The sequence below is a fragment of the Streptomyces sp. NPDC034111 genome (assembly GCF_055575375.1).
Map to the genome: position 1 here is coordinate 57672 of NZ_JBVIST010000020.1, position 57223 is coordinate 114894.

47 protein-coding genes and 8 tRNA genes (1 of these 55 running past the window's edge) are annotated in these 57223 nt (G+C 71.9%); 29 read left to right on the plus strand and 26 right to left on the minus strand.

The window, feature by feature from the left end:
- Positions 1-47 precede the first annotated feature (47 nt).
- Together ACZ55A_RS31230 and ACZ55A_RS31235 are read left to right on the plus strand one after the other, a co-directional pair.
- The gene (locus ACZ55A_RS31230; RefSeq protein WP_468847159.1) at positions 48-1412 is read left to right on the plus strand and encodes a sensor histidine kinase; all 1365 of its coding nucleotides are present in this window, start codon (positions 48-50) and stop codon (positions 1410-1412) included.
- On the plus strand, positions 1409-2065 hold the full coding sequence (locus tag ACZ55A_RS31235; RefSeq protein ID WP_030989251.1) for a response regulator: 657 nt from the start codon (positions 1409-1411) through the stop codon (positions 2063-2065). The genes ACZ55A_RS31230 and ACZ55A_RS31235 overlap by 4 nt, the downstream gene beginning before the upstream one ends.
- Positions 2066-2106: 41 nt before the next feature.
- Here the strand turns inward: ACZ55A_RS31235 and ACZ55A_RS31240 are convergent, their stop codons facing one another.
- The 3 genes from ACZ55A_RS31240 to ACZ55A_RS31250 all read right to left on the minus strand — a co-directional run bounded on the left by ACZ55A_RS31240 (position 2107) and on the right by ACZ55A_RS31250 (position 5520).
- Positions 2107-2571, minus strand: a complete 465-nt coding sequence (locus ACZ55A_RS31240) for a BP74-related protein (protein WP_468847162.1) — start codon at positions 2569-2571, stop codon at positions 2107-2109.
- A gap of 283 nt (positions 2572-2854) precedes the next feature.
- Entirely contained in the window at positions 2855-4495 is a 1641-nt protein-coding gene (locus ACZ55A_RS31245) for an ABC transporter permease (protein ID WP_468847164.1), read from the minus strand.
- Entirely contained in the window at positions 4492-5520 is a 1029-nt protein-coding gene (locus ACZ55A_RS31250; RefSeq protein ID WP_468847166.1) for an ABC transporter ATP-binding protein, read from the minus strand. Before ACZ55A_RS31250 ends, ACZ55A_RS31245 begins: the two co-directional genes overlap by 4 nt.
- A 93-nt stretch (positions 5521-5613) precedes the next feature.
- Between ACZ55A_RS31250 and ACZ55A_RS31255 the strand changes: the two genes are divergently transcribed.
- Complete coding sequence (locus ACZ55A_RS31255) at positions 5614-6129, plus strand: GbsR/MarR family transcriptional regulator (RefSeq protein ID WP_468847169.1); 516 nt, start codon at positions 5614-5616, stop codon at positions 6127-6129.
- 44 nt (positions 6130-6173) lie between these two features.
- Here the strand turns inward: ACZ55A_RS31255 and ACZ55A_RS31260 are convergent, their stop codons facing one another.
- A complete protein-coding gene (locus ACZ55A_RS31260; protein WP_468847172.1) occupies positions 6174-7175 on the minus strand; it encodes a diacylglycerol kinase catalytic domain-containing protein in 1002 nt (333 codons plus the stop codon).
- A gap of 206 nt (positions 7176-7381) precedes the next feature.
- Here ACZ55A_RS31260 and ACZ55A_RS31265 point away from each other — a divergent pair, with 206 nt between their 5' ends.
- The gene (locus tag ACZ55A_RS31265) at positions 7382-8668 is read left to right on the plus strand and encodes an adenylosuccinate synthase (RefSeq protein WP_468847175.1); all 1287 of its coding nucleotides are present in this window, start codon (positions 7382-7384) and stop codon (positions 8666-8668) included.
- Between the two features lie 155 nt (positions 8669-8823).
- Positions 8824-9411: a Uma2 family endonuclease gene (locus ACZ55A_RS31270; RefSeq protein ID WP_468847177.1), complete on the plus strand. Its 588-nt coding sequence runs from the start codon at positions 8824-8826 to the stop codon at positions 9409-9411.
- Here ACZ55A_RS31270 and ACZ55A_RS31275 read toward each other — a convergent pair.
- Both ACZ55A_RS31275 and ACZ55A_RS31280 read right to left on the minus strand, forming a co-directional pair.
- Complete coding sequence (locus tag ACZ55A_RS31275; RefSeq protein WP_468847180.1) at positions 9392-11233, minus strand: serine/threonine-protein kinase; 1842 nt, start codon at positions 11231-11233, stop codon at positions 9392-9394. The two genes, ACZ55A_RS31270 and ACZ55A_RS31275, sit on opposite strands and share 20 nt — an antisense overlap.
- Positions 11234-11370: 137 nt before the next feature.
- A complete protein-coding gene (locus ACZ55A_RS31280; protein WP_468847182.1) occupies positions 11371-13056 on the minus strand; it encodes a serine/threonine-protein kinase in 1686 nt (561 codons plus the stop codon).
- Between the two features lie 332 nt (positions 13057-13388).
- On the opposite strand from ACZ55A_RS31280, the gene ACZ55A_RS31285 reads away from it, so the two are divergent.
- The 4 genes from ACZ55A_RS31285 to ACZ55A_RS31300 all read left to right on the plus strand — a co-directional run bounded on the left by ACZ55A_RS31285 (position 13389) and on the right by ACZ55A_RS31300 (position 17437).
- Positions 13389-14192 (plus strand): VTC domain-containing protein, encoded by an 804-nt coding sequence (locus ACZ55A_RS31285; RefSeq protein WP_468847185.1) that lies wholly within the window; start codon positions 13389-13391, stop codon positions 14190-14192.
- 221 nt (positions 14193-14413) lie between these two features.
- Positions 14414-15787, plus strand: coding sequence for an aminotransferase class III-fold pyridoxal phosphate-dependent enzyme (locus ACZ55A_RS31290; RefSeq protein WP_468847188.1), 1374 nt, complete (start codon positions 14414-14416; stop codon positions 15785-15787).
- A 188-nt stretch (positions 15788-15975) separates the two neighbouring features.
- Positions 15976-16644, plus strand: a complete 669-nt coding sequence (locus tag ACZ55A_RS31295; RefSeq protein ID WP_468847191.1) for a GntR family transcriptional regulator — start codon at positions 15976-15978, stop codon at positions 16642-16644.
- Between the two features lie 142 nt (positions 16645-16786).
- Complete coding sequence (locus ACZ55A_RS31300; protein WP_468847193.1) at positions 16787-17437, plus strand: hypothetical protein; 651 nt, start codon at positions 16787-16789, stop codon at positions 17435-17437.
- A 71-nt stretch (positions 17438-17508) separates the two neighbouring features.
- Here the strand turns inward: ACZ55A_RS31300 and ACZ55A_RS31305 are convergent, their stop codons facing one another.
- Positions 17509-18270 carry an SLATT domain-containing protein gene (locus ACZ55A_RS31305; RefSeq protein ID WP_468847196.1) on the minus strand — a complete coding sequence of 254 codons (762 nt, stop codon included), beginning with the start codon at positions 18268-18270 and terminating at the stop codon, positions 17509-17511.
- Positions 18271-18594: 324 nt separating this feature from the next.
- On the opposite strand from ACZ55A_RS31305, the gene purD reads away from it, so the two are divergent.
- The 3 genes from purD to ACZ55A_RS31320 all read left to right on the plus strand — a co-directional run bounded on the left by purD (position 18595) and on the right by ACZ55A_RS31320 (position 23753).
- The gene (purD, locus tag ACZ55A_RS31310; protein ID WP_468847198.1) at positions 18595-19863 is read left to right on the plus strand and encodes a phosphoribosylamine--glycine ligase; all 1269 of its coding nucleotides are present in this window, start codon (positions 18595-18597) and stop codon (positions 19861-19863) included.
- Between the two features lie 382 nt (positions 19864-20245).
- Complete coding sequence (locus ACZ55A_RS31315; protein ID WP_468847201.1) at positions 20246-22051, plus strand: hypothetical protein; 1806 nt, start codon at positions 20246-20248, stop codon at positions 22049-22051.
- A gap of 223 nt (positions 22052-22274) precedes the next feature.
- Complete coding sequence (locus ACZ55A_RS31320) at positions 22275-23753, plus strand: N,N-dimethylformamidase beta subunit family domain-containing protein (RefSeq protein ID WP_468847204.1); 1479 nt, start codon at positions 22275-22277, stop codon at positions 23751-23753.
- Between the two features lie 79 nt (positions 23754-23832).
- Here the strand turns inward: ACZ55A_RS31320 and ACZ55A_RS31325 are convergent, their stop codons facing one another.
- Positions 23833-24285: a DUF2267 domain-containing protein gene (locus ACZ55A_RS31325; RefSeq protein WP_468847207.1), complete on the minus strand. Its 453-nt coding sequence runs from the start codon at positions 24283-24285 to the stop codon at positions 23833-23835.
- Positions 24286-24568: 283 nt separating this feature from the next.
- Between ACZ55A_RS31325 and ACZ55A_RS31330 the strand changes: the two genes are divergently transcribed.
- Positions 24569-25483 carry a phosphoribosylaminoimidazolesuccinocarboxamide synthase gene (locus ACZ55A_RS31330; RefSeq protein ID WP_468847210.1) on the plus strand — a complete coding sequence of 305 codons (915 nt, stop codon included), beginning with the start codon at positions 24569-24571 and terminating at the stop codon, positions 25481-25483.
- Between the two features lie 123 nt (positions 25484-25606).
- On the opposite strand, the gene ACZ55A_RS31335 is transcribed toward ACZ55A_RS31330, so the two are convergent.
- The 8 genes from ACZ55A_RS31335 to ACZ55A_RS31370 all read right to left on the minus strand — a co-directional run bounded on the left by ACZ55A_RS31335 (position 25607) and on the right by ACZ55A_RS31370 (position 30358).
- Positions 25607-25679, minus strand: a tRNA-Gly gene (locus tag ACZ55A_RS31335).
- 52 nt (positions 25680-25731) lie between these two features.
- Positions 25732-26349: a response regulator gene (locus ACZ55A_RS31340; RefSeq protein ID WP_468847213.1), complete on the minus strand. Its 618-nt coding sequence runs from the start codon at positions 26347-26349 to the stop codon at positions 25732-25734.
- On the minus strand, positions 26346-27557 hold the full coding sequence (locus ACZ55A_RS31345) for a sensor histidine kinase (protein WP_468847216.1): 1212 nt from the start codon (positions 27555-27557) through the stop codon (positions 26346-26348). Before ACZ55A_RS31345 ends, ACZ55A_RS31340 begins: the two co-directional genes overlap by 4 nt.
- Positions 27558-27665: 108 nt before the next feature.
- Positions 27666-28484, minus strand: coding sequence for an ABC transporter permease (locus ACZ55A_RS31350; RefSeq protein ID WP_468847219.1), 819 nt, complete (start codon positions 28482-28484; stop codon positions 27666-27668).
- Positions 28481-29527, minus strand: a complete 1047-nt coding sequence (locus tag ACZ55A_RS31355; protein WP_468847222.1) for an ABC transporter ATP-binding protein — start codon at positions 29525-29527, stop codon at positions 28481-28483. Before ACZ55A_RS31355 ends, ACZ55A_RS31350 begins: the two co-directional genes overlap by 4 nt.
- Positions 29528-29698: 171 nt before the next feature.
- Positions 29699-29771 (minus strand) — tRNA-Gly (locus ACZ55A_RS31360).
- Positions 29772-29846: 75 nt separating this feature from the next.
- Positions 29847-29918 (minus strand) — tRNA-Gly (locus tag ACZ55A_RS31365).
- A gap of 119 nt (positions 29919-30037) precedes the next feature.
- The gene (locus tag ACZ55A_RS31370; RefSeq protein WP_362916404.1) at positions 30038-30358 is read right to left on the minus strand and encodes a histone-like nucleoid-structuring protein Lsr2; all 321 of its coding nucleotides are present in this window, start codon (positions 30356-30358) and stop codon (positions 30038-30040) included.
- Positions 30359-30657: 299 nt separating this feature from the next.
- Between ACZ55A_RS31370 and purS the strand changes: the two genes are divergently transcribed.
- The 8 genes from purS (at position 30658) to purM (ending at position 39162) form a co-directional block, all read left to right on the plus strand.
- The gene (gene purS, locus ACZ55A_RS31375) at positions 30658-30903 is read left to right on the plus strand and encodes a phosphoribosylformylglycinamidine synthase subunit PurS (RefSeq protein ID WP_042151546.1); all 246 of its coding nucleotides are present in this window, start codon (positions 30658-30660) and stop codon (positions 30901-30903) included.
- On the plus strand, positions 30900-31580 hold the full coding sequence (purQ, locus tag ACZ55A_RS31380; RefSeq protein WP_468847227.1) for a phosphoribosylformylglycinamidine synthase subunit PurQ: 681 nt from the start codon (positions 30900-30902) through the stop codon (positions 31578-31580). The genes purS and purQ overlap by 4 nt, the downstream gene beginning before the upstream one ends.
- Positions 31580-33829, plus strand: a complete 2250-nt coding sequence (purL, locus tag ACZ55A_RS31385) for a phosphoribosylformylglycinamidine synthase subunit PurL (protein ID WP_468847229.1) — start codon at positions 31580-31582, stop codon at positions 33827-33829. The genes purQ and purL overlap by 1 nt, the downstream gene beginning before the upstream one ends.
- Before the next feature lie 152 nt (positions 33830-33981).
- Positions 33982-34512, plus strand: a complete 531-nt coding sequence (locus tag ACZ55A_RS31390; RefSeq protein WP_468847231.1) for an ArsR/SmtB family transcription factor — start codon at positions 33982-33984, stop codon at positions 34510-34512.
- Positions 34513-34555: 43 nt separating this feature from the next.
- Entirely contained in the window at positions 34556-35395 is an 840-nt protein-coding gene (locus ACZ55A_RS31395; protein WP_468847326.1) for a M23 family metallopeptidase, read from the plus strand.
- A gap of 41 nt (positions 35396-35436) precedes the next feature.
- A complete protein-coding gene (locus tag ACZ55A_RS31400; protein WP_468847233.1) occupies positions 35437-36234 on the plus strand; it encodes a maleylpyruvate isomerase family mycothiol-dependent enzyme in 798 nt (265 codons plus the stop codon).
- A 266-nt stretch (positions 36235-36500) separates the two neighbouring features.
- On the plus strand, positions 36501-38060 hold the full coding sequence (gene purF / locus ACZ55A_RS31405; RefSeq protein ID WP_468847236.1) for an amidophosphoribosyltransferase: 1560 nt from the start codon (positions 36501-36503) through the stop codon (positions 38058-38060).
- A 34-nt stretch (positions 38061-38094) separates the two neighbouring features.
- Positions 38095-39162, plus strand: coding sequence for a phosphoribosylformylglycinamidine cyclo-ligase (purM, locus tag ACZ55A_RS31410; protein WP_468847239.1), 1068 nt, complete (start codon positions 38095-38097; stop codon positions 39160-39162).
- Positions 39163-39332: 170 nt separating this feature from the next.
- On the opposite strand, the gene ACZ55A_RS31415 is transcribed toward purM, so the two are convergent.
- Positions 39333-39584, minus strand: a complete 252-nt coding sequence (locus ACZ55A_RS31415; protein ID WP_468847241.1) for a DUF3073 domain-containing protein — start codon at positions 39582-39584, stop codon at positions 39333-39335.
- 318 nt (positions 39585-39902) lie between these two features.
- Complete coding sequence (locus ACZ55A_RS31420; protein WP_468847244.1) at positions 39903-41021, minus strand: Leu/Phe/Val dehydrogenase; 1119 nt, start codon at positions 41019-41021, stop codon at positions 39903-39905.
- Between the two features lie 203 nt (positions 41022-41224).
- On the opposite strand from ACZ55A_RS31420, the gene ACZ55A_RS31425 reads away from it, so the two are divergent.
- Together ACZ55A_RS31425 and bldC are read left to right on the plus strand one after the other, a co-directional pair.
- The gene (locus ACZ55A_RS31425; RefSeq protein ID WP_468847247.1) at positions 41225-42061 is read left to right on the plus strand and encodes a DUF8083 family protein; all 837 of its coding nucleotides are present in this window, start codon (positions 41225-41227) and stop codon (positions 42059-42061) included.
- A gap of 511 nt (positions 42062-42572) precedes the next feature.
- The gene (gene bldC / locus ACZ55A_RS31430; RefSeq protein WP_003949541.1) at positions 42573-42779 is read left to right on the plus strand and encodes a developmental transcriptional regulator BldC; all 207 of its coding nucleotides are present in this window, start codon (positions 42573-42575) and stop codon (positions 42777-42779) included.
- A gap of 533 nt (positions 42780-43312) precedes the next feature.
- Here the strand turns inward: bldC and ACZ55A_RS31435 are convergent.
- The 3 genes from ACZ55A_RS31435 to hrpA form a co-directional block, all read right to left on the minus strand.
- Positions 43313-43546: a DUF6274 family protein gene (locus ACZ55A_RS31435; protein ID WP_468847250.1), complete on the minus strand. Its 234-nt coding sequence runs from the start codon at positions 43544-43546 to the stop codon at positions 43313-43315.
- A gap of 408 nt (positions 43547-43954) precedes the next feature.
- A tRNA-Asp gene (locus tag ACZ55A_RS31440) sits at positions 43955-44029 on the minus strand.
- Between the two features lie 89 nt (positions 44030-44118).
- On the minus strand, positions 44119-48213 hold the full coding sequence (hrpA, locus tag ACZ55A_RS31445; protein WP_468847252.1) for an ATP-dependent RNA helicase HrpA: 4095 nt from the start codon (positions 48211-48213) through the stop codon (positions 44119-44121).
- Between the two features lie 204 nt (positions 48214-48417).
- On the opposite strand from hrpA, the gene ACZ55A_RS31450 reads away from it, so the two are divergent.
- Complete coding sequence (locus ACZ55A_RS31450) at positions 48418-48624, plus strand: hypothetical protein (RefSeq protein ID WP_468847255.1); 207 nt, start codon at positions 48418-48420, stop codon at positions 48622-48624.
- A 53-nt stretch (positions 48625-48677) separates the two neighbouring features.
- Here the strand turns inward: ACZ55A_RS31450 and ACZ55A_RS31455 are convergent.
- From ACZ55A_RS31455 to ACZ55A_RS31470, 4 genes are all read right to left on the minus strand, one after another.
- A tRNA-Phe gene (locus ACZ55A_RS31455) sits at positions 48678-48751 on the minus strand.
- A gap of 4 nt (positions 48752-48755) precedes the next feature.
- Positions 48756-48830, minus strand: a tRNA-Asp gene (locus ACZ55A_RS31460).
- Positions 48831-48878: 48 nt separating this feature from the next.
- Positions 48879-48951: transfer RNA gene (locus ACZ55A_RS31465), tRNA-Glu, on the minus strand.
- An 82-nt stretch (positions 48952-49033) separates the two neighbouring features.
- Positions 49034-50719 carry a metallophosphoesterase family protein gene (locus tag ACZ55A_RS31470; protein ID WP_468847258.1) on the minus strand — a complete coding sequence of 562 codons (1686 nt, stop codon included), beginning with the start codon at positions 50717-50719 and terminating at the stop codon, positions 49034-49036.
- Positions 50720-50839: 120 nt separating this feature from the next.
- Between ACZ55A_RS31470 and ACZ55A_RS31475 the strand changes: the two genes are divergently transcribed.
- The 5 genes from ACZ55A_RS31475 to ACZ55A_RS31495 all read left to right on the plus strand — a co-directional run bounded on the left by ACZ55A_RS31475 (position 50840) and on the right by ACZ55A_RS31495 (position 56182).
- Positions 50840-51190 (plus strand): metallopeptidase family protein, encoded by a 351-nt coding sequence (locus ACZ55A_RS31475; protein WP_069566938.1) that lies wholly within the window; start codon positions 50840-50842, stop codon positions 51188-51190.
- A gap of 303 nt (positions 51191-51493) precedes the next feature.
- Positions 51494-52075 carry a hypothetical protein gene (locus ACZ55A_RS31480; protein WP_468847261.1) on the plus strand — a complete coding sequence of 194 codons (582 nt, stop codon included), beginning with the start codon at positions 51494-51496 and terminating at the stop codon, positions 52073-52075.
- A gap of 238 nt (positions 52076-52313) precedes the next feature.
- Positions 52314-54524, plus strand: a complete 2211-nt coding sequence (locus ACZ55A_RS31485; protein WP_468847264.1) for a DEAD/DEAH box helicase — start codon at positions 52314-52316, stop codon at positions 54522-54524.
- Between the two features lie 235 nt (positions 54525-54759).
- Positions 54760-54835: transfer RNA gene (locus tag ACZ55A_RS31490), tRNA-Lys, on the plus strand.
- A gap of 264 nt (positions 54836-55099) precedes the next feature.
- A complete protein-coding gene (locus tag ACZ55A_RS31495; protein ID WP_468847266.1) occupies positions 55100-56182 on the plus strand; it encodes a PP2C family protein-serine/threonine phosphatase in 1083 nt (360 codons plus the stop codon).
- Positions 56183-56312: 130 nt separating this feature from the next.
- Here ACZ55A_RS31495 and ACZ55A_RS31500 read toward each other — a convergent pair whose 3' ends face one another.
- Positions 56313-57223 carry the 3' portion of a DUF2332 family protein gene (locus tag ACZ55A_RS31500; protein ID WP_468847268.1) on the minus strand. 367 nt of this gene lie beyond the right edge of the window, so the window shows 911 of its 1278 coding nt (coding positions 368-1278); its start codon lies off the right edge, out of view — the gene reads right to left on this strand; its stop codon occupies positions 56313-56315.

A 57223-nucleotide genomic window follows, 5' to 3' on the forward strand; every position in this document is an offset into this window, starting at 1 on the left:
CACTGGTGGGGACGCCGGTGGCGCTGCATTTGCTTACCGTTGTCAGCGTGAAACAGACGACCCAGACGCAGAGCACCCTGCGTTCAGAGGCCCGGATAGCCCATGGGGCGCTGCACCGGCTGCGCCAGGACCTGTTCGTCGACGCCTTCGCCTTCCGCCCGATGCCGCCGCTGGAGGACGCCAAGGTGTCCCGCTGGGTGCCCTGGCTGCCGGAGCGGATCCGCCACTGGGCGCGCTGGCTGCCGCACTTCACCGTCGGCTTCTTCTCGGTGTGCGTCTTCCTGGCGTCCCTCACCGTCGGCTACGACCTCGGCCCGGTGCGCAGCGTCCTGACCGCAGGCCTCTGTGTGGTGGTCGCCGTCGCGCCGACGGTGACGCTCTTCCGACCGGTGGGCGCCTACTGGCTGGCGCTGGTCGCCTTCGTGGTGTCGGTCTTCGCCGAGCAGGTCTTCTCTCCGTACGGCAGCGTCTTCGGAGGCCTCGGCTACCCCACTCTGCTGGCCGTGATGGTGCTGGTGGTGCTGCGCACCCGGCCGCGGCTGGCGGTGGAGATGTGGCTGGTCACCATTGCGGTGGGGGCGGCCGTGACGGCGCTCGCCGGGCGCGACACGAGCGACCTGGCGCCGGTGTCGTTCTTCAGCGGGGTGGTGCTGCTCGCCGCCGCCGCCGTCCGCGCCTGGCGCGAGGAGCGCCGGCAGGTCGTCGAGACCCTGACCGCCACCGCCGAGGAGCGCTCCCGGCGCACGCTGCTGGAGGAGCGCGCCACCATCGCCCGTGAGCTGCACGATGTGGTCGCGCACCATATGTCCGTCATCGCCATCCAGGCCGAGGCGGCTCCGTACCGGGTCGAGAACACCCCGCCGGAGCTCGCCACGTCCTTCGCGACGATCCGCGAGAACGCGGTCGCCGCGCTCACCGAACTGCGCCGCATCCTGGGCGTGGTCCGCTCCGAGGACCCGGACGCCTTCGCGGAGCGCGACCCGGAGGCCCCGCAGCCGACGCTGGCCAGCCTCGACTCGCTGCTCAACAGCGTTCGCGGCGCCGGACTGGTCGTCGAAGCGGTGGTCACCGGTGCGCCGCGCCCGCTGCCGCAGGGCGTGGAGCTGTCCGCGTACCGGATCGTCCAGGAGGCGCTGAGCAACGCACTGCGCCACTCGCCGGGCGCCGAGGCCCGGGTGGAGATCTCCTACGTCCTGGGCGGGATCGGCCTGCGGATCGTCAACGGGACCCCGAGCCGGCTGGCCAAGCCGTCGCCGGGCGCGGGCCATGGCGTGCTGGGCATGCGTGAGCGGGTACAGATGCTGGGCGGCGAGATCACCGCCGGCCCGACCGAGGACGGCGGCTTCGAGGTCGCGGCGTTCATCCCGGTGTCGCATGCGGCCGGGGAGACCACCACTGGGGGGACGGCATGATCCGGGTACTGATCGTCGATGACCAGGTGATGGTCCGCGAGGGCTTCTCCGTCCTGCTCAACGCCATGCCGGACATCGAGGTCGTCGGGGAGGCCGTCGACGGCCGTCAGGCGGTGCACAAGGTCGCCGTGCTCAAGCCGGACGTCGTGCTGATGGACATCCGGATGCCGGAGATGAACGGGCTGGAGGCGACCCGGGAGATCGTCGCGGCCGACGCGGACGCCAAGGTCCTGGTGCTGACCACCTTCGACCTCGACGAGTACGTCTACCAGGCGCTGCGCTCCGGGGCCAGCGGCTTCCTCCTCAAGGACGCCTCGGCCGGCCAGCTCGCCGAGGGCGTGCGCATCGTCGCCTCCGGCGAGGCGCTGCTCGCGCCCACCGTCACCAAGCGCCTGATCTCCGAATTCTCCCGTCTGGGTACCCCCAGGGCTCCCGCCCAGGAACGCATCGCCGACCTCACGGAACGCGAGACCGAGGTCCTGGTGCTGGTGGCCCAGGGGCTGTCGAACGGGGAGATCGCCGAACATCTCGTCGTCGCCGAGTCCACCGTGAAGACCCATGTCAGCCGGATCCTGGTGAAGCTGGGGCTGCGCGACCGGACCCAGGCGGCGGTGTTCGCGTACGAGGCGCGGCTGGTGACGCCGGGCGGCTGAGCGCCGCCGCGGAATCGGGCAGCGGCCCCGGCACGCCGGCCTTACGGCTGAGGGATCTCCCGGACCAGGTGCGAGCTCCAGGGGCACCAGATCAGCCCCGGCAGGAAGGGGCCGCCGGCCTCGTCCAGATGCTCTTCGACGTACGGGGTGGTGGCGTCGCAGACCTCGATGGCGAAGTCGAAGAAGTCGATCGTCTCCGGGCGGAGGTGGAAGCTCCAGCGCCAGTTGTACGGCGCGGAGCGCTTCTCGATCCTGCCGATGACATGCGGCTCCGACCTGGTCGTGCCGTTCAGGAGGTCGCGTGCGTGCTGGATCTTGCGGGGGTCGGTGAGCTTGATGACGAATTCCGCGCGGGTGACATCGGTCATCACGAAGTAGGCCGCGGAGCCGGCCGTGGTGCGGTGCGTGGCGTCGCTCGCCGGCTGTCCCTGGGCGGGCCCGGCGCCTGTGACGGCCAGCAGCGCTGCCGCCGCGAGCATGCCGATCTTGGTGGTGATACGTCGCATGGTCCCCTCCGATGCCGCGGGTCGTGATCACGACCGTGCGTACGGAAAGTAACAACGAGATCACGCACTGCTCTATGGTTACTCCTGGTTATCACCCCGTCAGGTGAAATCGCGGGGAGTGACTGGCCTTCGGTCGCCAGGTGTGCTCTGTCCACACCCTGTGGATGCGCCGCCGTGTCCGTCCGTGCCCGTCTGTGCGCACAAGTACGCCGCCGGAGTCCGCTACAGCTCCGGCGGCGTACGTATGGGGGTGCGGCGGTTCACGGGGAACCGCCGCCCGGGATCAGCCGATGTCGCGCCGGCGGAAGCCGGCCAGCCCGACGACGGCGAAGAGCGCGGACAGCGCCAGCAGCCAGACGAACGGGGCCGCGGTGGCCTCGGCGCCCGGGAGCTTGGGGAGGTGGCTGTAGGGGGAGAGGTCCATGGCCCACTGCGGGAGATCGAGCGAGGGGCCGATCCAGCCGAGGGTCAGGCAGCCGCCGACGAGCGCCCACACGGCGGTGGTCGCCTTGGGGAGCAGGCCGAACGCGAGGACCGCCAGGCCGGCGAGCGTCCAGACCGCGGGGGCCTGGGAGAGCGTGGCGGCCAGTACCGGCACCAGCTGCCCGCCGGGGTCGTCGACGGAGAGGCCGTAACTCAGGCCCAGGGCCAGCCCGCCGGCGGCCAGGACGACGACGGTGCCCAGGTACGCGACGACCAGGTGGCCGGCGGCCCAGCGCAGCCGGCCCACCGCGCCGGCCAGTACGGGCTCCGCCCGCTCGCCGGTCTCCTCACCGCGCAGTCTGAGCACCGCGCCGACCGCGTAGAGCGCGGCGACCATGCCGAGCATGCCGGCCATCGTGGCCAGGAAAGCCTCGGTCAACTCCTGCTGTCCGCCCATCCGTTCAAAGATCTCCCGGGTCCGCTGGTTGCCGCCGACCAGGTCCGAGGCGCCCTCGGCTATCCCGCCGAAGACCCCGCCGGCGCACAGGAAGCCGGCCGTCCAGCCCAGCAGGGTGGTGCGCTGGAGCCGCCAGGCCAGGCCGGACGGGCCTGCCAGGGAGCGCGGCGCGGCCGCCGGTCCGGGGCGGGCGGGCAGAAAGCTCATGCCGAGGTCACGGCGGGCGGTCAGGGCGTACGCGACCGAGACGGCCAGGGCCGCCCCCGCGGCGAAGAGCAGCAGCACCCACCAGCGTTCGCCGGCGTACGGGCGGAGGTTCTCCGACCAGCCGATGGGTGAGAGCCAGGTGAGCGGGGAGCGGGCATCGGCGGTGGCGGCGTCGCCCGCGGCGCGCAGCGCGAAGGCGGCGCCCAGGACCGCTCCGGTCAGCCCCTTGGCCATCCGGGCGCTCTCGGTGAGCTGGGCGGCGATGGCGGCCAGACCGCCGAAGAGCATGCCGGTGCCGCCGATGGCCAGGCCGAGGGCGAGCGAACCGGCGGCCGGCTGACCGGAAGCGGTGAGGCCGCCGGCGATCAGCGCGGCGAGCCCGGCGTTGGCGAGCGCCGCCGTCAGCACGGCCGCCGTCAGCGGAGCCCGGCGGCCGACCATCGCGGCGGACAGCAGCTCCTGACGCCCCGTCTCCTCCTCCTCGCGGGTGTGCCGGACGACGATCAGCAGGCTCATCACCGCGGCGAGCACGGCACCGAACCCGGCCATCCGCCAGGCGATCAGCCCGCCGACGGAGTCGCCGAAGACCGGTCCGTACAGCGCGCGCATCGAGGCGTTGGCGTTCATCGAGCCGGCCAGCTCAAGGCGCTCGGCGGCGGTGTCGTACAGCGTCTCGAAGGACGCCCCCATGGAGGCGACGACGAGGCCGAGGGCCAGCACCCAGGCCGGGATCAGCACCCGGTCGCGGCGCAGCGCGAGCCGCAACAGGGCGCCGGTGCCCGCGAGATGGCGGGGTCGGGCGGCGCGGATGGGGAGCGCCGGGGCTGCCGCGGTCATCGCGCGCCCCTCCCTTCGGCGGATACGTCGGATACGTCGACTGCGTCGGATACCTCGCCGTGCGGCTCGTCCTGGTAGTGGCGCAGGAAGAGCTCTTCCAGGGTGGGCGGGGTGCTGGTGAGGCTGCGGACGCCGGAGGTGCTGAGGGCGCGCAGTACGGCGTCGAGCTTGTCGGTGTCGACCTGGAGCCGGACGCGGTGGCCCTGACCGCCCTTGATCGGCTGGCCGGCCAGATCGTGCACACCGGGCAGTGTCGACAACCCGTTGGGCGGGCCGGCGAGTTCGGCCACGACCGAGGTACGGGTCAGATGCCGCAGCTCCCCCAGGGAGCCGGATTCGACGGTCCGCCCCTTGCGGATGATGCTGACGCGGTCGCAGAGCGCCTCGACCTCGGACAGCACATGGCTGGAGAGCAGGACCGTACGGCCGCGGTCGCGCTCCTCGGCGACACAGGTCTGGAAGACCTCCTCCATCAGCGGGTCGAGCCCGGAGGTCGGTTCGTCGAGGATCAGCAGGTCGACGTCGGAGGCGAAGGCGGCGACCAGGGCGACCTTCTGCCGGTTGCCCTTGGAGTAGGTCCGCCCCTTCTTGGTGGGATCGAGTTCGAACCGCTCCAGGAGTTCGGCCCGCCGCGCGGCGTCGAGGCCGGCCCGTCGCCCGCCACCGCCGGAGCGCTTCGCGCCGCTGCCTTGATGCAGCCGCCCGTAGAGGTCGATGACCTCGCCGCCGGAGAGGTTGCGCCACAGGGTCACATCGCCGGGGACGTAGGCGATACGGCGGTGCAGTTCGACGGCGTCGTGCCAGGGGTCCTTGCCCAGCACCTCGGCTGTGCCGCCGTCGGCGCGCAGCAGACCGAGCAGTACGCGGATCGTGGTGGACTTCCCGGCGCCGTTGGGGCCGAGGAAGCCGTGCACCTCACCGGCCTCGACGGTCAGGTCGAGGCCGTCCAGCGCGTGGGTCCGCCCGAAGGACTTGTGGAGACCGTTCACCCGGATCGCGGGAGCGGGAGCGATTGCCTTGGTCATGCTTTGGAAGCTACGCTTGTTTCACAAATTTGTGAAGTTAAGAAACCGTATAAAGTCGGGTGGGTGGCTCTGATCAGGGGAGATGATGCGGATATGAGCGAGCAGCAACAGCAGAGCGGCCCCCCGAGCGCCCAGGAAGCGATCTCACAGTTCGTCGAGCGCTTCGCCTCCCAACTCGTCGACGCGGGGATGGCGCGGATGCCCGCCCGGGTCTTCGCCTGCCTGCTCGCCTCCGACTCCGGCGTGCTGACCTCCGCCGAACTGGGCGAACGCCTCCAGATCAGCCCCGCCGCGGTCTCCGGCGCGGTCCGCTACCTCTCCCAGGTCGACATGATCAGCCGCGAGCGCGAGCCGGGCTCCCGCCGCGACCGCTACCGCGTCCACAGCGACCAGTGGTACGAGGCCCTGGCGCGCCGGGAGAACGTCCTCACCCGCTGGGAGGCCACCCTGCGCGACGGCGTCGAGAGCCTGGGCCAAGCCTCCCCCGCGGGGCGACGGCTCAACGAGACGCTGGCCTTCTTCGAGTTCATGCAGAAGGAGCTCGCCGGGATGCTCCAGCGCTGGCGCGACCACCGCGACCAGCTGCGCAGCGAGTACGAGACCCCCTAGCGGCCACTCTCCGGCCTGCGCGGATCTTCCGGACGGCCCCCCGCTCACCCGCTCCGCGGCAGCTGGAGCCGCCAGGCCCCCGTCTGCACGGTCCACGTACGGGTCCTGACCGGGCCGCCGACCACCGCGTCCGCGCGGTAGTGGAAGTCCGCCCCGGACACCGTCACCGCCCGCGCCCGGGCCCGTACCGGCCGTGCCCCGCCCGGCCAGTGCACCACGACCTCGGCCAGCTCACCGCCGCCGGCCACCGTCCGCGCCCCGGCCGTGCCGTCCGTCCCCGCGTGGGCGCCCGGCACCACCGACACCCCGCGCACCGGCCGGTCCAGATCCGCCAGCACCACCCCGTCGGCCTCGATCCGCAGCCGCTGGGCCGGGACCCGTGCCCGCCGCCCGGCCGTGGGCGCCAGCAGCGCCAGCGCCGTACGGGCGGTCCGCGCGGCCGGCCGCCACCACGGCCGCTGCCCGTCGACAGCGCCGGCCGCACCGCCCCACGCCTCCGGTACGGTCCGCGGTCCCCTCGCACCCAACGGGGCGAGCGGATCGGCCGGGGCGGCCGCCCCCGGCACATACGCCCTGGTCCCCTGTCGGACCGCCTTGCTCCCGTCGCTGCCGCACGGGATCCGCAGCCCGCCCAGCACGATCCCGTCGCTGTCGTCCGTGAGCAGATCCATCGGCCGCTCCCCGCCGTCCAGCACCGCCCGCGCGGCGGCCACGGTGTCCGTGGGCACGCCCAGCGACCGGCTCAGCGCGACGGCCGCCGGCGCCCCGACCGGGACCATCGACAGCGGCACCCCGGCCAGCTCGCGCTCCTTGTGCAGCAGCCCCACGACCCGCAGCAGCGCCCGGTCGTCCCCGATCACCACCGGCCGCCGCTGTCCCCGTCGGGCCAGCATCCGGGCAAATTCCTCCGGCCCCTCCGGCAGGCAGATTTTCGCCCCCGCGCCCGCGCACAGGACATCCTTCGCGATCCGCACGGACTCACCGTCCGTACTGCGGGCGACCGGGTCGATGACCACGAGCAGGGGGTACCCCCGAACGGAGTCCACGGGAGAGTGCCCAGAAGGCTGCGCCGACACCTCGGTCCTTCCTCAGGTAGCATCTCGGTGCAAGAGCCCCTTGCGCTATTGCGCCAGGGGCTTCGTCTATTCCGGGGCACCGGTTCGACGGCTCTAGCGATGACGGACGCGTGAACACGCACGCAGGCGCCATCCACGCACGTTGGACATGCCCCGCCCGGAAGGGGTGTACGCCTGTGCCCGCACTTGTGCTGCTCGGTGCTCAGTGGGGTGATGAAGGCAAGGGAAAGGCCACCGACCTGCTCGGTGGATCCGTTGACTATGTGGTGCGCTACCAGGGCGGCAACAACGCCGGCCACACGGTCGTCGTCGGCGACCAGAAGTACGCACTGCACCTTCTCCCTTCCGGAATCCTCTCGCCGGGGTGCACCCCGGTGATCGGCAACGGCGTCGTTGTCGACCCCGCGGTCCTGCTCTCCGAGCTGAGCGGACTCAACGAGCGTGGCGTCGACACGTCCAAGCTGCTGCTCAGTGGTAACGCGCATCTGATCACGCCGTACAACATCACCGTCGACAAGGTGACGGAACGGTTCCTCGGCAAGCGGAAGATCGGCACCACCGGCCGCGGCATCGGCCCGACCTACGCCGACAAGATCAACCGCGTCGGCATCCGTGTACAGGACCTCTACGACGAGTCGATCCTCACGCAGAAGGTCGAGGCGGCCCTCGACGTCAAGAACCAGCTGCTCACCAAGCTCTACAACCGCCGCGCCATCGAGGCCGGCCAGGTCGTCGAGGAGCTGCTGGGCTACGCCGACCAGATCAAGGGCTACGTCGCCGACACCACCCTGATCCTCAACAAGGCCCTCGACGACGACAAGGTCGTGCTCTTCGAGGGCGGCCAGGGCACGCTGCTCGACATCGACCACGGCACGTACCCCTTCGTCACGTCCTCGAACCCGACCGCGGGCGGTGCCTGCACGGGCGCCGGCGTCGGCCCCACGAAGATCAGCCGCGTCATCGGCATCCTCAAGGCCTATACGACGCGTGTGGGCGCCGGACCGTTCCCGACGGAGCTGTTCGACGAGGACGGCGAGGCGCTGCGCCGCATCGGCGGCGAGCGCGGTGTGACCACCGGCCGTGACCGCCGCTGCGGCTGGTTCGACGCGGTCATCGCCCGCTACGCGACCCGCGTGAACGGTCTGACGGACTTCTTCCTCACCAAGCTCGACGTCCTCACCGGCTGGGAGCAGATCCCGGTCTGCGTGGCGTACGAGATCGACGGCAAGCGCGTCGAGGAGCTGCCCTACAGCCAGACCGACTTCCACCACGCCAAGCCGGTCTACGAAATGCTGCCGGGCTGGTCCGAGGACATCACCAAGGCGAAGTCCTTCTCCGACCTGCCGAAGAACGCCCAGGCGTACGTCAAGGCGCTGGAGGAGATGTCCGGCGCCCCGATCTCGGCCATCGGCGTCGGCCCCGGCCGCGACGAGACGATCGAGATCAACTCGTTCCTGTCGTAGTCCCGTTCGCCCCAGGGGCCCGCGCACCGTCAGCACACGACGGCGCGCGGGCCCTTGTGCGTGCCGCCTGTGCTCGAACGAGTGATCCGATGGGGAATGCCCCCGGCTCTGCCCGCGGCTGACAACACTGGCTTTCGACCTGAAAGGAGTGCAGCATGACGGTTATGGCCGAGCGCACGTCTCACATGCAGGTAGAGGAATTCGAGCAGATCGCCTCCGCCGCGCCCGAGACCGTCACGTTGGAGTTCATCGGCGGACGGATTGAGGAGAAGTGCGTGCCGGACGGGGATCACGGCGAGATCGTCAAGTGGCTTCAGAAGCGCTGTATGCAGCATCGTCCCGATCTCTGGTTGTACGGGGACGATCGCGGTCTGAGGGTAGAGGCGTACCGCATGGGCCGGGCGCGGCCCGACGGAGCGCTGGCCGCGGACGGCTACTTCGCCGGCAAGGGCGAGTGGGCCGACCCCGACGGCGTCCTGATGACCGTGGAGATCACCTCGTACGACGGGGACACCGAACGGCGTGACCGGGTGGAGAAGCCGGCCGCCTACGCGGCCGCGGGCATTCCCGTCTATCTCGTCGTCGACCGCGACTGCTGCGCGGTCGTCGTCCATACCGACCCCGACCCGCAGCAGGGCCGCTACCTCGACATCCACGAGGCCCCCTTCGGCAAGGAGATCACCCTCCCTGATCCGGTCGGCATCACCCTCGACACGGAGATCCTCAAGACCTACGTCCGCTGACGTCCTGCTGCCCCACCCTGGTGTAGCTGCGCGGCTGTTCGTCGTTGCCGAGGAAGGTGCGGCGCAGGGTGCCGTTGTCGGTGAGCCGGAGGACCGAGGTGTTGTTCGGGTCGCAGCCGGGGGTGGGACGGTCGACGACCGAGGGGCCGATGGTCAGGGCGCCGTCCTCGGCCCCGTACAGGTCGGCGTGTGCGGTGCAGCGGCGGCCGCCGGGGCCCACGACGAGGGTGGTGAGCACGGTGCTGCCGGCCGGGGCCCGGCGGAGGGTCAGCCGCTGGGGGCCGTGGCCGTCGGAGGTCGGGTGCTGCCAGGTGCCGAGGAAGCCGGCCGGGACGGCGTCGTCGGCGGGGCGGGAGCGGTGCAGTACCGCGGTGCGGCCGGCCGCCGCCCATCGCAGGGTGCCGGCGCTGCCGGCCTCCAGGGTGTGCTCGCCGAGCGCCGCACAGCGGCCGGCCGGGACGGACCGTACGACCGTGGTGTCCAGCCGCAGCGCTGGGCGCCCGTCGTGTGCGAGGACCGATACCAGCTTGGCGTCGCTGCGGCACTCGTAGTTCGCGCCGAGGCTGGTGCTGTTGGCGACCACCTCGCCGACCTTGCCGTTGCTGATCACGAACCGGCGCTGCTGTCCGGTGGGCGCCCCGTCCCGCAGCACCGGGCCGGACCAGGTGCCGAGGTAGCGGGCGGGGATGTCGGAGGCACGGTCGACGGCGCCGGCGCGGTCGTCCGCGGCACCGAGCAGGGGGACGGCGACGGCGGTCGTGGCGGCCGCGGCGACGGCGGTGGCGAGGAGGGGGAGCCAGCGGCGGCGGCGCCGGGTGGCGGCCGGGGCCGGCCGGGGCGCGGTCGTGGTGACGGTGAGGGTCGGCGGCTCGCGCCCGGGCAGGGTGTCGGTGTCGAGGAGCTGCACGGCGTGCCGGCCCAGGCGCGCGATCAGCTCGGCGGGCAGCCAGGGGGTGGCCGCGGGGCCGGCCGGGGCCGCACCGAGCCGTTCGGTGATCTCCTCCGGCGTGGGCCGGGCGCCGGGGTCCTTGGCCAGGCAGTCCTCGATCAGCGCCCGGATCTCCTCCGGCGTCCCGGCCAGATCCGGCTCGTCCTGCGCGATCTTGAACATCACCGCATGGACGCCCGCTGCGGCGCTGCCGAACGGCTGCCGCCCGGTCGCCGCATACGCCAGCACCGACCCCACGCAGAACACATCGCTGGCCGGCCCGACCCGGTGCCCCTGGACCTGCTCGGGCGACATGAAGCTGGGGGAGCCGACCACCGTGCCGCTGCGGGTCTGGGTCTGGTCGCCGACCGTGTCCAGCGCCCGCGCGATCCCGAAGTCGATGACCCGCGGTCCGTCGATGGTCAGCAGCACGTTGGACGGCTTCAGATCGCGGTGCACCAGCCCGACGCCGTGGATGTCGCGCAGCGCACCGGCCAGCCCGTACGCGAGCCGTTGCAGCGAATGACCGGGCAGCGGCCCGTAACTGCCGCGCGCACCACCGCCGTACGCACTGCCGACGACCTCTTTCAGGGTCGGGCCCGCGATGTACCCCGTGGCGACCCAGGGGACCTCGGCCTCGGTGTCCGCGTCGAGCACCGGGGCGGTCCACTGCCCGCCGACCCGCCGCGCGGCCTCCACCTCCGCCCGGAACCGGTCCCGGAACTCCTCCTCGGCCGCCAGCCCGTCCTTCACCAGTTTCACCGCGACGGTCCGGCCGCCCTCCGAACGCGCGAGGTAGACCCGGCCCATGCCGCCGCTGCCCAGCCGCCCGATCAGCCGGTACGCGCCGATCCACTGCGGATCACCGGCCACCAGCCCGCACAGGCCGTCCATCCGGGCGCCCTCCCCCGTCTCGTCCGGCGCCTGAGGCGCAGTCGGCAGCAGGCGTCCCCCGAGCGTAGGCGGGCACCGATCGCGCAACGGCCGACAGATCGTTACGAGGGGGGAACGATCGGGGAGTGGACGCCCCGTCAGCCCTTTTTGCGGTACGAGACCGCCTGCCCGCTGTCGGAGATGCGGCGAAGTGTGCCGTCCACCAGCTCCAGGGTGCTCGCTTCACCGGGGTGGCAGGCGGCCGGACCGGAGACGACGGTGGACGGACCGAGGCGGACCGGGGGGCCCGGACTGGCCAGGGTGGCCGCGAACTCGCAGCGGTAGGTGTCACCCGTGGCCGTCATCGTCAGAACGGTCTCGCCCTTCTTGCCCTGGGTGACGGTCATCCGCCGGACATTGGTGCGCGAGTCGCCGACCGTTCCCTCCCAGGTGCCCAGGTAGTCCGCGGGGATCCCGCCGTTCGCCGCCGGCTGCGCCGACGTCCCGCCGCTCCCGTCGCCGCCCGCCTTCCGTACGCCGCCCTCGTCCGTCAGCAGCGTGTACGCGGTGACCGCACCGGCTCCGGCGAGTGCGAAGGCGAGGACGGTGAGCACGGCGGTCCCGATACGGCGGCGGCGCGGCGGGGCGGCGGGAGCCACCGTTCCACCGGGCCGCGTGGCGGGGCGGGCGTCGGCTCCGTGCGCGGTGTGCGGCGGGTACGGCACCGGGCTGTCGGGTATCGGGGGAGACGGCGGGGCGCTGCCGGGGGCGGGTGTGACGGTGGTGGGGAGGGGAGGCACACCGGGGTGCCCGGCGGTCTGCGCCGGGGCCGCGGGCCGCGCGCCCTGCTGCCTCTCCTCGCCCTGCGGGTTCTCCGCCTCCAGCAGGTCGACGGCGTGCCGCCCCAGGCGGGCGATCAGCGACCCCGGCAGCCACGGCTCCTCGTCCGCGCCCGGCCCGGCGGCGTCGCCGTCCTCCGCCAGGGTCACCAACTGCGCCGGGGTGGGCCGCCGTTCGGGGTCCTTCGCCAGACAGCCGGCGATCAGCTCCCGTAGCCCCTCCGGGACCGCGGAGAGATCGGGCTCCTCCTGGGCGACGCGGTACATCAGCGCATGCGCCGCGCTCTCCGCCGTCCCGAACGCCAGCCGCCCGGTTGCCGCGTAGGCCAGGACCGAGCCGAGGGAGAAGACGTCACAGGCCGGGGTGAGCGGTTCGCCGCGCACCTGCTCGGGCGCCATGAAGCCGGGCGAGCCGACCGCCGCACCGGTATGCGTCACACCGTGGCCGGCCACCGCCTCCAGCGCCCGGGCGATCCCGAAGTCGATGACCCGCGGCCCGTCGATGGTGACCAGCACATTGGACGGCTTGAGGTCGCGGTGGATGATGCCGGCGGCGTGGATCGCGCCCAGCGCCCGTGCCAGCCCGGCCGCCAGGATCCGCACCGTACGCTCGGGCAGCGGTCCGCTGCCGCCGACCACCCGCTGGAGCGAGGGCCCGGCGATATAGCCCGTGGCGAGCCAGGGGATCTCGGCCTCGGTGTCGGCGTCCAGGACGGGCGCGGTCCACTCCCCGCCGACCTGCTGCGCGGCCCGCACCTCCCGCCGGAAGCGCGCCCGGAACTCCTCCTCGCAGGCCAGCTCCGCGCGCACCAGCTTGACCGCGACCGTCCGGCCGCGGTCGGAACGGGCCAGGAACACCCGCCCCATCCCGCCCTCGCCGAGCCGTCCGATCAGCCGGTACGCGCCGATCCGCCGTGGGTCCTGTGGCCCCAGCGGCGCCGGCCCGCCCGGCCGCTCCCTGCGCTCCGGCCGGCCCTGCTGCCCCGCATGTCCCGGCTGTTCCACGATCGTCGCCCTTTCCCCCGTCTGTGCCCGGCCGGCAGCGAGCCGACGCAGGTGCCGCACACACGGGTGCCCGCGGCCCCTCTCCCGCGCTGAGGATATCCAGCGGCCGCCGCCGGGCGGCAGGCGGCGCGGTGTCCGGCGGACGGTGGGAACGGGCCCGTCAACGGACCGAAACTGTCCGAGAGCTGACGGTGATGGACGTTGGATTCCGGTGGGCGGAACTTTCGGGGCAAGGCGAGCGTCGTACGCGTACCGCCACATCCCCCTCGGCGCAATGCAGTTCCGGTCCCGCCCCGCACGCTCCCGTCCCCGCCCGCCGCCAAGGAGACCGTGTGAATCCCGCCGTACGCGCCCTCGCCCGCGCCGCCATGGCGGCGCGCCCCGTGCCGCTCGCCGCCGTCCAGGCCCGGGCCGGCCTCCACGCCCGCTTCGACCACAGCTATCTCGTCCCGTTCGAGATCTTCGGCGCGCTCGCCGCCGACCTCACCGACCGCCGCCGGCCCGGTGGCCCGTTCGCCGCGCTGTGCATCAACGGGCGCCGCTGGTTCCGCTGTTGCTCCGTCTATTACGACACCCCCGACCTGCGCTCCTTCCACGGTCCTCGGCAGGGCGGCCGGGCGCGGTACCGGATCCGCGAGCGGCTGTACGCGGACAACGGAGCGCGCCAGTTGGAGATCAAACTGACCGGACGGCACGGCGCAACGGCCCTCCACCGGCACCCGCTGCTGCCGGACGACGCGGCCCTCGGCGCCGCCCCGCGCCGCTTCCTCGCCGCCGTACTGGAACGCTCCCACGGCATCGCGGTGCCCGACCCCCTGGGGCGCGCCCTGGAAACCGACCACCTCCGGGCCACCTTCGTCGCGGACGGGCAGCGCCTCACCTGCGACGCGGCCCTGCTGTGCCGGGACCCGGAGACCGGCCGCACGGTACGGGCCGACAGCGGGCTGATCCTCGTAAGCACCAGGGGCACCGGACGGACGGCCGAGGCGGACCGCTTGCTGCACGGCCACGGCTTACGGCCCACGGGATTCAGCACCTACCGCGACGGGCTGTCGGCACTCCGGCCGGAACTGACCGCAGGGCGGCGGGGGCGGGCGGGACGGACGGCATTTCCCATCGCGGCGCGGCCGTCCTGAGTGCGGCCCGACCGGGGGGCTGACCATGGCCCGGCCGCGGCACCGGACCGGGCCCCGCTCCCCGCTGGAGCTTCCTACAGGCCGTAGACACTCTGTCCGCGGGCGTGGTGAGCGCCATACAGACTGTCGGTACCGGCAGGCGGACCGTGATCCCTAGTCTGAGGGCGTTCGCCGCGCCGATCCCACGGCGGACCCGAGCGACCCGATCCGAGGTACTGACCGTGACCACGAAGCACCCCGCCGCCCCCGCCGCCGATCCGGCCGCCGGTGCGGCCGTGAAGGCCGACGACCGCGCCCATGTCTTCCACTCCTGGTCCGCACAGGGCCTGATCGACCCGCTGCCGATCGCGGGCGCCGAGGGCTCGTACTTCTGGGACTACGACGGCAACCGGTACCTCGACTTCTCCTCGCAGCTGGTCAACACCAACATCGGTCACCAGCACCCCAAGGTCGTCGCCGCGATCCAGGAGCAGGCCGCGAAGCTGTGCACCATCGCGCCCGGCTTCGCCGTGGACGTACGGTCCGAGGCCGCCCGGCTGATCGCCGAGCGCACCCCCGGGGACCTCGACAAGATCTTCTTCACCAACGGCGGCGCCGAGGCGGTGGAGAACGCGGTCCGGATGGCCCGGCTGCACACCGGCCGTGCCAAGGTGCTCTCCGCCTACCGCTCGTACCACGGCGCCACCGCCGCCGCGATCAACCTGACCGGTGACCCGCGCCGCTGGCCCTCCGACACCGCCTCCGCGGGTGTCGTCCACTTCTGGGGCCCGTTCCTGTACCGCTCGGCCTTCCACGCCGAGACCGAGGAGCAGGAGTGCGAGCGCGCGCTCGCGCACCTGGATCAGACCATCGCCTTCGAGGGTCCGCAGTCCATCGCGGCGATCATCCTGGAGACCGTCCCGGGCACCGCCGGGATCATGGTGCCGCCGGCCGGCTACCTCGCCGGGGTCCGGGAGATCTGCGACCGCTACGGCATCGTCTTCATCCTCGACGAGGTGATGGCGGGCTTCGGCCGTACCGGCAGGTGGTTCGCCGCCGACCACTTCGGCGTCACCCCCGACCTGCTGACCTTCGCCAAGGGCGTCAACTCCGGCTATGTCCCGCTGGGCGGGGTGGCGATCAGCGCCGAGATCGCCGCCACCTTCGACCAGCGCCCCTACCCGGGCGGTCTGACCTACTCCGGTCACCCGCTGGCGTGCGCCTCCGCGATCGCGACGCTCAACGCGATGGCCGAGGAGCGGATCGTGGAGAACGCCGCGGAGATCGGCGAGAAGGTCATCGGGCCGGGCCTGCGGGAGATCGCCGAGCGGCACCCGTCCGTGGGCGAGGTCCGCGGCCTGGGCGTCTTCTGGGCGCTGGACCTGGTCAGGAACAAGGAGACCCGCGAGCCGCTGGTGCCGTACAACGCGTCCGGCGCCGCCAACGCTCCGATGGCCGAATTCGCCGCGGCCTGCAAGCGCGGCGGGCTCTGGCCGTTCGTCAATATGAACCGTACGCATGCCGTCCCGGCCTGCACCGTCACCGAGGCCGAGGCCAAGGAGGGCCTGGCCGCCCTCGACGAGGCCCTGACGGCGGCGGACGCGCACACGGTCTGAAGCCACTGCCCGCAGGTGTGCGGCGCCGACGGCGCACACCACCGTCCGAGCCACCCGCCCGCACGTCGCGGGCCCGCCGGTAACCCGGTGTGGCCAGACGCACCCGGCGGCCCACCGCGGCCCTCGCCTATCGTGGGCGGGGGCCGCTCCCACCTGCGCGGTCATGGACGTCGAAGGGGACGCACACAATGGCCGCCGGCGGAGACAGCTCAGTCATACGTCGCAGCACCCTGCGCCAGCAGATCGCCGATGCGCTGCGCGACGAGGTGCTGGCCGGCCGGCTGCCGTCCGGCCACCCCTTCACCGTCAAGGAGATCGCCGAGCAGTACGGCGTCTCCGCGACCCCGGTGCGCGAGGCGCTGCTCGACCTGTGTGCTCAGGGCCTGCTCGACGTCGAACAGCACCGCGGCTTCAAGGTGCACGCCTTCACCGCCGAGGACTTCCGCGCCATGGTCGAGGCCCGCACCCTGATCATCGAGGGGATCTTCCGCAGCGGCGCCGACCAGGCGCTGCGCACCACCCCCGCCGAGGTGCTGATCTCCATCCGGCGCCGGGCCGAGGAGGCCGAGCGCGCCGCCCGGGCCGGTGACCTGGACGTTCTCATCGGCTACGACCTGCGGTTCTGGCGCGAGCTGAGCAGCATCGTGAACAACGCCTACATCAGCGACTTCCTCGACCGGATCCGCGTCCAGACCTGGATGTTCGCGGTGCCGCTGCTGCGCCGGGTGCCCGACCTCAAGGGCCACCTGTGGGAGGGGCACGGCGCCCTGGCAGACGCCCTGATCCGCCACGACCTGCCGGCCGCCCAGCAGCTGATCGCCGAGTACAACGAGCACGCCCTGGCACTCGTCGGATAGCGGGCCCTTCCGAGGCCCGGTGGTCACCCTCGTCGGATGGCGCAACGGGCACTACGCTGTCCCGACTCGGCCGTAACGGGCCGTACCCGTAGCGGTACGTGCGCCGGTGTCCCCGTCCCCGACCGGAAGCGAGTCCTCACCCGTGGCATGTGACTTGTGGCTGGTACCCCTCGTCGATGTGCTGTGCCACAGCCCCGACAACCCGTTCTCCGAAGAGATCGCCGCCTACGACAAGGCCTTGACGGAGGCGGGACTGCCACCGGTCCCGGTCTTCAGCTACATGCCGGGCCTGTCCGGCGACGTGGCCCCGATCGCCGGCTTCGACTACGACGCCCTGCACTTCCTGCGCCGCGCCTACCTGCTGCGCCTGTGCGGTCTCGAGGTCACGCCGGTCGACGAACTGGGCGGGGACTACGAGCAGTTGCTGGAGATGTTCGAGGCCACCGCGCAGCAGTCGCACCTGGTGTGGCACTACGACCACGCGGGCGCCTACGTCCCGGTCGACTTCCCGCAGCCGCTCGCCAACGACGAACTCCTGGCGGGCGGGGGCCCGCTGGGCTCCTCGCACGGTCTGCTGCGCGAGCTCGAACTGGTCGCGCCGTCCCTGGGGATCGATCCGGCCAATCCGCCGGCCGCACCCGCACCGCCGGCCGGCCCCACCTCGCTGGAGGAGCGGGCGGGCGCGGTGCCCCTGGACGACGGCCCGTTCGCCAGGGAGCGCCATGTGTGGCTGGGCCTGCACGCGGCCGCCACCCGGAGCCTGGGGCAGGGCTCCATGATCGTCTTCAGCTGAACGACAGCGGGCGGGGCGGGGGCGGGGGAGCGGGCCCGCCCCGCCCGGGGGTACGGCAGCGCGCCGGCTGTTCACCGCCCCGGCTCCGGCGGCCGCTGCCGCGGCATGTTCGGGCGCGTACGGTGCGGCACCGTGAACCGCCCCGGCGGCCCCGCTCCCTCGTGCCGCGGCGCCGCCCACGGCACCATCGCCTGGGTGGCCTGCGGCACCGGACCGGCCCGGAACTCCGTCATCCAGTCCGCCGTTTCGGTCCGCACCAGCTCGCCCAGGTCCTCGTTGAACCGCCGCAGCAGCCCCAGACAGCGCTCCACCGCCTCGCTCGCCGTGCCCTCCGCCGGCCCCAGCACCTCGCGTACGCCCTCCACGGCCCAGTCGAACTGGAGCGCCTCCAGCCGCCGGTGGATCGCCTGGGCGGTCGCCAGGTCCCGCATCCAGCCGGCCGTCATCCCGAAGTACCGGTCACAGCCCACACACACCGCGGCCAGCAGCAGCGACAGACAGCCCCAGGGCGCGCCCCCGTCCCAGACCCCGGCGAGGTCCAGCAGCGGCAGCGCCCCGCCCACCGTCACCCCGGCCGCGGCCCCCAGCCGCAGCACCCGCGCCCCGCGCCGCTTGGCCAGCCGGTCGTGCAGATACCAGTCGGCGGAGCGCAGTGCGCCCTCCTCGGACCACAGGTACAGCGCCTCCAGCCGGCCGGCCGGCTCCGCCCAGTCGCCGGGCGGAAAGGCCCGCCCGGCCAGATCACGGCGGCCGCGGCCCCGGCTGCCGTACCGCCGGGCGGGGCGGCCGTCCGCCCGAGGGGGCCCCTCGGGCTGCATCTCCGGCTGACTCACCCGTGCACTCCCTCTCTGCGCTCTCCACGGATACGTGCGGTGCACGCGGGGGCATACGGGACGGCCGTAGCGCGCAGCTCCCTTCCTACCGCCGCACGGCTGGACCCACCCACAAGATCACGCTATTTCCGCCCAGAAGTGGTGCCGGATCGGAGAGTGGGATGCCGGGGATCTCACCCGAAAGAGTTGCCAGGGGCGGCAGCGGTCCACAGCGGGCGCCCACGGTGTCCCCGCGCTCTCCGGTGCTTTCCGGCCGGGCCCCGCCCCGGCGGCCCGGACCCGGCCGCCGTCCGGCCGCCCGGCGCACTCGTCTAGGCTGCCACCGTGAAGGTCCTCGTCATCGGCGGCGGCGCCCGCGAACACGCCCTGTGCCGCTCTCTGTCCCTCGACCCCGACGTCACCGCGCTGCACTGCGCTCCCGGCAACGCCGGAATCGCCGAGGTGGCCGAATTGCACGGGGTCAACGCCCTCGACGGCGCGGCCGTCGCCGACCTCGCCGCCGGCCTGGAGGCCGATCTGGTCGTCGTCGGCCCCGAGGCCCCGCTGGTGGCGGGCGTCGCGGACGCGGTACGCGCCCGCGGTATCCCGGTCTTCGGCCCCTCGGCCGAGGCCGCCCAGCTGGAGGGCTCCAAGGCCTTCGCCAAGGACGTGATGGCCGCCGCGGCCGTCCCGACCGCCCGCAGCTATGTCTGCACCACCCCGGAAGAGATCGACGAGGCCCTGGACGCCTTCGGGGCGCCGTACGTCGTCAAGGACGACGGACTGGCCGCCGGCAAGGGCGTCGTCGTCACCGAGGACGTCGAGGCCGCCCGCGCCCATGCGCTGGCCTGCGACCGTGTGGTGATCGAGGAGTTCCTGGACGGCCCCGAGGTCTCGCTCTTCGCGGTCACCGACGGCGAGACCGTCGTCCCGCTCCAGCCCGCCCAGGACTTCAAGCGCGCCTACGACGGCGACGAGGGCCCCAACACCGGCGGCATGGGCGCCTACAGCCCGCTGCCCTGGGCCGACCCCAAGCTGGTCGACGAGGTCATGGCCTCGGTCCTTCAGCCCACCGTCGACGAGCTGCGCCGCCGCGGCACCCCGTTCTCCGGGCTGCTCTACGCGGGTCTGGCGATCACCTCGCGCGGGGTGCGGGTGATCGAGTTCAACGCCCGGTTCGGTGACCCGGAGACCCAGGTCGTCCTCGCCCGCCTCAGGACGCCGCTCGGCGGACTGCTGCGCGCCGCCGCCACCGGCAACCTCGCCGCCCTGCCGCCGCTGCGCTGGAGCGACGACGCGGCCGTCACGGTCGTCATCGCCTCGCACAACTACCCGGGCACCCCGCGCACCGGCGACCCGATCGAGGGCCTGGCCGACGTCGCGGCCCAGGACGCCCCGGACGCGTACGTCCTGCACGCCGGCACCAAGCGCGACGGCTCCGGCGCGGTGCTCAGCGCGGGCGGCCGGGTGCTGTCCGTCACCGCCACCGGCACCGACCTGACCACCGCCCGGCAGCGTGCCTACCGGGCCGTGGACCGGATCTCCCTGGACGGTTCCCAGCACCGTACGGACATCGCCGCCAAGGTCGCGGACGCGGCGGCGGACACTCCCTAGCCCTCCCCGGACCGGGCCGGACAGCCCCCTGCGCAAGGCGCATATGCCACCTGGGCAGGCCCCGGTCCGTACCACCTCCGCCACGGTTCCCGGCTTTGCCCAAAGCCATTCCATCGAGTGAGCGCTCCGGAATCCGGCTGACGAGAGGAACACCCCCAACTAGGGTGCCGCGCAAGCGTCCTGTGGCCGCCGTGCCGTCCTGCGGCACGGTTTCCACGGTGACGTCCGGCAACTGGCTCACCGGCATTGCGATGTCAGGGGCCGGTGCCACAGTGGTGGTGAGTGAGCTCGCTCGCACCCACTACAACGCGCAACTCTCGCAACGTCCGTCCCGTGTTCTCTCCGTCCGGCTCCATCAGGACAGCAGGGGGTGTACAGGCTCGTGGCAAGTCCGGAAACAGGCGTCCTGGCGGCGCGTGCCCGCGCCCTCGCGGTGCTGCGGATCCGCAGTGCGGCGCTGGCGGTGGCGCTGCTGCCCGCGGCCGTGGCGGTGGTGCTGTTCGCCGGCCGGGCGACCGGCCATTTCGGCGCGGGCGCCACCGGGGCGGCCGTCCGCTGGGCCGTCAGCGGCCTCGCGCTGCTCAGCCTGCTTCTGGCGGCGCTGGTCGCGACGGTCATCGCCCGTGCCCGGCCCGCACTCAGCCCCTCCGTGCCGATCTCCGAGCAGTCGGCCCCCGACCTCTACCGCCTCGTCCGCGACCTCGCCGACCGGCTGGAGGTCCCCGCGCCGTCCGCCATAGCGCTCACCCCGGACTGCGACAGCTGGCTGGAGGACCGTACGCACCGCGCCCACGGCCCCCCGCGCCGCGCCGGGCGCTCCGCCGGTGACCGGGCGTCCGAGGCCCCGGTCCTGGTGATCGGCTCCCCGTTCCTGTGGTGGATGCGGGTCGCCGAACTGCGCGCCCTGCTGGCCCCCGTCGTCGCGGGCACCGGCCCCTCCGCGCAGCCCGACATAGCCGCAGCCCGCCGCTTCATCCGTGGTCTGGACGCCGCCGTCGCGGTCGCGGCCCGCGGCCGGGGCCTGTTGCGCGGCCCCGCGCTCCGCTTCGTCGGCCGGGTGGCCCGGCTGCTGCTGAGGGCCTGCCGCGAACACGCCATGATCATGGAGCGCGCCGTCGCGGCCGCCGCCTCCGAGCGCGCCCAGACCGTCGACTACGGCCTGCGGATCGTCGCCCAGGAGCAGGTCGGTCTGGCCTACGCGGGCTGGGACCGGCTGCTGACCCGGGTCGCGCTGCCCGCCTGGCGGATGGGCCGGTGGCCGTGCCGGCTGGACGCCGGGGTGGTCTCCGCGCTCACCGAGCTCTCCCGCCGCGACCGTCTCGCGGACGGCTTCACCTCCCGTCTGGGCGAGCGTCCGGCCTGCGACCTCCTGGAGGAGCCGGGCGCCATCGACCGCGCCGCCTCCCTGCTGGCCGCCCGGCTCTTCCACGGCGGCCCTGCCGAGCCCGGCCCCGACTGGTCACCGGTCGGCTGGCAGCAGTACCCGGAAGAGGTCGTGGACCGCAAGTGGCGCCTGGAGGCCGCCCGGCTGCACCGCGTCCTCGACGCCCTCCCGCTGCCCCCGCACCCGTCGGCCCCCTCCGCGACCGCGGCCCCCGGGTCAACCCCCGCCGCCGGCTCCCGCGCCGCCCCGACGCTCTCGTACGCCAGCACCCCGGCCCGTACTCCTACGGGCCACCGCCCGGCGGACCACCGCGGTGACGAGCCCGCGGCGCCGCCCGCCGGCCCGACGCTGGCCCGGGTCATCGACCGGCTCGTCCAGGACCAGAGCGCCGGCGACCTCGTCGCCGCCCGGCTGGGCGCGGAGGTCGAGCGCGAGGAGCGCGAGGAGGCCGTCCGCCAGGCCGCCCGCGGCCACTCGGCACAGGACGCGGCAGTGGGCGTGGCCTGGGGCGACGGTATGGCCGAGGGCGGTCTCCCGCTGTTCCCGCTCCAGCCGCCCCGTACGGGCCGTGAGCTGCTCGCCGACCACGTCACGGCCATGGTCTGCTGCGCCGCCGTCGACACCGCCGGTGCCACCCCCGGCCTGGACTGGCTCGACGGCCCGGCGCTGCTGGTCGACGGCGCCCGCCGGGCCGACCTCGGCCGCTCGGTGCTCAGCCTGGTCGACGACGGGGACGCCGAACCGCTCCGCGGCTGGCTGACGACGGTCGGCGTACGGCCCGAAAAGCCGGTCCGGCTGGTGTGACGGGGCGCAGGCCGGCTGCCCCGCCCCCGCCTGACTCCCGCCACACCGGCTGAATGTTCCCTTCCAGTTCGTGTTTCGGGGAGACAGCATCTAAATTCACGACGAAGGGTGACGGAATGAGTGCGTAATGTGATGTGCTGAGGGGCGGCCGGGATCGCTCAGCCGGACGTGGCACCGAGCCGATGGGCCGCGGCCGATGGGGGACGCGGGAGGGGAGTGGAAGGTGGCGACGGAACAGATCAGGCGCTGGGAATCGGGCGCCCTCGCCCACGCGGTCACGGACCCGTTCGGGCAGGGGCCGCTGCCCTGGCTGCGCGGCAGCGAGAACTACTTCGACTCCGGCCGCATCATCCCCTGGTACGTCGACCCCGCCGTCGCCCAGGGCGATCTGCGGGTGCCCGCCCCCCACAAGCACAACGGGCCACGCACCGCCGATGACGTCCACCGCCAGATCAAGGGCTTCGCCACCACCGGCGCGGTGGCCCCCGGTGAGGCGATCGACTTCCGGGTCTCGGTCGACCCGCCCCAGCCGTTCAGCATCGACATCTACCGCATCGGCCACTACGCCGGCGCCGGCGCCAACAAGATCACCACCAGTCCCCGGCTGGCCGGCATCGTCCAGCCGACCCCGCTGGCCGCCGAACGCACGGTCTCCTGCCACCACTGGTGGCTGTCCTGGCGCCTCCAGGTCCCCACGTACTGGCAGCTCGGCGCCTATGTCGCGGTCCTGACGACGGCCGACGGCCACCGCTCCCACATCCCCTTCACGGTCCGCGACGACCAGCCCGCCGACCTGCTCCTGCTGCTGCCCGACATCACCTGGCAGGCCTACAACCTCTACCCGGAGGACGGCCGCACCGGCGCCAGCCTCTACCACGCCTGGGACGAGAAGGGCGCCCTGCTCGGCGAACAGGACGCCGCCACCACCGTCTCCTTCGACCGCCCCTACGCCGGCGCCGGCCTCCCGCTGCACGTCGGGCACGCCTACGACTTCATCCGCTGGGCCGAGCGCTACGGCTACGACCTCGCCTACGCCGATGCGCGCGATCTGCACGCCGGCCGCGTCGATCCGTCCCGCTACCGGGGCCTGGTCTTCCCCGGCCACGACGAATACTGGACAGTGCCGATGCGCCGCACCGTCGAGCGCGCCCGCGACACCGGCACCTCCCTGGTCTTCCTCTCCGCCAACACCATGTACTGGCAGGTCGAGCTCTCCCCGTCGCCCTCGGGCCCGCACTCGCTGCTCAGCTGCCGCAAGCGCCAGGGCCCGGGCCGTCCCGCCCTGTGGCGCGAGGCCGGCGAACCCGAGCAGCGGCTGATGGGCATCCAGTACGCCGGCCGGGTCCCCGAGCCGGCCCCCCTCGTCGTCCGTAATGGCGACCACTGGCTGTGGGAGGCCACCGGCGCCCACGAAGGCGATGAGCTCCCCGGCCTGGTCGCCGGCGAGGCCGACCGCTACTTCCCGCGCACCAGCCTCCCCGAGCACACCCGCCGCATCCTGCTCGCCCACTCCCCGTACCGCGACAGCGAGGGCGCCCGCCGCCACCAGGAGACCTCCCTCTACCGCGCCCCCAGCGGCGCCCTGGTCTTCGCCTCCGGCACCTTCGCCTGGTCCCCCGCCCTGGACCGCCCCGGCCATGTCGACGAACGTATCCAGCGCGCCACCGCCAACCTCCTCGACCGCATCTGCAAGCGCGATTAGGTCTGCCTGGCGGCCGGGCCCGAGGAGCCGCGCCAGGACGTCCCGTCCCGGTCAGGTGTCGTCAGCGCGTACGTACGTCTCAGGCGTCCTCCGCCCTGGTGGTGGGCAGCAACTCCCGGATGTCGTGCGGCAGGGAGTGGCTCAGCCGTTCCATCAGCTCCGGCGCCACCGCGGCGTCCAGCACCTCGAACACCGCGGCCGCCTCCTCCAGGGCCGCCTCTTCCGTCACGCCGCTGCGCCAGGCGATCCGCGCGGCGAAGACCGTGAGATCGAAGCGCTCGCCGTAGCCGGGCTCCGCCGCCCGGCCGGACGCCCGCGGCCAGGGTTCCGCGGAACCCCCGGGGGTCAGCGGTTCCCGCGTCAGCCGGCCCGCCACTTCGTGCGGCAACTGCGCCGCGATGTGCCGGGCCAGCCCGGCCGGCACCCGTTCGGCCACCGTCTCCAGCGTCGCGCGCACGGCTCGTTCCGCCGCCTCCCGGTCCGGCAGTGCGGCGCGCTGCTGCACCAGAGCGAGCAACTCGTGATGCTGCATGGTTCTGCCTCCGTTCCCAGCCGTCGCCGGCCCGGCGGCGCATCGTCCTCGCGGCTGGCCCCAGGCCTCCGCGGGCGCTTCCCCCGGCGCTTTCCCCGGCGCTTTCCTGGTGACGTCGGCCGGGGGGATTCCTTCACCGGCAACGGCTCCAGCGCGTCCATGGTCCGCCCCCCGGGCCCTGTCCGCCACGGGAACCACCGGCCTCGCCACCCCTGCGGCATCGCGGCGTCTCCGCATACGGGAGAATCGGAACGACTCCTGGATCAACCTACGCGGAGGAAGCGTGTCCGGTTTTGTAGAAAAGCCTGAGCCTGTGGAGGTCCCGGGGCTCACCCACCTCCACACCGGCAAGGTGCGCGACCTCTACCAGAACGCCGCCGGTGATCTGATCATGGTCGCCAGCGACCGCACCTCCGCCTATGACTGGGTGCTCCCCACCGAGATCCCCGACAAGGGCCGCGTCCTCACCCAGCTCTCCCTGTGGTGGTTCGACCAGCTCGCCGACCTCGCCCCGCACCACGTCCTGTCCACCGACGTCCCGGCCGGCGCCCCCGCCGACTGGGCGGGCCGCACCCTGGTCTGCAAGTCGCTGCGGATGGTGCCGGTCGAGTGTGTGGCCCGCGGCTACCTCACCGGCTCCGGCCTCGTCGAATACCGCGCGTCCCGCACGGTCTGCGGGCTGTCCCTCCCCGAAGGTCTCACCGACGGTTCCGAGCTGCCGGAGCCGATCTTCACCCCGGCCACCAAGGCCGCCGTCGGCGACCACGACGAGAACGTCTCCTACGAGGAGACCACCCGCCAGGTCGGCGCCGAGACCGCCGCCGAACTGCGCCGGACCACCCTCGCCATCTACCGCAGGTCCCGCGACATCGCCCGCGAGCGCGGCCTGATCCTGGCGGACACCAAGTTCGAGTTCGGCTTCGACGAGCGCCCCGGCGGCGAGAAGGTGCTGACCCTGGCCGACGAGGTCCTGACGCCCGACTCCTCGCGCTTCTGGCCCGCCGACCAGTGGGAGCCGGGCCACGCCCAGCCCTCCTTCGACAAGCAGTTCGTCCGCGACTGGCTGACCTCGCCCGCCGCGGCCTGGGACCGTACGGGCGAGCTGCCGCCGCCGGCCCTCCCGCAGGAGATCGTCGAGCGCACCCGCGCCAAGTACCTCGAGGCCTATGAGCGTCTTACGGGCCGGACCTGGTCGTAACGCGTCGACGCGACCGGTGAAAGGGCCCGGCAAAAGGCCCGGCGGAAAGCGCGAAGACGAAAAGAAACACGACAAGGACACGAAAAGGACCCCGGTCATCGACCGGGGTCCTTTTCTCTCCTGAGCGGACGACGAGGCTCGAACTCGCGACCTCAACCTTGGCAAGGTTGCGCTCTACCAACTGAGCTACGTCCGCATGCGCCGCGCCAGGCTCCGGAACCGGTGGCCACCGCGTGGTGCGGGGTCCACTATAGCCAACCTCGCTCGCGAGCGAGGCGCGCCGCCGCATGACGGTTCTCCGCCCCCAGCTTCGCGGTCGCCGACGAGAGGTAGTTCCGCACCGTCCCCTGCGACAGCGAAGCCCGCTCGGCGATCTCCGCGACCGGTGCCCCGGCCTCGGCGAATTCCAGCACCTCCGCCTCCCGTACGGTCAGCGGCGACTCCCCGGCGCTGATCGCGTCCGCCGCCAACTCCGGGTCCACATAACGGTTTCCGGCATGGACGGTGCGGATGATCTCCGCCAGCCGCTGTGCCGACACGGTCTTCGGCACGAAGCCCCGCACCCCGGCCTCCAGCGCCCGCTTCAGATGCCCCGGCCGCCCGTGGCTGGTCACGATCATGGACCGGCACCCCGGCACCTCACCCCGCAGCGATGTGGCCACTGCCACACCGTCCGCGCCCGGCATCTGGAGATCCAGCACCGCCACATCCGGGCCGTGTGCCCGGGCCATCGCCCGCGCCTCCGGCCCCGACGCCGCCTCCGCGACCACCAGCAGATCGTCCTCCAGCGACAGCAGCGCCGCCAGCGCCCCGCGGATCAGATGCTCGTCGTCCGCGAGCAGCACCCGGATCACCCCGTCACTCATCGCGGCACCTCCGCCGTGGCCAGGGGCAGCTCGACCGTCAGCCGGTACGAGCCGGTGGGGACCGGACCCGACGCCAGGGTGCCGCCCAAGGGGCGCAGGCGTTCGCGCAGCCCGTTCAGCCCGCTGCCGGAGAGGCCGCCGGCGGCTCCGGCGGGCGGGGCGCCGACCCCGTCGTTCTCCATCGTCATGACGAGCAGCGAGCGCTCCGGGTCGATCCGCGTCCGCAGCGCACAGCGACGGACGTCGGCGGCGTGCCGCAGGACGTTCGTGGTGCCTTCGCGGACGACCCAGCCGAGCGCCGACTCCACCTCCGCCGGCAGCCGCACCTCCTCCGCGCCCTCGATACGGCAGTCCACCCCGGCCGCCCGCAGGATCGAGCGGGCACCGGCCAGCTCCGCCTGGAGATCGGCCTTGCGGTAGCCGCGTACCACCTCCCGGACCTCCCGCTGCGACTCCTGGGCGATCCGCTGCACCTCCACCATCTGCTCCACCGCCTCCGGTCGTTCCCTGCGGGCCAGCTGGACCGCCAGTTCGCTCTTCAGCGCGATCACCGCCAGGTTCCGGCCCATGACATCGTGCAGATCCCGGCCGAACCGCAGCCGCTCCTCGGCGACCGCGAGCCGCGAGGCGGTGGTGCGCGCCGCGTCCAGCTGCCCGATCACATGGAGCAGCCAGCCCGTGGGCCGCGTGATCACAAAGCTCCACACCCCCGCGAAGCCGATCAGGAACGCCAGGGCCAGCGCCCCCTGCCAGGAACCGGTGAGCAGTACGGCCGGCACCGCCAGTGCCACCCCGAGACCGGTCAGGGTGGCCAGGAACCTCCGCTTGGACACCAGCAGGCAGTACGCCATGAAGATCGGGGTGAGGGGCGAAGCCATCGCCAGCGTCAGCCCGTTGAGATTGTCCTTGTCGACACCGCCGTTGACGGCGATCAGTGTGAACAGCGCGGTCTCGGCCAGGGCGGCCAGTACCCCCGAGACCACCAGCAGGCGGCGCGGTGCCGGACCGCGGTTGAGGTACCGGTCCAGGGAGCGGTTCAACAGGGGTGCCGCCAGGGCGGCCTGAAGCACATTCAGCCCGGTGGTGAGCGCCAGCAGGGTGACCGGCACGGGGTGGCGCATCGCGTGGTCCATGAGCGGCGTCACCCCGCCGAGCACCGGAAACCAGGGAAGGACGTAGAGGGTCCAGCGGAAGTAGGCATCGATCATGCCCATCCGGCCCCGTCGCCGCCAGCTCGCCCGTAGCCGCCCGATCATCTGCTGTCCGCCCCCGTCGTACCGATTAACGCCCCTGCGCCTCCCCCGCGGCCGGTGCCGCTAGCGCCGCGGCTCCCAGCGGAACCACCGCCGCACAGCAAACAACGTGAGCGCGGCCCAGGCCAATCCGGTGAGCAGCTGCCCCAGCGTCTCCTTGGGGTCCCCGCCGCCGGTCCAGCCGGCCCGGATCAGCTCCATCGCCGGTGACAGCGGGAGCAGCCCGAGCACATCGGCCATCCGCGCCGGAAGGACGTCGAGGGGAACGACCATCCCGGATCCCGCCAAGGACACCATCATGAAGGGCAGCACGGCCAGTTGGGCACCTTCGGCCGACTTGGTCAGGCACGAGGACACCGCCGCGAAGCCGACGACCACGACCGTGCCCAGCACCAGTCCGGCGAACAGGAGGTGCGGCGCCGTGGGCAGGTCGATGTCCAGGACCAGCTCGCCGAGCGCCACCAGCAGGGCGCACTGCCCCAGCCCCAGGAACACCGGCGGAAGGGCCGTGCCCGCCAGTATTTCCCCGTCCCTCAACTCACCGGTGCGCAGCCGCTTGAGGACCAGTTCCTCGCGCCGGGCGACATAGGAGCCGGTGAGGGTGGAGTAGACGGCGAAGAGCAGGACGTACCCGAGAGAGGCCGGCAGCAGCACCGTTTTCACCGAGAGTCCCGTGCCGGACAGATCGATTCCGCTGACCGCCTGTTTCATCGCGAACGCCATGGCGACCGGGATGAACAGGGTGGTGAACAACGCGGACCTGTTACGGCCGAGAAGCGTCAACTCCGCCCTCCCCAGGGAGAACAGACGGGCCGTCGCGCCGGTTTCCGCAGGTGTTGCGGCGTACTGAGGGACGGCGGCTTCCTCCACGCGTGCAGTCATGCGTTCTCCAGCTCCTTTGCCATCTGTAGAAATACCTCTTCCAGGGATGCCGACCGGACGTCCAGGCCGCGCAGCGTTATCCCCTTCTCCTGCGCCCAGAGCAGCACCCCGGTCGCCGCCCGCTGGAGATCGTCGGTCCGCAGCCGGACCGTGCTCCCGGAGATCTCATGACCGGTGACACCCAGTTCCGACAGCGAGGGAAGATCGCCGAGGTGGTATCCGTCGGGCAGCTCGAAGGAGAGGTGCGAGGGGTGCGCGCCGACCACCTCCGCGACCGCCCCGGCCGCCGCGATCCGCCCGTCGTGCAGGATCGCCAGCCGGTCCGCCAGCTCCTCGGCCTCCTCCAGATAGTGCGTGGTCAGCACGATCGTGGTGCCCCGGTCGCGCAGTTCGCGGACCAGCGCCCAGGTCTCATGGCGCGCCTCGGTGTCCAGCCCGGTCGTCGGCTCGTCCAGGAACAGCACCTCGGGCTGCCCCAGCAGCGCCAGCGCCAGATCCAGCCGCCGCCGCTCCCCGCCGGACAGCTGCTTGACGCGTACGTCCTTGCGCCGCGTCAGCCCTACCCGGTCGAGCGCCTCCGCGACCGGCCGGGCCCCCGTGGTGCACCCGGCCCACATCCGCAGGGTCTCCTCGGGAGTCAGCTCCGACGGAAAGCCGCCCTCCTGGAGCATCACGCCGATCCGGGGCCGCACCTTGGCCCGCTCACGGAACGGATCATGACCCAGCACACGGATCTGCCCTCCCGTGGGCGCGGCCAGCCCCTCCAGCAGTTCGAGGGTGGAGGTCTTGCCCGCGCCATTGGTCCCCAGCAGCGCGAACAGCTCGCCGCGCGCGACCGAGAAGTCGACCCCGCGCACCGCCTCGTACCCCGTCCGGCCGCCCGGCCCGGCCTGTTCGCCGCGCCCGCCGTGCGTCCGCCGTCCCTTCGTCCGCCCGCTGCCCCCGCCGTACGATCGCCGCACCCCCGTGACGTCGATCACTACGGCGGAGGCCCCGGGGCGGCCGTGCCCTGTGCCTCCGGTGTTTTTCTCCCCGATGTTCATGGTCACAGCCTTCCGCCGGATCGCGATTGCGGGCAGTGCGGCCTGTCATCGCAGCCGATGACAAATGTCAGTTGCGGAGGGGCGAAGCGTGGCCGAGGAGAAGCGGAGTACGGGGCGGCACCGGGAAATGCAGAAGGCCCCGGTCATGATGACCGGGGCCTTCTCTTTCTGAGCGGACGACGAGGCTCGAACTCGCGACCTCAACCTTGGCAAGGTTGCGCTCTACCAACTGAGCTACGTCCGCAGGCATCCACTCGGCTTTCACCGAGCGGCGCGACAGCTACTCTACCTGATCCATTGGACCGGTCGAGACCGTCAGAGCGGGTGACAGGGATTGCACACTGCGCCTCCCCCTTGGAAAGGGGGCGCTCTACTACTGAGCTACACCCGCGTGACTCCGTGAGGTCCGGCCTTTCGGCCTCGCCCCTCGGCGTGCTCCAGACTCTAGCTGATCAGTAGGGGTGCTGTGCAAGTCGGCTGTGCCCGGCCCGAGGGATGCCGGTAAGTCCGTTAGCGGTTGGCGGCGTTGAAGGCCTCGTAGACCTTCTTGGGGATCCGGCCGCGCGGCGGGACGTCCATCTGGTTCGAGCGGGCCCAGGCCCGGACGGCCGCGGGGTCGGGGGTCACCGCGGTCCGGTGGTAGGCCTTGCCGGACTTGGCCCGCTTGCGGCCGGCCTCGACGAAGGGGGCGAGTGCACCGCGCAGTTTCTTCGCATTGGCGGGATTGAGGTCGATCTCGTACGACTTCCCGTCCAATCCGAAGGTGACCGTCTCTGCGGCTTCTCCTCCGTCGATGTCATCGGAGAGCGTTACTACTACGCGCTGCGCCACGGATATCGGTCCTTTCGTGGAGCGACCCTGTGTTGACATGGGGTGATGCTCCAGATCCGGCTGTTTGGGATCAATGCTTTTTCATTTGTACAGCGATGGGCATTGCATTGTGAAGCCCAGTTAATTTCGTCAGCGTGTCTTCCCGCAATCCGGACTCCGGATCTTTTCGAGGATTTTTCCCGGGGCTGCTCCTGCCGATACCGGGCCGTGATCCGGCGGTCCGTATATCTATGCGCGTAGATTTTCGAACACGGTACTGTGAGGACACCGCCTTACGCACCACACCACCGGGAGTGCCAGTGGCACGCGTCGTAGTCGACGTCATGCTCAAGCCGGAGATCCTCGACCCGCAGGGCCAGGCGGTGCAGCGCGCACTGCCACGCCTGGGCTTCGAGGGGATCGCCGACGTCCGTCAGGGCAAGCGTTTCGAACTCGAGGTAGAGGGTCCGGTCGACGAGGCCGCCCTTGCTCGCATCCATGAGATGGCCGAGACCTTCCTCGCCAATACCGTCATCGAAGACTTCACCGTGCGGGTCGACTCATGACCGCTCGTATCGGTGTCATTACCTTCCCCGGCACGCTCGACGACCGCGACACCCAGCGCGCGGTCCGGGTGGCCGGTGCCGAGGCGGTGCCGCTGTGGCACCGCGACAAGGACCTCAAGCAGGTCGACGCCGTGGTGCTGCCCGGCGGCTTCTCCTACGGCGACTACCTGCGGGCCGGGGCCATCTCCCGGTTCTCGCCGGTGATGGAGACCGTGATCGAGCAGGCCAGGGCCGGAATGCCGGTCCTCGGCATCTGCAACGGCTTCCAGCTGCTCACCGAGACCCACCTGCTGCCCGGCGCCATGCTGCGCAACAACCATCTGCACTTCATCTGCCGCGACCAGAAGCTGCGGGTGGAGAACGCGGACACCGCCTGGACCACCGATTACTCGGCCGGCCAGGAGATCTCCGTACCGCTGAAGAACATCGACGGCCGGTACGTCGCCGACGAGCGCACGCTCGACATGCTGGAGGCCGAGGGCCGGGTCGCCTTCCGCTACCTGGACGGCAACCCCAACGGCTCGCTCCGCGACATCGCCGGCATCACCAACGAGGCGGGCAACGTCGTCGGCCTCATGCCGCACCCCGAGCACGCCGTCGAGCCGCTGATCGGTACCGGCCGTACCGACGGCCTCGGATTCTTCACCTCGATCCTGAAGAAGCTGGTCAACGTCTGATGACTCTGGACACCGTCAAGCACGCAGCCCAGACCCCCGAGGTCGAGCAGCCCTGGGCCGAACTCGGCCTCAAGCAGGACGAGTACGAGCGCATCCGCGAGATCCTCGGCCGCCGTCCCACCGGCGCCGAGCTGGCCATGTACTCCGTCATGTGGTCCGAGCACTGCTCGTACAAGAGCAGCAAGGTCCACCTGAAGCAGTTCGGCGAGAAGGCCCCCGAGAACGACGCCCTCCTCGTCGGCATCGGTGAGAACGCCGGTGTCGTCGACGTCGGCCAGGGCTATGCGGTCACCTTCAAGGTCGAGTCGCACAACCACCCCTCGTACATCGAGCCCTACCAGGGCGCGGCCACCGGCGTCGGCGGCATCGTGCGCGACATCCTCGCCATGGGCGCCCGTCCGGTCGCCGTCGTCGACCCGCTGCGGTTCGGCGCCGCCGACCACCCCGACACCAAGCGCGTCCTGCCGGGCGTGGTCGCGGGCATCGGCGGCTACGGCAACTGCCTGGGCCTGCCCAACATCGGCGGCGAGGTCGTCTTCGACCCCTGCTACCAGGGCAACCCGCTGGTCAACGCCGGCTGCATCGGCGTGATGAAGCACGAGGACATCCACCTCGCCAAGGCCTCCGGCGCCGGCAACAAGGTCATCCTCTACGGCGCCCGCACCGGCGGCGACGGCATCGGCGGCGTCTCCGTACTGGCCTCGGAGACCTTCGACGACACCAAGCCCGCCAAGCGCCCCGCCGTCCAGGTCGGCGACCCCTTCCAGGAGAAGCTGCTCATCGAGTGCACCCTGGAGATCTTCAAGGAGGACCTGGTCGCCGGTATCCAGGACCTCGGCGGCGCCGGACTGTCCTGCGCCACCAGCGAGCTGGCCTCCGCCGGCTCCGGCGGTATGCGCGTCGAGCTGGACACCGTCCCGCTGCGTGACTCCTCCCTCTCGCCCGAGGAAATCCTCATGAGCGAGTCGCAGGAGCGGATGTGCGCGATCGTCGAGCCCGGCAAGGTCGACCGCTTCATGGAGATCTGCGAGAAGTGGGACGTCATCGCCACCGTCATCGGTGAGGTGACGGACGGCTCGCAGCTGGAGATCTTCTGGCACGGCGAGCAGATCGTGGACGTACCGCCGCGCACCGTCGCGCACGAGGGCCCGGTCTACCACCGCCCCTACGCGCGCCCCGACTGGCAGGACGCCCTCCAGGCCGACGACGCCGCCCGGCTGGCCCGGCCGGCGAACGCCGAGGAGCTGCGCGCGCAGGTCCTCAAGCTGGTGGCCTCGCCCAACCAGGCCTCCAAGGCGTGGATCACCGACCAGTACGACCGTTTCGTGCAGGGCAACACCGTCCTGGCACAGCCGGAGGACTCCGGCATGGTCCGCATCGACGAGGACACCAACCTCGGTGTCGCGCTCGCCACGGACGGCAACGGCCGCTACGCCAAGCTCGACCCGTACGCGGGTGCGCAGCTGGCGCTGGCCGAGGCGTACCGCAATGTCGCCGCGTCCGGTGCCAAGCCGCTCGCGGTCTCCGACTGCCTGAACTTCGGCTCGCCCGAGGACCCGGCGGTGATGTGGCAGTTCGCCGAGGCCACCCGCGGTCTCGCGGACGCCTGCCAGACCCTGGGCACGCCGGTCACCGGCGGCAATGTCTCGCTCTACAACCAGACCGGCGACGTGGCGATCCACCCGACCCCGGTCGTCGCGGTGCTCGGCGTCATCGACGACGTCAACCGCCGCACCCCGATCGCGTTCGCCGACGAGGGCCACCTCGTCTACCTCCTCGGTGACACCCGTGAGGAACTGGGCGGTTCGGCCTGGTCGCAGGTCGTCCACGACCACCTCGGCGGTCTCCCGCCGAAGGTCGATCTGGCCCGTGAGCAGCTGCTCGCGGAGATCCTGATCTCGGCCTCCCGCGACGGCATGATCGACGCGGCGCACGACCTCTCCGACGGCGGTCTGATCCAGGCGCTGGTGGAGTCGTGCCTGCGGGGCGGCAAGGGCGCCCGCCTCGTGGTGCCCGACGGGCTGGACCCGTTCGTCCTCCTCTTCTCCGAGTCGGCGGGCCGCGCCATCGTCGCCGTCCCGCGCAGCGAGGAGCTCCGCTTCACCGACATGTGCGGTGCGCGGGGGCTGCCGGCCACCCGGATCGGTGTGATCGACGGCGAAGAGATCGACGTCCAGGGCCAGTTCACCATCCCGCTGGCCGAGCTGAAGCAGGCGCACGAGACGACGATCCCGAGCCTGATCGCCTGAGGCCCGTTCCGGATCCCGGCCCGCCCGGGACCCTCCGCAGCCGCAACGGCCCGCCGGTACGCCCGGCGGGCCGTTGCGCTGTTCCGGCCCGTGAGGTGCGCCCAGGGAGCAGGCCTCTTGCTAGAGATTACGTAATTACGTAATCTCTAGCCATGGATCTCGAACAGCGCGTCGCCGATCTGGAGCGGCGCCTGGCCGCGCTGGAGGAGACGGCCGGCCAAGCTGCCGGCCCGCCGGCGTCCGGACCCTCACCCGAGCGGGAGCCCGGCGACGAGTTGTGGGCCCTGCACGGCCTCAAGGACCAACTCGCCGCACTGGGCGCCGACAACGGCGGGGTGCTGTTCACCGGCGCCGTACGGACGCCGGCCGGGCAGCGCTACGAATGGCAGTACGGCCTGGCCACCGACACCGTGCTGGAGGGCGACTGGGCGGACGCCGCCGAGTCGTTCGCGGCGCTCGGCCAGCCCGTACGGCTGCGGCTGCTGCGCGAGATCCTCGGAGGCCGCTGCACCGCCGCCGAACTCACCGAGCTCGACGGCACGGGCACCACCGGCCAGATCTACCACCACCTGCGGCAGCTGACCGCCGCCGGCTGGCTGCACACCGCCGCCCGCGGCCGCTACGAGGTACCGGCCCACCGGGTCGTACCGCTGCTGGTGATGCTGACCGCCGCCGGGCGCTGACCCCGCCCGCCGACTCTGGGGGAACGCAATGAAGTCCAGGTCCCTGTCCCTGCGCAAGATCTCCGAACAAGCCGCCCGCGCCTGCCTGTTGGCCTTCCTGGTGATGATCGTCACGAGATTCTTCGCCGACTTCCCCTCCTGGTGGACATGGATCCCGCTCGGCCTGTGGGTGCTGATCGGATTCGGTGTGAACCGACGCGCGGCCGGGGCGGCGGAGCCTCAGGTGCCCGGCTCCGCGGCCGTGGCGGTGGAGGTCGACGCGCCGGTCACCGGCCGCTGGAAGGCGCAGAACAGCCCGGCCGACAAGGTCCCCAGCCACGGCACCCGGGCCTACGGTCAGGCCTACGCCATCGACATCGTGGCGGAGCCGGAGGCCGGTGGCCGGCCCGGTTTCGGCTGGTGGCCGGTGGCCCGGCGCGGCGAGGACTTCCCGGCCTTCGGTGCGGATGTGCTCGCCGTCGCCGACGCCACCGTCGTCCGCGCCGACGACCGTCAGCGCGACCACCTCAGCCGTACGTCCTGGCTCGGGCTGCTCTACTTCTTCGTCGTCGAGAGCATCGCCCGTTCCCTGGGCGGCGCCCGCCGGGTGATCGGCAACCATGTGATCCTCGACCTGGGCGACGGCACGTACGCGCTCTACGCCCACCTCGGCCAGGGCTCGCTCACCGTGCGCCCGGGCGACCGGGTGCGGGCCGGGCAGCCCCTCGGCCGGTGCGGCAACTCCGGCAACAGCACCGAACCGCACGTCCACTTCCAGCTCATGGACGGCGCCGACCCGGACACCGCGAACGGCATGCCCTTCACCTGGCGGGGCATCGGCGTCCCACGCAACGGCGAGACCTTCGTGGCGGCCGGGGCGCCGGTGCCGGGGGCCGGCGTCTGAATCCGGGGGCGGCTGTCAGTGGTCCGTCCTAGGCTTCTCCCATGTCATCTGCCGCCCGCAAGCCGCGCGTTCGCCAGTACGACGCGCAGAAGACCAGGGACGCCGTCACGGCCCAGCTGGAGCACGTCCGGCAGGCCGTGGCCGGTCTGGCGGACGACCGGTTCGGGCTGCCGACCCGGCTGGGGGACTGGACGGTGCGGGAGCTGGTGGCGCATCTGTCCATGGCGGTCGGCAGTGTGGCGCGCAATCTGGCGCAGCCGGCGCCTCCGCAGCCGGAGATCACCCTGCTGGAATGGCCCTTCGCCACCGCGCGGCTCGCCGCCGGGATCGACGACGACACCCGCGCCCTGGCTGCCACGGGCGCCCCCGTGGAGCTGCTGGCACGCACCGCCGAGCAGTTCGCGAAGGCCGTACCGCCGGAGCCCGACGACCGGCTGCTGCCCACCCGGGCCGGCGCGATGCGGCTGGCCGACTACCTGGTCACCCGGTGCGTCGAGCTTGTCGTGCACACCGACGACCTGACGGCGGCGACCGGCGCACCGATCCCGTACGACCGCCAGGCGCTGGCCATCACCACCCGGCTGCTGGCCGATGCGCTGGCCGTCAAGGCGCCCGGCGGGTCGGTCGAGGTCAGGGTCCCGCCGTTCGCGGTGGTGCAGTGCGTCGAGGGGCCCAGGCACACCCGCGGCACCCCGCCGAACGTCGTCGAGACCGACCCGCTGACCTGGATCCGGCTGGCCACCGGGCGTACGGGCTGGGCCGAGGCGCTGGACGCGGCGAGCGTCAGCGCCAGCGGGGAGCGAGCCGACCTCGGCGGGCAGCTGCCCCTGATGAGCTGACCGTCGCGTATCTCACACCGGCCCGGCGGAGGGCGCCGGCGACGCGCACGGGGCGGATGTCGTGGCGCCGTACGAGGTGATCGACTTGGCCGGGCGTGCGGTGACACCCCAGGTGGGCCAAGGTCTGCGGCTTCCGCGGGTCCCGGAATCCCGGCTTCGCGGCCGTGAGCACGTCAAGGACGCCCGAGGCATCTTTCATGCACTCATCCAGATCCGCGGCCATCCCCGGTTCGGATGAATCCGCGACCTGCCCTAGACTCAGGGACGTGCCACGTGGTGACGGACGACTCAACCACGACCTGCTCCCCGGTGAGAAGGGCCCCCAGGACGCTTGCGGCGTCTTCGGTGTCTGGGCTCCGGGTGAAGAGGTCGCCAAACTCACCTATTTCGGGCTGTACGCGCTGCAGCACCGTGGACAGGAGTCCGCGGGCATCGCAGTGAGCAACGGCTCCCAGATCCTCGTCTTCAAGGACATGGGCCTGGTCTCCCAGGTCTTCGACGAGACCTCGCTCGGTTCCCTCCAGGGCCACATCGCCGTGGGCCATGCCCGCTACTCCACCACCGGTGCCTCGGTGTGGGAGAACGCCCAGCCGACGTTCCGTGCCACCGCGCACGGCTCGATCGCGCTCGGCCACAACGGCAACCTGGTCAACACCGCCGAGCTGGCCGAGATGGTCGCCGCGCTGCCCCGCGAGGGCGGCCGCGCGACCCAGGTCGCGGCCACCAACGACACCGACCTGGTGACCGCCCTGCTGGCCGGCCAGGTCGACGAGGAAGGCAAGTCGCTGACCGTCGAGGAGGCCGCCCCGCGCGTCCTGCCGAAGGTCAAGGGCGCCTTCTCGCTCTGCTTCATGGACGAGCACACGCTCTACGCCGCCCGCGACCCGCAGGGCATCCGCCCGCTGGTCCTCGGCCGCCTGGAGCGCGGCTGGGTGGTCGCCTCCGAGACCGCCGCCCTCGACATCTGCGGCGCCAGCTTCATCCGGGAGATCGAGCCCGGCGAGATGGTTGCCATCGACGAGGACGGCCTGCGCAGCAGCCGCTTCGCCGAGGCCCGCCCCAAGGGCTGTGTCTTCGAGTACGTCTACCTCGCCCGCCCGGACACCGACATCGCCGGCCGCAATGTCTACCTCTCCCGTGTGGAGATGGGCCGCAAGCTGGCCGCCGAGGCCCCGGCCGACGCGGATCTGGTCATAGCGACTCCGGAGTCCGGCACCCCGGCCGCGGTCGGTTACGCCGAGGCCAGCGGCATCCCGTACGGATCCGGCCTGGTCAAGAACTCCTACGTCGGCCGGACCTTCATCCAGCCGTCGCAGACCATCCGCCAGCTCGGTATCCGGCTGAAGCTCAACCCGCTCAAGGAAGTCATCCGCGGCAAGCGCCTGGTGGTCGTCGACGACTCGATCGTCCGCGGCAACACCCAGCGCGCGCTCGTACGGATGCTCCGCGAGGCCGGCGCCGCCGAGGTCCACATCCGGATCTCGTCCCCGCCGATCAAGTGGCCGTGCTTCTTCGGCATCGACTTCGCCACCCGTGCGGAGCTGATCGCCAACGGGCTGAGCGTGGAGGAGATCGGCAAGTCGCTGGGCGCCGATTCGCTCGCGTACATCTCGATCGACGGGATGATCGAGGCCACCACGATCGCCAAGCCGAACCTGTGCCGGGCCTGCTTCGACGGCGAGTACCCGATGGAGCTGCCCGACCCGGAGCTGCTGGGCAAGCACCTCCTGGAGTCGGAGACCTCGGCCCCGTCGAAGTCCGACGTGGACGGCGTCCAGACGCTCACGGCGGGGGTCGGCGGCGCCGACGCACTGCGTCGCCCGTAGAGCTCGTACACACACGACACGAAAGTTCTCTGCCATGTCCTCTGACACTGGTGCCAGCTACGCGAGCGCGGGCGTCGACATCGAAGCCGGCGACCGCGCCGTGGACCTGATGAAGGAGTGGGTGAAGAAGGCCACCCGCCCCGAGGTCGTCGGCGGGCTCGGCGGCTTCGCCGGCCTCTTCGACGCCTCCGTCCTCAAGCGCTATGAGCGTCCGCTGCTGGCCTCGGCGACCGACGGCGTCGGCACGAAGGTCGACATCGCCCGCAAGATGGGCGTCTACGACAGCATCGGCCACGACCTCGTCGGCATGGTCGTCGACGACCTGGTCGTCTGCGGCGCCGAGCCGCTGTTCATGACCGACTACATCTGCGTCGGCAAGGTCTACCCGGAGCGGGTCGCCGCGATCGTCAAGGGCATCGCCGAGGGCTGTGTGCTGGCCGGCTGTGCGCTGGTCGGCGGCGAGACCGCGGAGCACCCGGGGCTGCTGGGCGCGGACGAGTTCGATGTCGCCGGCGCCGGTACGGGCGTCGTCGAGGCGGACCGGGTACTGGGCGCGGAACGTATCCGTACGGGCGACGCGGTGATTGCGATGGCCTCGTCCGGTCTTCACTCGAACGGGTACTCACTCGTCCGCCATGTGCTCTTCGACCGGGCCGGTATGGCCCTGGACCGCGAGGTCCCGGAGTTCGGCCGCACGCTGGGCGAGGAGCTTCTGGAGCCCACCAAGATCTACTCGCTGGACTGTCTGGCCCTGACCCGCACCACCGATGTGCACGCCTTCTCGCACATCACCGGCGGCGGACTGGCCAACAACCTCGCCCGGGTCATCCCGGACGGACTCCACGCCACGGTCGACCGCTCGACCTGGACCCCGGGTCCGGTCTTCGACCTGGTCGGCACCGCAGGTTCGGTCGAGCAGCTGGAGCTGGAGAAGACCCTGAACATGGGCGTCGGCATGGTCGCCGTCGTCCCGCAGGAGTCGGTGGACGTCGCACTGACCACGCTGGCGGACCGCGGTGTGGACGCCTGGGTCAGCGGTGAGATCGTCGAGCGCGGCGACCACGCCGAGGCAGTGACCCTGACCGGTGCTTATTCGCGGTAGATGCGGCCGAGAGCTGAGCGGACGGGCCGCGCCGGCAGTCGTCGGTGCGGCCGCCGGAGCGGCGGTCACCGTGGTACCGGCCGACTTCCGGGCAGCACAGAACCCGGCCCGGGCAAAGCCCAGGACCGGGTCCGCGATGCTGTTATGGGTGCCGCGAGCGCACAGAAACGTCAGGCGCGACGACGCTGCTGGGACGAGTCGCCCTCGTCCTCATCATCGTCGTCGCTGTTGTACAGCTCTGCGTACCGTGCGTACGGGTCGTCGTTCTCTTCATCCTCGAACGGCTCTCCGTTCGGAGGCTGCTGGTTCGACTGCGATGCACCCAGCTCGTCGGCCAGTCGTGAGAGATCCGTCCCACCGCTGCTGTACTTCAGCTGGCGGGCGACCTTCGTCTGCTTGGCCTTGGCCCGGCCGCGCCCCATGGGTCGACCCCCTCGATGACGGGGCTCGATGGCCCCAGAGTCTTGACACGCGTTCATGGATCAGAGCGGGCTCTCGACAGAGAGACCGGCCCGTAGGGCTTTAACGGTACCTGCTTCCGCGGCCATACGGTACGTCGCCCGCATCACCCGCCGCTCGGCACGACCTGCGAGGCGCCCCGTCCCCGCTGGTCAACTGCGATTTTAACCTGTCCTGTACGGCGACCCGCCGACGGGTGGTGAGGGATGTCTCCCTCACCACCCGTGGCAGGCCGCGCAAGGTTGTGTTTCCGGCCGACCAGGCCGGATCTCCACACCCGGTCAGGCCCTCCGCGCCTCCGCCATGCGCTGCTCGGCCAGCCGGTCGGCCGCCGCGGCCGGCGGGATGCCGTCGGCCTTCGCACGAGCGAATATCGCCAGCGTGGTGTCGAAGATCTTCGCCGCCTTGACCTTGCAGCGGTCGAAGTCGAAGCCGTGCAGCTCGTCGGCCACCTGGATGACACCGCCGGCGTTCACGACGTAGTCGGGTGCGTAGAGGATGCCGCGGTCGGAGAGGTCCTTCTCGACGCCGGGGTGCGCGAGCTGGTTGTTGGCCGCGCCGCACACCACCTTCGCGGTCAGCACCGGCACCGAGTCGTCGCTGAGCGCACCGCCCAGCGCACACGGCGCGTACACGTCCAGGCCCTCGGTGCGGATCAGCGCCTCGGTGTCCGCGACCACGGTGACCTGCGGGTGGTCGGCGACCACCCGGGCCACCGACTCGGTGCGTACGTCCGTGATCACGACCTCGGCGCCGTCCTTGAGGAGGTGCTCGACGAGGAGGTGCCCCACCTTGCCGACGCCCGCGATGCCCACCTTGCGGCCGCGCAGCGTCGGATCGCCCCAGACGTGCTGGGCCGAGGCGCGCATGCCCTGGAAGACGCCGTAGGCGGTCAGTACCGAGGAGTCGCCGGCGCCGCCGTTCTCGGGCGAGCGGCCGGTGGTCCACTTGTTGGTACGGGCGACGACGTCCATGTCGGCGACGTACGTACCGACGTCGCAGGCGGTGACATAGCGGCCTCCGAGGGAAGCCACGAACCGGCCGTAGGCGAGCAGGAGTTCCTCGGTCTTGACCAGATCGGGGTCACCGATGATCACGGCCTTGCCGCCGCCGTGGTCCAGCCCGGCGAGAGCGTTCTTGTAGGACATGCCGCGCGACAGATTCAGGGCATCCAGCACAGCCTCCTCCTCGGAGGCGTAGGCATGGAAGCGGGTGCCGCCGAGGGCGGGGCCCAGCGCGGTGCTGTGGATGGCGATCACTGCCTTGAGACCGCTGGCGCGGTCCTGGCAGAGCACGACCTGCTCATGGCCGCCCTGTTCGGACCGGAACAGGGTGTGCAGAACGCCGCCGTCGGTGCCGGCGGGGGCCGGACGTACGTCAGTCACTGTGGTGACTCCCATAAGTCGCGAAGGACGCCCTCCTGCGGGTGGGGAGGGCCGGTTGACAAGAGCGTAAGACCTGGCGGGCCGGTTGATCGGGCAGGTGCCGAGGATCACCCTCTCCCGGGGGACGAACGTGGGACGATCTGGTCGTATCGCAGGCCGGCCGGGGCCCCGGGACGTGTCGGGGCGCCGGCGGTGGACTTCCCTTTGGAGGAGCGGGCGTGGCCGTGGCGTCGTCGGTGAAGGTCCCGTACATGGCATATCTACGGGTCTATGAGCCGCTGGCAGCGTTCCCCGAGCCGGAGCGCTCCCACTGGGCGCGCTACGCCAAACGGGAGGACACCCCCACCGCCCAGGACGAGCAGCGCCGGGCGCTGGCCGATCTGCTGCCGACCCCGCCGGTGCCGGTGCCGGTCCACGAGAGCGCGGACGCCTTCGTCGCCGTGGTGAACGAGGTGACCTGCATCTGTCCGTGGCGCACCCGGCTGCGCGGCTGGCAGGCCCTGGAGGGGCTGGAGGAGCTCTTGCCGGCGTCGGTGCTGGATGCCGCGCTGCCCCCGGTGGTGCGCCGGCAGGCGGCCACCGACTACGAGCAGTGGCGGGAGCGCAACCCGGATGCCCGGCCGTGGATCCGCGGGGCGGCCTGGCACGTACCGGTCCGCTGGTTCGTTCTCTTCGACGACGACGAGCGGGAGTATGCGAAGCGTGACCGGGCGTCCGTGCTGCGTTACCGGACGCCGATGGTGCAGGCCAGACGCCGGGTCGCGCGGGCGCTGCGTACGCTGCGGGACACCCTCGAAGAGGGACCGCTGATCGACGGCCTGGTAGATGTGGGGCGCTGGCTCGAGGAATTCCATCCGCGCTCGCTCGTGGAGCTGGATTACGGAGGGCTGGTGCACGCGGTGCCCGAAGGGCAGCTCGCCGAGGACCGTTCCGCCGCGGAGGTGGCGGAGGGGCTGGCGGCGCTGCGCGAGGGGGACGGCGAGCGGGCCGGGGCCGCGTACGAGAAACTTGCCCAGCGGTGGCGGACGGTGCGCGAGCGCCAGTTCGCCAGCTGAGCACCGGAGTTGCCGGGGTTCGCGGTGCGGAGGCGGTGTGTTCGCTGTCCGGCGGTTGGGCGGTAAGGGACGTAGGTCCTTAACCGGGCGATTGCCTCAAGCGTGACCTAAAGCACTGACTTCGGGTCTTGCTAGCAAGGCGCACCCTCGTGTCAAAATAGGACAAGGAGCCCGACCTGGGCTCCTTCCGTCCAACTAAGGGCGGATAGATCGGTATTGCGTTCCTTGAGGGGTCTCGTGGCGGCTGATCACGCTGTGACTGATCGTCACGGCTGTGTGACTGTCCGCTATGGCACGGTCCATCGGCATCCGCCGAGGTTGAACACCTGAGAGGGCAATTCCATCGGTTTGGCCGACGTGGCTGGACAGATGGTGTAGTTGTAGTGCCGAGGACAAGCCGTTCGTCCTATAACCGACTCGGCCCGCGTCCGCCATTTCGGGCAACGTGGGTCAAGGTGCAGAATTTAGAGGAAAGAACCGTGATGGTTCGGTTCTCCCGAGGAGGCCGCTCATGACCGCTCGCACCCCTGACGCCGAGCCGCTGCTGACCCCTGCCGAGGTTGCCACGATGTTCCGCGTGGACCCGAAGACGGTCACCCGCTGGGCCAAGGCAGGCAAGCTCACGTCCATCCGCACGCTCGGAGGACACCGGCGTTACCGCGAGGCTGAGGTCCGCGCACTGCTTGCGGGCATTCCGCAGCAGCGCAGCGAGGCCTGAACAACCGCATAGCCAGGCCGTTTTCGGGGCCCCCAACCCGAAAATGCCCACTTGGCACCACATAGCTCGACCTGCTCCACCCAAGCTCCATACAGCTTCATACGACGCGGCGCCTGCCCCAACGGGCGCCACACCCGCTTCTTCTGGGTACGTCATCGATCGCGCTGGACTCCGCCGGGTCCAGCGCGATCTTTTTGTGTGCGCCCGCTCCGGCGCCCTTCAGGGCGGTCGGTTCGCCCTGACGCCGACAGCAACCCGGACGGCGCTCTGGGTGCCCTCAGGAGCCCTCTGAGGGCCTTTTGGCGCGGCCTCCTGCCACCGCCTCCGGAACCCATTCAGGTGCCGTGCAATTGCACATATTAAATTGACCGGTTGTAGGGAGGGTGTAAGTTCCCTGTTCCGCCGAACCAGTTCGGTGACACCCGTCACACGGCGCATCGCTTGAAGCCGATACGTCCGCTGGGGTAGAGAACTTTTCCCCGTCAGTACCCAACAGCCTGTCACCTACCGCGCCGCGGCGCAGGCGTCCTTGGTCACCGGGATGCGGGACTTTCGTCCCCGGCCGCCGGCGGCCCGGAGACGGCCGGAGCGGGCGCCGGAGCACTCTCGGGCGCCGAGGGCCCGGAGGGGGCCGTGTGCGGCTCCATGACGAGCCGCTGGAGCTGATGGCAGATGGGGCAGTGCCGGGTCAGATGGCGGTAGCCCGTGGCGGCCGACAGATGGGCTCGCAGCAGTGCCTTGGTCTCGTGCCGTACCGCAGTCGTCATCCCAGATCCCTCCCCGGCCCCCACGCCTTCCCAAGTGAGTACCGGCGACGCTGCCCTCCGTCAATACAGCCGGCAGCGCGGCAATTACGGCCCGCATCCGGCGTGGCGGCGTCCCGTGCCTGGTCCGCGCCGGGACCGGGGCGCCACGGGCGAACGCGGGACGGCCCGCACCGGATGCCGATGCGGGCCTGAAGATGCGGTCCTGACGTGATTTCGCGGTTCCTGATCGCGGCGGCCGGAGAGGTGTGGGGTCCGGGCAGCAGTACGGCCCGCATCCCCAGGGGATACGGGCCATAAGGAAGCGGTCCTGACGGGATTTGCGGTGTCCGATGGCGGCTCCGCCGCGGACGCGGCCTGTACGGACAGCAGTACGGCCCGCATCGACGGGCGATGCGGGCCGTAAAAAAGCGGTCCTGACGGGATTTGAACCCGCGGCCTCCACCTTGACAGGGTGGCGAGCACTCCAAACTGCTCCACAGGACCTTGCGTTGCTTTCCGCTTGCGGCGGGCTGCGAAGCAAGACTGTACAGCAGGTCAGGGGGTGCGGTCGAACTCGCTGCCGGGGGCGCCGCTCAGCGGGGCACCGCGGCGTCCACCGCCTTCACGATGCGCTTGTCGGAGACCGGGTACGCGGTGCCCAGGGCGTGCGCGAAGTAGCTCACCCGCAGCTCCTCGATCATCCAGCGGATCTCCCGGGCCGCGGCCGGCACCGGACGCCCCGGCGGGAACTGCTCCAGCAGCCAGGCGTATTCGTCCTGCATCTCCTTCACCTTCGCCATACGGGTGCGGTCCCGCTCGGCGTTGGTGGGCAGCTGCTGGAGCCGGCGGTCGGCGGCCACCAGATAGCGCATCAGGTCCGGCAGCCGCTTGGCGCCGTGCGCCGTGACGAAGCCCGGCTTGATCAGCGCTTCCAGCTGCTCCTTGATGTCCGCGAGCGACGGCAGCAGCGAGGGGAAGGTGGTGTCCTTCAGCCGGCGCTCGCACGCCTGCCAGGCCGCCAGCACCTCCTGGACCTGCTGGATCGTCCTCAGCGTGACGTCGACCAGATCGGCCCGTACCGCGTCGAACAGCTTCCGGAAGGACTCCTCGTCCCACGCCGGACCGCCGTGCGCCGCGATCAGCCGGTCGGCCGCGGCGGTCACACAGTCCTCGAAGAGCGCCCCGATCGAGCCGTGCGGATTACGGGACAGCGCGAGCTTCTGCTGGTTGCTCAGCTTGTCCTGGGCGAACTTGGCGGGGTTGGAGGGGATGTTGAGCAGGATGAGGCGGCGGGTGCCCGCCCACATCGCCGTCAGCTGCTCCGCCTCGGTGTCGAAGAGCCGTACGGCCACGCTGCTGCCCTCGTCGACCAGCGCCGGGTACGCCTTCAGCGGCTGGCCCGCCCGCCGGGTCTCGAAGGTGCGCGGCAGGGTGCCGAGCGTCCAGGACGTCAGCCCGGTGCGCTGCTCAGGGCCGGCCGTCGCCGGCCCGTCGCCGGCGGACCCCTTGGCGCCCCCGCGGTCCCTGGCGGGGCGCTCGGCGGCCTGCTCGAAGGCCTTGGAGATCGCCGCCCGGGTCTTCGGCTTGAGCTTCAGCCGCAGCGCCTCCAGGTCCTTGGCCTCGGCGAGCTTACGGCGCCGCTCGTCGACCACCCGGAAGGTGATCTTGAGGTGGTCGGGGATCTTGCCGGTGTCGAAGTCCGCGGCCTCGACGGGCACCCCCACCATCCGTTGCAGCCCCGCGGCCAGGGACGAGGTCAGGGAGCCCTGGAGCGGAACAGCGGAGTCCAGGAAGCGGGCCGCGAAGTTCGGTGCCGGGACGTAGTTGCGCCGGATCGGCTTGGGCAGCGACCGGATCAGCTCGGTCACCAGCTGCTCGCGCAGACCCGGGATCTGCCAGTCGAAGCCCTCGGAGGAGACCTGGTTGAGCACCTGGAGGGGGATATGGACGGTCACGCCGTCGGCGTCCGCGCCCGGCTCGAACTGGTAGGTGACCTTGAACTTCAGCTTCCCCTGGCGCCAGGAGTCCGGGTAGTCGTCCTTGGTGACGGCCTCGGCGGACTCGTTGATGAGCATGGAGTGCTCGAAGTTCAGCAGCTCCGGCTCGTCGTGACGCTTCTTCTTCCACCAGGAGTCGAAGTGCGCCCCGGAGACCACGTCCGCCGGGATGCGCTGGTCGTAGAAGTCGAACAGCGTCTCGTCGTCCACGAGGATGTCGCGGCGCCGGGCGCGGTGCTCCAACTCCTCGACCTCGCCGAGCAGTTTGCGGTTGTCATGGAAGAACTGGTGGTGGGTGCGCCAATCGCCCTCGACCAGGGCATTGCGGATGAACAGATCCCGGGAGGTCTCCGGATCGATCCGGCCGTAGTTCACCTTGCGCTGGGCGACGATCGGCACGCCGTAGAGCGTCACCCGCTCGTACGCCATCACCGCGGCCATCTTCTGTTCCCAGTGCGGCTCGCTGTATGTGCGCTTGACCAGGTGCTGGGCGAGCGGCTCGATCCACTCGGGCTCGATCTTCGCGTTCACCCGCGCCCACAGGCGGGAGGTCTCCACCAGCTCCGCCGACATCACCCAGCGCGGGGGCTTCTTGAAGAGCGCGGAGCCCGGGAAGACCGCGAACTTGGCGCTGCGGGCGCCGAGATACTCGTTCTTGGCGTCCGTATCCTTCAGCCCGATGTGCGAAAGCAAACCGGCGAGCAGGGAGGTGTGGATGCGGTCCGGTGCCGCGTCCTCCTCGCTCAGATGGATCCCCATCGTCTTGGCGACCGTACGCAGCTGGGAGTAGATGTCCTGCCACTCGCGTATCCGGAGGTAGTTCAGGAACTCGCTGCGGCACATCCGCCGGAAGGCCGAGGAGGAGAGCTCCTTCTGCTGCTCGCGGACGTAGCGCCACAGGTTCAGGTACGCCAGGAAGTCGCTGGTCTCGTCCTTGAAGCGGGCGTGCTGCTGATCGGCCTGCTGCTGCTTGTCGGCGGGCCGCTCGCGCGGATCCTGGATGGACAGCGCCGACGCGATGACCATGACCTCGCGGACACAGCCGTTGCGGTCCGCCTCCAGCACCATCCGGGCCAGCCGCGGGTCGACCGGCAGCTGGGACAGCTTGCGGCCGAGCTGGGTGAGCCGCTTCCTGGGGTCCTTCTGCTTGGTGTCCAGCGCGCCCAGTTCGCCGAGCAGATCGACGCCGTCCTTGATGTTGCGGCGGTCCGGCGGGTCGATGAACGGGAACTTCTCGATGTCGCCGAGGCCGGCCGCGGTCATCTGGAGGATGACGGAGGCGAGGTTCGTCCGCAGGATCTCCGCGTCGGTGAATTCCGGCCGGGAGAGGAAGTCGTCCTCGGAGTAGAGGCGGATGCAGATGCCGTCGCTCGTACGGCCGCAGCGGCCCTTGCGCTGGTTGGCGCTGGCCTGCGAGACCGGCTCGATGGGCAGCCGCTGGACCTTGGTGCGGTAGCTGTAGCGCGAGATCCGGGCCATGCCCGGGTCGATGACGTACCGGATGCCCGGGACGGTCAGCGAGGTCTCGGCGACGTTCGTGGCGAGGACGATCCGCCGGCCGGTGTGCCGCTGGAAGACCCGGTGCTGCTCGGCGTGCGACAGCCGGGCGTACAGCGGCAGGACCTCGGTGTGCGGCAGCTGCTTCTTGTTGAGCGCGTCCGCGGTGTCGCGGATCTCCCGCTCCCCGGAGAGGAAGACCAGGATGTCGCCGGGCCCGGCGGCCTGGAGCTCGTCCACCGCGTCGCAGATCGCGGTGATCTGGTCGCGGTCCGCGTCCTGACCGCCCTCCTCCAGCAGCGGGCGGTAGCGCACCTCGACCGGGTACGTCCGTCCGGAGACCTCGACGACCGGCGCGCCGGACTTCGCCCCGTCGCCGCCCGGTGCGGTGTCCGGGGCGGCTCCCACCGAGGCGAAGGAGCCGAAGTGCCGCGCGAACCGCTCCGGATCGATGGTCGCGGAGGTGATCACGACCTTCAGGTCCGGGCGGCGGGGCAGCAACTGCGCGAGGTAGCCGAGGATGAAGTCGATGTTGAGGCTGCGCTCGTGCGCCTCGTCGATGATGAGCGTGTCGTACTGGCGCAGCTCGCGGTCCGTCTGGATCTCGGCGAGCAGAATGCCGTCCGTCATCAGCTTGACCAGGGTGTCCCCGCCGACCTGGTCCGTGAAGCGGACCTTCCAGCCGACCGCCTCGCCCAGCGGGGTCTTCAGCTCCTCGGCCACCCGCTCGGCGACCGTGCGGGCCGCGATCCGGCGCGGCTGGGTGTGCCCGATCAGACCGCGTACGCCCCGGCCGAGCTCCAGGCAGATCTTGGGGATCTGGGTCGTCTTGCCGGAGCCGGTCTCACCCGCGACGATCACCACCTGGTGGTCGCGGATCGCGGCCAGGATCTCGTCCTTCTTCTGGCTGACCGGCAGCTCTTCCGGGTACGTGATCTCCGGCACCGCGGCGCGGCGCTGGGCCATGCGCAGCTCCGCCTCGTCGATGCCGTCCGCGATCTCGGCGAGCACGGCCGCCCGGGCTTCGGGCTTACGGATCCGGCGGGCGCCGTCGAGCCGGCGGCCCAGCCGCTGCTGATCGCGGAGCATCAGCTCGGGCAGGCGCTCCAGCAGGGCGGAGAGCGTGGGAGCGGACGTGCCGGGCAGGGCGTGCGGGGTGCCGTCGGGCAGGGCGGAGGCAGGCTGACTGGACATACGTCCCCCAGGATCTCACCTCGGCCGAACGACTGGCGAACCATTTGCCCGCACAGCCGGGCGCCGGCCGCCGGGACCGCCCGGGGCGGGCACCGGGAGAGCCGGCCGGGTATGTCCGCTATCAGGTATTCCGGCGACCGTCTGCGGCGGCGGGCCTGCGGTAATGGGTGGAACGCGCCCATCGGCCCGGGCGAAAATGGCCGCATGGACAAGGGAATACGACGTATGGCCGGTGGTGCCGTCATGGCCGCCGGTATCGCTTTCGCCGCATGGCTGGTCTTCGGCGCGCCGCACGACTGGGAGGGTGATGTCCGGTTCCTGCGTATGGGGCTCGGGCTCGGGGCGACCGCGGTCATCAGCGGCGGTGCCCGGCTGATCTTCTGGGAGCCGAAGGAAGCGCGCACCTCGTAGGGGGAACGAAGAAGGCCCCGGTTCCAGGAACCGGGGCCTTCTTCCAAAGGGTGTGGCTGGGGCCGGGGTCGAACCGGCGACCTATCGCTTTTCAGGCGATCGCTCGTACCAACTGAGCTACCCAGCCGCAGCGGTCCTGACGGGATTTGAACCCGCGGCCTCCACCTTGACAGGGTGGCGAGCACTCCAAACTGCTCCACAGGACCTTGCATTGTGCGAAAGCGGCCTGAACCATTCTCACACACGGTGATGCGTGCCCCCAACGGGATTCGAACCCGTGCTACCGCCTTGAAAGGGCGGCGTCCTGGGCCACTAGACGATGAGGGCTGGTGGCCACCTTGGCGTCGTTACCGGCGCCGTCGGGGACGTGAGAAGCATATGGGATGGGAGGACCGTTCGCCAAAACGGTTTACCCGTGGCTGCCGGAAGAGCTCCCGGACGGGCGCGAAGACGCGCCTGACGAGGGCTTGGAGGACGGCGTGGCGGAGGGGCCGGACGGGTGAGACGGGCCGGCCGGTGTCGGTGTGGCGCCGGGCTGGTTCTCGCGGGGGAGGTGGCGGCTGACCTCCGCGCGGGAGAGCCCCAGTCCGCCGAGGGTGATCTCGTCCCACGCCTGTAGCCGCTTGGTCCTGCGGTCCAGATAGAGCACCGAGGCCTGGACCGGCTCGGGCTTCTTGTTCTGCACCGCGCGCAGCCCGCCGCCGCCCGTCGAGCCCTCGACCATCAGCCGGGTGCCCCGGGGCAGCGTGCTGTTCTCGCGGTGGTGGATGTGGCCGGCCAGCGCCAGCGGGGCCAGGCCGTCCGCCTCGGTCACGGCGGCCGGGTTGTGCGCCAGCGCGAGGTCGACGGGGGTCCCGGCCAGCCGCTCGGTGCGCAGCGCGTCGGCGAGCCGCCGTCCCGCGGTGCGCTCGGCGGGGTCACCGGCGGCGACGACGGAGCGGTCCGGGGTGAACTGTGGGTCGCCGACGCCGGCAATGCGTACACCGGCGACCTGGATGACCTTGCCGTCGTCGAGGACGGTGACGTGCCTGCGGCCGGCCAGGTACTTCTGGGTCGTGCGCGAGTCGTGGTTGCCGCGGACCCACACGTACGGCGCACCGAGGGTGGAGACCGGGTCCAGGAAGTGGTTCTCGGCGGCCGAGCCGTGGTCCATGGTGTCGCCGGTGTCGACGATCACGTTGATCCGGTACTGCTTCACCAGGGAGGCGATGATCCGCCAGCTGCCCGGGTTGAGGTGGATGTCGGAGACGTGCAGTACGCGGAGGGTGGTGGGGTCCGGCTGGTACGCCGGCAGCGTCGAGGTGACGTCGTAGAGCTTGGTGACGTTGGTGACCAGACGCGCCAACTCCTTTTGGTAGACGTTGAATTCGCTGACGATGCTGCGGGCGTTGCCGACCACGGACGGGGCCGAGGAGAGCAGTCCGGAGAACTTCGGCTCCAGTACCGACTTGGGGTTCCAGGTGGCGTACGCGGTGGTCGCGCAGGCGGCGAGCAGGGTGAGCGCCAGACCGCCGGCGGCCAGTGCGCGGCGTGGGCGGCGGTAGACGGCCAGCCCCAGCGCGGTGGCGCCGGATGCCACGGCGACGCAGGAGTGCAGCGCCAGACGCAGGGCGCCACGGGTCACGTCATGGGTGACCTCGTCCTGGAGGCCGGCGAACCGCTCGGGGTGGTCGACCAGCGCCTGGGAGCGGACCGGATCGAGCCGGTCGACGTCGACGTCGAGTCGTACGGGCGCGTCATGGCTGCGCAGTTCCAGGTCGCCGAGGGGTGAGACGTTGATCCTGGTGCCGCCGGCCAGTGAGGGGCGCAGCGCCATGCTGGTGTCCATGGGGCCCACGGGGACGCGGAGGGTGCCGAGGAGCAGCAGCCCCAGCGCGGCGCCGAGGAGGGCGACGGCTATCAGGCCGAGGGAACGGGCAGCGGGGTGCGGCGGCTCGACGAGGGCGGTGGTGGGCGGCGTACGGCGGGCGCGGTAGCCGCGGCGGACGGCCGCGGGCAGCGCACGTACGCCGGCGATCCGGGTAGGCAGCAGCCGGAACGGGGAGCGGTGCGGTGGGTCGGGGTTCGGTGTCCGGGAGCGCTCAGCGCGGGCCATTGGTCCCGTATGCCCGGGCATGGTGGTCGTTACGCCGGGGGTGGCGGCTCCGGTTGGGCTGCGGTGCGGCGGGCGGTCCGCGACCATCGGTTGCGGGACCCGGTAGCGGAGAATGGTGGTGTGCTGGAAATGACGCGCGAGGAGTTCGAGGAACTGGTCGCCGAGGCGCTGGACCGGATCCCACCGGAGCTGACCCGGCTGATGGACAACGTGGCGGTCTTCGTCGAGGACGAACCCCCGGCCGCCGACCCCGAGCTGCTCGGCCTGTACGAGGGGACCCCGCTGACCGACCGCGGGGAGTGGTACGCGGGCGTGCTGCCGGACCGGATCACCGTCTACCGGGGGCCGACCCTGCGGATGTGCGCCACCCGCGAGGACGTGGTCGCGGAGACCGAAGTGACGGTCGTTCACGAGATCGCGCACCACTTCGGCATCGATGACGAACGGCTGCATGCGCTGGGCTACGGCTGAGGCGGGCCGGACGGGACGTGGCGGGCACGCCCCAGGGGCGTCTGCACGGTCAGGGCGGGGTCCCGGGCGGCGCCGGGGGCGATCGGCCCGGCGGTGCGCGTGTCCTCAAGCGGGGGGCGGGAGTTGGGCAAGGCGTCCGTGCCGCCGTCCCTGCGCTCCGGATCCGGAGGTCCCGCCGTGCGCCCGAGCCCCAACCGCCTTTCGTCCCCGACACCGCCCCCTGCCCCTGCTTCCGCCCCCGCACCCGTTCCCGGCTGCGCCGGCCCGCCGCAGCCGCCGGCGGGCCGGGTGCGCTCCCGGGCCGTGGCCGCGGCGGTGGCGGTCTCCGCGCTGGCCGCGTCCCTGGCCGGCTGTATGAGCGTCAGCGACCCGCCGCAGCCGAAGCGCTCCGGCAGCGCCGCGCAGCACGACGGCAAGGGCGCGGAGCCCGGCCCCGGCGGTCTGAGTGTGGACGGCCGCGGCAGCGGACCGCACCGGATGGGGCGCAGCGGCGAGGCGCGCCCGGCGGGCGAGGACGCCAAGGACGGCAAGCCGTCGGCCGATACCGCGGACGACCCGTCCGCGTCCGGCGTCCCCTCCAGCCCGGTGCAGCCGTCGGGTCCGGAGCCCGGTGCGGGCGGCGGACACGGCGGCTCCGACGGCCACGGCGGGCGCCCCGGCACCGCGAGACCCTCGCCGTCCCACTCCGACCGGCCCTCCTCTCCGCCCACCCCGCCCGCACCGAGCACGCCGACCGCGCCGGCGACCCCGCCGCCCAGCAGCCCCACCCCGCCTCCGCCGACCGCCCACGCCTCCGGCCCGTCGCCGGTCTCGCCGATGTCATCGCTCTCGGAGCCGGGCGAGCCGGGGGAGCCGGGGGAAACCGGCGCGGGGACAGGGGCGTGAGGGGCGCGTAGGCTCGTGGGGGAGCCGTGGAAAGGCGCCGGCCGGATGGTCATTTGCCATCCGGGGGGCGGAGTGCGTATGGTGGTAGATCGTTTGATCCCATTTGCCCGGCGCCAGAACAGAAGCGCGCCGCGTGGCGCGTTCTCTCCCTTGCCGTGGCTGACCGCATTGAGGCGGTCGTTGTGAAACACACGGAGTTTGGGCGCGTGCCGAGACTCCGGAAGGTTTCGCATTTCGCATGTCAATTTCCACTGAGCAGTCCGTCATGCCCGCATTCGACGAGCAGGACGAGCAGACGGTCGCCGAGGTGACCGAGACCGCCGCCGCGGTCGAGTCCGACACCGACGCCAGCTCCGACGCCGACGCCGCGACGGACACCATCACCTTCGCCGACCTCGGACTGCCCGAGGGCGTCGTCCGCAAGCTGGCGCAGAACGGCGTCACCACCCCCTTCCCGATCCAGGCCGCGACCATCCCGGACGCGCTGGCCGGCAAGGACATCCTCGGCCGCGGCCGCACCGGCTCCGGCAAGACCCTCTCCTTCGGTCTGCCGACCCTGGCGCAGCTGGCCGGCGGCCACACCGAGAAGAAGAAGCCGCGCGCGGTCATCCTCACCCCGACCCGTGAGCTGGCGATGCAGGTCGCGGACGCCCTCCAGCCCTACGGCGACGTCCTCGGCCTGAAGATGAAGGTCGTCTGCGGCGGTACGTCCATGGGCAACCAGATCTACGCCCTGGAGCGCGGCGTCGACATCCTCGTCGCCACCCCGGGCCGGCTGCGGGACATCATCAACCGCGGCGCCTGCTCCCTGGAGGCCGTCCAGGTCGCGGTCCTCGACGAGGCCGACCAGATGTCCGACCTGGGCTTCCTGCCCGAGGTCACCGAGCTGCTCGACCAGGTGCCCGGCGGCGGCCAGCGGATGCTGTTCTCCGCCACGATGGAGAACGAGATCTCCACCCTGGTCAAGCGCTACCTGACCAACCCGGTCAGCCACGAGGTCGACAGCGCCCAGGGCAATGTCACGACCATGACCCACCACGTCCTCGTCGTGAAGCCGAAGGACAAGGCGCCGGTCACCGCCGCCATCGCCGCCCGCAAGGGCCGCACCATCATCTTCGTCCGCACCCAGCTGGGCGCCGACCGGATCGCCGAGCAGCTCGTCGACGCCGGTGTGAAGGCTGACGCCCTGCACGGCGGTATGACCCAGGGTGCGCGCACCCGCGTCCTCGCGGACTTCAAGGACGGCTACGTCAACGCGCTGGTCGCCACCGACGTCGCCGCCCGCGGTATCCACGTCGACGGCATCGACCTGGTGCTGAACGTCGACCCGGCCGGTGACCACAAGGACTACCTGCACCGCTCGGGCCGTACCGCCCGTGCCGGCCAGTCCGGCACCGTCGTCTCCCTCTCCCTGCCGCACCAGCGCCGCCAGATCTTCCGTCTGATGGAGGACGCCGGCGTGGAGGCCTCGCGGCACATCGTCGGCGGCTCCGGCGCCTTCGACGAGGACGTCGCCCGGATCACCGGCGCCCGCTCGCTGACCGAGGTCCAGGCCGAGTCCGCCAACAACGTCGCCAAGCAGGCCGAGCGCGAGGTCGGCCAGCTCACCCGTGAGCTGGAGCGGTTGCAGCGCCGCGCCACCGAGCTGCGCGAGGAGGCCGACCGGCTGACCGCCCGGGCCGCCCGCGAGCGCGGTGAGGACCCGGCCGAGGCGCTTGCCGCCGCTGCCGAGACCGCCGAGGCCGAGGCCGCCGTCGAGGCCGTGGTGCCGGCCCAGGCCGCGTCGGACGAGCGCCGGCCTGCCTCCGCCGACCGCCGCGACGACCGGGGCAACTTCGAGCGCCGGGACCGTCGCGACGACCGTGGTGACCGTGGTGGCTTCGGCCGCGACCGCCGTGATGACCGTGGTGACCGCGGTGGCTTCAACCGTGACCGTCGTGATGACCGTGGCGGTTTCAACCGGGACCGTCGCGACGACCGTGGTGACCGTGGCGGCTTCGGCCGCGACCGCCGTGACGACCGTGCCGGTGGCCGTTCCTTCGACCGTGACCGCCGTGACGACCGTGGCGGTTTCAACCGGGACCGTCGCGACGACCGTGGTGACCGTGGCGGCTTCGGCCGTGACCGTCGCGATGACCGTGCCGGTGGCCGTTCCTTCGACCGCGACCGCCGTGACGACCGTGGCGGCTTCAACCGCGACCGCGGTGACCGTCCCAGCCGCCCGTTCGGCCGCGACGACCGCTCCGCCGGCCGGTCCACCGGTGGCTACCGCTCCGGTGGCGGCGACCGTCCCTTCAACCGTGACGACCGCTCCGGCGGCCGTCCGTCCTCCGGTGGCCACCGCACCGGCGGCGACCGCCCGTACGGCCGCCGTGACGACCACCGTGGCGCCCCGGCCGGCTCCTACGGCCGCCGCGACGACAAGCCGCGCTGGAAGCGCAACGGCTGACCGCCGGCGCCCTCCACGGAATCCTCAGGGCTGATCGACAGCGCTGACCCGGAGGTCCGGTCCAGAGGCTGATCCGCAGGGCCCGTACGCACCCAAGTGCCGTACGGGCCCTGTGCGTTGCGCGGGTGAGGACCCCGGCGGGCGGCCCGCGGGCAGGCCCGCGGCACCCCTCCGACCGGTCCGATGGCTAATGCCTTCGAGCTGTGGCGGATCCTCCGGCTATGCTGCTCGGTGCGGGCCATTAGCTCAATTGGCAGAGCAGTGGACTTTTAATCCATTGGTTCAGGGTTCGAGCCCCTGATGGCCCACCAGATGTGGCCGGGGAGGCATGCCTCCCCGGCCTTTTCCGTTCCGCTCCCTCCCCCTGGGTGACCCGTCCGGCCCCCGAGGAGTCGCGGCCCGCCCCCGCGGCCGGAACCCTTGGCCGGGGAAGGGGCGGGAGCGGGAAGAGGCCGGTACGGATGGTGCAGGGCGACGGGCCCCCTACGGGCGATGGATCCCCGACTGGTGACGGGTCCCCCAGGGACGACGGGTCCCCTACGGGAGACGGGGAGCGGCGGGCGCGTCGTGGCCCGATGGTCGCGCGGGTGCGGCGGCTGGCCGGCCGGCTGCCCGTCCTCCTGATCGTCGGCGGGCTCGTCCTGGACGCCGGTACGCCGCCCGGCTACACCGCCGCCCCCTTCTTCTCCGCCGCCCCGCTGGTCGCCGCGCCCCTCCGCTCGCTCTCCACCACGACGTTCACCGCGCTGGCCGCCATGGCCGCCGAGATCTGGGGCGTCGGCCGCCGCGGCGCCGCGCTCGACCCCCACCAGTCGCTGACGGAGATCGCCACGGTCTTCGTCGTCGCGCTGCTCGCGCTCGGCGTCAACCGGGTCGTACGGCCCGGCGAGACCCGCCCGGCGTCCGTACGGGACGTCTCGGCGGCCGCCCAGCGCGCCCTGCTGCCCCGGCCGCCCGCGCGGATCGCCGGGCTCGCCGTCGCCGCACGCTATGTGGCCGCGCAGGCGGACGCCCGGAGCGGCGGCGACCTCTATGCCGTGCAGGACACCCCGCACGGCCTGCGGCTGATGGTCGCCGATGTGCGCGGCAAGGGCCTGGACGCGCTGGCGTCCGCGGTGGTCGTCCTCGGCGCCTTCAGGGAGGCGGCGGAGCAGGAGGCCACCCTGGAGGCGGTGGCGGGGCGGCTGGAGCGGGCGCTGGAGCGGGAGGGGGGACGGCGCCCGGGGCCGGAACGGTCCGAGGGGTTCACCACGGCCGTACTCGCCGAGATCCCCGCCGGGACGCCGTCCGTCCTGCGCCTGCTCAACCGCGGGCACCCGGCGCCCCTGATGCTCGCCCCGGACGGTGGACTGCGCGAGCTGGCCCCTACGGCACCGGCGCTGCCCCTGGGGATGGGCGAGGTGGTGAGCCAGCCCGACCGGTCGGACGAGACCTTCCTCCCGGCCGGCTCGCTGCTGCTCTTCTTCACCGACGGCGTGACCGGCGCCCGCGACGTCCGCGGCCGCTGCTACGACCCGTCGCGCCGGCTGCGCGGCCGCCGCTTCCCCGGTCCGGCCACCCTCCTGGACACGCTCACCAAGGACGTCGGCCGGCATACGTGCGGCGCGACGGTGGACGACATGGTCCTACTGGCGGTGCAGCGGCCCATGGGGGCGTAGAGCCCGCGCCGAACCGCCAGGGGCCGGGCGGCACCCGTCAGCTGCCCGGGGTGTGCGCTGGACGCTGCCCGGTGTGTGTGCTGGACCCTGCCCGCGGTTGTGTGCTGGACGCGGCTTCCGTCGGCCTCCGTCAGCTCCCCGGGGCCCCGGCCGCCTCCGGGAGCCGGTACAGGCTCTGCCCGTGCGGGCCGGTGAGCGCGACGGGCCGGCCGTCCAGGGCGAGGGTCAGCAGCAGTCCGTCCTCCGGGGCCGGGGGGCGGTTCTCCGGCGGGGTGTGGTGGTGTTCCGGCGTGCTGAGCCACGGCAGGACGGAGTGGTGCTCGTTGGAGATCCAGTGCCCGCCGCCGGCCCGCCCGTCGAGCAGCGACCGTACGAGCCGGGCGAACTCCTCGCGGCGGGCCGGCGGAAGGTAGTTCAGCACCGCGCTGTGGAAGATGACCAACGTCGCCCCGGCCGGTGCCTCGGCGGCGAGCGCGGGCAGCTCCTCGATCAGATCGCCGCGGACGATCCGCGGCCGCGGCGCCGTGCGTACGGCTTCGACGGCCGCGGTCAGCCGCCCCGCACGCCCCTCCTCACCGGGCCAGACGAGCGCCTGGAGCCAGCGCAGATCGTCCGGTTCGGCAACCGGGTCGAGCGGCTGGAGATCGATCCCGGCCCGCCAGACGACCTCCGGCAGCCGGCCGGGCAGCTCCTCGGCCGCCCAGTCCGTACGGCACCCGAACACCACCGGACTTCCCGGCGCCCCGACCTCGACGGCCCGACGAACGCCCGCCGCCCCGCCGCCCTCGTGCCCGTATCCGTCCCCGTACCCGTACCGGTTCGCGCCGTCGTACCCGTATCCGTCCGCGTTCGCGTTCGCGCCCGCCCCCGCCTCCCCGTCCGCGTACTCGTACCGGTACCGATAGCGGTCCGGATGCAGGCACAGTCCGGCCGACGTGCCGACCTCCAGCAGTGCCAAGGGCTGCGGCAGCCGGGCGAGCAGCGGCAGCAGGGTGGCGCAGCGGGCCGGTTCATTGGTCTGGGTGGCGCGCTGCATGATCA

What these genes read in the sequence shown, in the direction of transcription:
- ACZ55A_RS31355 (WP_468847222.1), bottom strand. Translation starts at nt 29,527, where the DNA reads ATGAACATCGGGGAGAAAAACACCGGAGGCACAGGGCACGGCCGCCCC.
- ACZ55A_RS31275 (WP_468847180.1), bottom strand. Translation starts at nt 11,233, where the DNA reads ATGGACGGCCTGTGCGGGCTGGTGGCCGGTGATCCGCAGTGGATCGGC.
- ACZ55A_RS31470 (WP_468847258.1), bottom strand. Translation starts at nt 50,719, where the DNA reads ATGGCCCGCGCTGAGCGCTCCCGGACACCGAACCCCGACCCACCGCAC.
- ACZ55A_RS31450 (WP_468847255.1), top strand. Translation starts at nt 48,418, where the DNA reads ATGGACAAGGGAATACGACGTATGGCCGGTGGTGCCGTCATGGCCGCC.
- ACZ55A_RS31400 (WP_468847233.1), top strand. Translation starts at nt 35,437, where the DNA reads ATGTCATCTGCCGCCCGCAAGCCGCGCGTTCGCCAGTACGACGCGCAG.
- ACZ55A_RS31235 (WP_030989251.1), top strand. Translation starts at nt 1,409, where the DNA reads ATGATCCGGGTACTGATCGTCGATGACCAGGTGATGGTCCGCGAGGGC.
- purL (WP_468847229.1), top strand. Translation starts at nt 31,580, where the DNA reads ATGACTCTGGACACCGTCAAGCACGCAGCCCAGACCCCCGAGGTCGAG.
- ACZ55A_RS31255 (WP_468847169.1), top strand. Translation starts at nt 5,614, where the DNA reads ATGAGCGAGCAGCAACAGCAGAGCGGCCCCCCGAGCGCCCAGGAAGCG.
- bldC (WP_003949541.1), top strand. Translation starts at nt 42,573, where the DNA reads ATGACCGCTCGCACCCCTGACGCCGAGCCGCTGCTGACCCCTGCCGAG.
- ACZ55A_RS31340 (WP_468847213.1), bottom strand. Translation starts at nt 26,349, where the DNA reads ATGAGTGACGGGGTGATCCGGGTGCTGCTCGCGGACGACGAGCATCTG.
- ACZ55A_RS31240 (WP_468847162.1), bottom strand. Translation starts at nt 2,571, where the DNA reads ATGCGACGTATCACCACCAAGATCGGCATGCTCGCGGCGGCAGCGCTG.
- ACZ55A_RS31485 (WP_468847264.1), top strand. Translation starts at nt 52,314, where the DNA reads ATGTCAATTTCCACTGAGCAGTCCGTCATGCCCGCATTCGACGAGCAG.
- purM (WP_468847239.1), top strand. Translation starts at nt 38,095, where the DNA reads ATGTCCTCTGACACTGGTGCCAGCTACGCGAGCGCGGGCGTCGACATC.
- ACZ55A_RS31435 (WP_468847250.1), bottom strand. Translation starts at nt 43,546, where the DNA reads ATGACGACTGCGGTACGGCACGAGACCAAGGCACTGCTGCGAGCCCAT.
- ACZ55A_RS31350 (WP_468847219.1), bottom strand. Translation starts at nt 28,484, where the DNA reads ATGACTGCACGCGTGGAGGAAGCCGCCGTCCCTCAGTACGCCGCAACA.
- purQ (WP_468847227.1), top strand. Translation starts at nt 30,900, where the DNA reads ATGACCGCTCGTATCGGTGTCATTACCTTCCCCGGCACGCTCGACGAC.
- ACZ55A_RS31390 (WP_468847231.1), top strand. Translation starts at nt 33,982, where the DNA reads ATGGATCTCGAACAGCGCGTCGCCGATCTGGAGCGGCGCCTGGCCGCG.
- ACZ55A_RS31495 (WP_468847266.1), top strand. Translation starts at nt 55,100, where the DNA reads ATGGTCGCGCGGGTGCGGCGGCTGGCCGGCCGGCTGCCCGTCCTCCTG.
- ACZ55A_RS31415 (WP_468847241.1), bottom strand. Translation starts at nt 39,584, where the DNA reads ATGGGGCGCGGCCGGGCCAAGGCCAAGCAGACGAAGGTCGCCCGCCAG.
- ACZ55A_RS31270 (WP_468847177.1), top strand. Translation starts at nt 8,824, where the DNA reads ATGACGGTTATGGCCGAGCGCACGTCTCACATGCAGGTAGAGGAATTC.
- ACZ55A_RS31250 (WP_468847166.1), bottom strand. Translation starts at nt 5,520, where the DNA reads ATGACCAAGGCAATCGCTCCCGCTCCCGCGATCCGGGTGAACGGTCTC.
- ACZ55A_RS31325 (WP_468847207.1), bottom strand. Translation starts at nt 24,285, where the DNA reads ATGCAGCATCACGAGTTGCTCGCTCTGGTGCAGCAGCGCGCCGCACTG.
- ACZ55A_RS31345 (WP_468847216.1), bottom strand. Translation starts at nt 27,557, where the DNA reads ATGATCGATGCCTACTTCCGCTGGACCCTCTACGTCCTTCCCTGGTTT.
- hrpA (WP_468847252.1), bottom strand. Translation starts at nt 48,213, where the DNA reads ATGTCCAGTCAGCCTGCCTCCGCCCTGCCCGACGGCACCCCGCACGCC.
- ACZ55A_RS31245 (WP_468847164.1), bottom strand. Translation starts at nt 4,495, where the DNA reads ATGACCGCGGCAGCCCCGGCGCTCCCCATCCGCGCCGCCCGACCCCGC.
- ACZ55A_RS31420 (WP_468847244.1), bottom strand. Translation starts at nt 41,021, where the DNA reads ATGGGAGTCACCACAGTGACTGACGTACGTCCGGCCCCCGCCGGCACC.
- ACZ55A_RS31295 (WP_468847191.1), top strand. Translation starts at nt 15,976, where the DNA reads ATGGCCGCCGGCGGAGACAGCTCAGTCATACGTCGCAGCACCCTGCGC.